This is a genomic window from Marinactinospora rubrisoli (assembly GCF_042664915.1).
GTDB classification, from domain to species: domain Bacteria; phylum Actinomycetota; class Actinomycetes; order Streptosporangiales; family Streptosporangiaceae; genus Marinitenerispora; species Marinitenerispora rubrisoli.
The window spans coordinates 284,797-342,467 of record NZ_JBHTBH010000002.1; the positions used below are offsets into that span (position 1 = coordinate 284,797).

Consider the following 57,671-nt stretch of genomic DNA (forward strand, 5'->3'; position numbering starts at 1 on the left):
CCTGTCCGAACGCGGAGTCCCCGCCGCGCCATTCCCGTGGGGGAACGGCGCGGCGGGGACTCCGGCGACCGCGCGCCGCACCGCGGCGGCCCGGCTCAGCCGTGCAGCGACGGGAAGAACCGCATCGGTTCGGCACCGGTGTGCACCCACACCGCCTTGGGCTGGGTGTACTCGGCGAGCACCTCCGGCCCGGAGGAGCGGCCGTAGCCGGAGTCGCCGAACCCGCCGAACGGCGCGGCGACGTGGATGGCCTTGTAGGCGTTGACCCAGAAGGTCCCGGCCCGCACCGCGGCGGCCATGCGGTGCGCCCGCGCCACGTCGCGGGTCCACACGGCACCGGCGAGACCGAAGGGGGTGCCGTTGGCGCGCGCCACCGCCTCGGCCTCGTCGCGGAACCGGGACACGGCGAGCACCGGGCCGAACACCTCGGTGTTCTCCAGGGTGTGGCCGGGCCGGACGTCGGCGACGACGGTCGGCGAGACCCAGTAGCCGCCGGGATCGGCGCCTTCGGGCACCGCGTCGGCGGGGGTGACGAGCCGGGCGCCCTCGTCCCGGGCGCCGGCGACCAGGCCGCGCACCTTGTCGTACTGCGCGCGGTTGTTGACCGGGCCGATCTCGGTGTCCTCGGCCAGCGGCGCGCCGACGCGCAGCCGCCGGGCGCCGGCCGCGACGCGTTCCAGCACCTCGTCGTGGACCTCGTCCTGCACGAGGAGCCGGGAGCCGGCGACGCAGGACTGCCCGGCGGCGGCGAAGATCGCGGCGAGCGCGCCCTCGGCCGCGGCGGCCAGGTCCGCGTCGGCGAACACGATGTTGGCGCTCTTGCCGCCGAGCTCCAGGAGCGCGGGCGCGCCACGGCCGGCCGCCGCGGTGGCGACCGCCCGGCCGGCGGGGACCGAGCCGACGAAGGCGACCTTGCCGACGCGTTCGTCGGCGACGAGGGCCCGCCCCGTGCTGCCGCCCAGGCCGGCCGCGACGCTGAGCGTGCCGGGCGGGAGTCCGGCCTCCTCGGCGAGCCGGGCGAGCCGCAGCGTGGTGAACGGCGTGAGTTCGCTCGGTTTGACCACGACGGTGTTGCCGGCGGCCAGCGCCGGGGCGGCGTTCCATCCGGCGGTGAACAGCGGGGCGTTCCACGGGGTGATGGCGGCGACCACGCCGTAGGGCTCGCGCCGGGTGTAGGTGAGCCAGTCGCCGGGCACCGGGATGGTCTGGCCGAGCGTCTTGTCGGCCCAGCCGGCGTAGTAGGCGAACATTTCGGCGACCTTGGCCACTTCGACGCGGGTGTCGCGGATCGGCTTGCCGGCGGTGGCCGACTCCAGCCGGGCCAGGTTGTCGGCGTCGGCGGGGACGGCGGCGGACAGCGCCCGCAACGCCGCGGCGCGGCCGAACGCGCCGAGGCCCTGCCAGGCGGGCGCCGCGGCGGCGGCGGCGCCGACGGCGGCGTGCGCGCCCTCGGCGCCGGTGTCGGACCAGGTGAGCAGCGCGGCGCCGGTGGCGGGGTCGTGGGCGGTGACGGTCGTCCCGGAGCCGGTGCGCACGCCGTCGGCGGTGTGGCTGCCGATGCCGTGCGGGAGCAGGCCGGTGATGAGGTCGGTGGCGGTGGTCATGGTGGGTGCGGACTCCTCGGTGGGTTGCTTCCTCGGGCGGGCCGGGTGCCGGTGCGGCGTCAGCCCCGCTCGGCGGTGGGGGCGGACAGCCGGGCGGCGAGGCCGGCGACCTCGTTGAAGTCGGCGCCGGGGTCGAGGACGCGCCCGGCCTCGTCCCAGACCCGTCCGGCGGCGCCGAGCACGCTGGGCTCGGCGCCGGTGCGGGCCAGCACCTCCAGGCAGAGCCGCACGTCGCGGGACATCAGGCGCACGGGGAAACCGGAGTCGAAGGACTCCGGCAGGATCCAGCGCGGGTAGTTGACCTCGGTGACGGCGCTGCGTCCCGAGGCGGTGTTCAGCGCGGCGATGAGCCGGTCGGGCGCCAGGCCGCAGGAGCGGGCCGCCGCGACGGCCTCGCCGGTGAGCGCCAGGTGGGCGGCGCACATGGCGTTGTTCAGCAGTTTGGCGACGTTGCCGGCGCCGGAGTCGCCGACGTGCACGGCGCGCCCGCCGGTCAGTGCGTCCAGGACCGGCCCGGCGGCGGCGACGGTCTCGGGGGTGCCGCCGACGAACGCGCCGAGGGTCCCGGTCTCGGCTCCGGCCCGGCCGCCCGAGACGGGAGCGTCCAGGTAGCCGACGCCGCGGCGGGCGGCGTCGGCGGCCATGGCCCGCGTGGTGTCGGGGTCGGAGGTGGTGGTGTCGACGATGAGGCGGGGCGGCACCGCGGCGGCGAGCAGGGCCGGCACGGTGTCGCGGACCTGGGCGGCGCCGGGCAGCGACAGCACCACGACCTCGGCGCGCTCGGCGAGGCCGGTGCGGTCGTCGGCCGTGACCACGCCGGCGGCGGCCGCGGCGGCGGCCTGGGCGGGGTCGGGGTCGTAGCCGAGCACGGTCCACCCGGCGCGGACCAGCGTGCCGGCCATGGCGCCGCCCATGACGCCGAGCCCGATCACCCCCACGGTCCGGCGCTCGGGCGCGGGTCCGGTCGGTTCCGGGGTCGGGTGGTCGGTCATCGGAATGCCTCCTGGTTCGACGGGGTTGCGGGGTTGCGGGCGCGGCGGGTCAGATGAAGGTCTGCGCCACCAGGGCGGCGCAGACGAACGTCGCGCCGAAGGACACCAGCGCCACGAGGACGACCCGCCAGCTGAGCCGCTTGAGCACGGCGCTGTCCTTGCCGATGGACAGCCCGACCAGCACGAGCACGGGGGTGGCGGTGGCGAGGAACTGGATGTCGGACACCAGGGCGAGGGCCTGCTCGCGCAGCGGGTTGAGCGGGCTGGCGACGAGGATGCCGAGCACGGAGGCGAGCACCATGGCGGGCATCCGCGGGACGAACCGCTTGACGGCGAAGGCCGCGAACGTGACGCCGCACATCAGCGCGAACCCGGCGAGTTCCCCGGGGTGCAGGGCGCCGATGTTGATGGTGTTGGCGACCAGCATGATCGCGGAGATGAGCAGCAGGTAGAGGGCGACCCGGCCGAGCGCCGGTGCGCTGGGTGTGCGGGCGGGCGCGGCCTCCGGGGGTGCGGAAGCGGCGGGCGTCGCGTGTGCGGTGCCGGCGGCGGGAGCCGCGGTGGTGGGCGCGGCGGTGGTGGGCGCGGCGGTGGCCGCGGCGGTGCGCCGGAAGGTCTTCGACCAGAAGCGGTACAGGCGCTCGGTGAGCGGCAGCGCGACGAAGATCGCGAGGTAGACGCCGGCGATCTCGGACACCAGGTTGGCCGCCGCCGCGTAGGCGAGGATCTGTTCCTCCATCTCGGGGTAGCTGTGCGCGATGGCCGCCGCCGAGGCCGCCATCATCGAGCCGGACCCCACCCCGGTGCCCATGGCCAGGGCCAGCGGGCTGATCCAGCCGGTGGAGGCGAGGAATCCGGCCAGCACCGACAGGTAGAGGGCGCCGAAGACCGACCCGAAGACGTAGATGCCGAGGGCGCCGTGGTACTCCGGCGAGTCCGCGCCGAACCGCTCGGCGGCATAGGCCATGTTGGGCTCGCGGTCGATGGAGTAGGTGGCGCCCACCGCGGAGCGGCCCATGCCCAGGGCGACCGCGATCGGCAGCGCGAGGATGACCGAGCCGAACAGGTGCCCGACCTCCTGCAGCGCGAGCGCCAGGGAGACGTCGGCGAGGGTGTCGACCTTCTCTCCGACGAGGAAGGCCAGCCGCACGATGAACAGGATGATGCCGACTTCGACCAGGCCGACGGCGGTGCGCTGCGCCGTCTCGGGGAGCCGCACCACCCGCTGCAGGCTGACCAGCCCGCCGAGCAGGATCGCCCAGATGATCGGGAAGAGGATGACCTTGCCGGGGCCGACGGTGAACTCGAACGTGCCGATGAGTTCGGCAAGGGCGGCGAGGGCGACGGTCAGGACGAGGACGAGCGGCAGGTGCCGTGGCAGCGCCGTGCGGGGGCGCTGCCGGGACGTCTGAGACATGGGCGGGACTCCGGGTGGGGACGGTCCGCGATGGCGGACGGTGACAGGGCGGGGCGGGGTGGGGGAACGGGGCGGGCGCGGCAGCCCCGTGTCAGTGGGGCGCTGCGGGGGAACCGCCGGGGGCGCCGAGCGCGCCCAGCGTGTCCCACAGCTCTTCCGTGCGGCGCAGCGCCGCGTCGGCCTCGGCGCCGCGCCGGGCGCCGAGGCCGGCGAGCAGCCCGTAGACGACGGAGACCGCCGCGGTCGTGGACTGGAAGAACGACAGGCCCTCGCTGGGCACCTTGAGGACGTGCCGGGCGTGCGCGGCCACCCCGGAGTTGGTGTCGGTCACGGCGACGACGGTGGCGCCGGCCTCGGCGGCGATCCGGGCCGCCAGCAGGGTTTCGCGGGTCTGCCGCCAGAAGCTCACCGCGACCACGCAGTCGCCCGGTCCGATGCCGGACAACGCGGTGGCCAGGTGCACGCCCCCGCGGCCCTCCAGCGTGATGGGCAGGCCCATGGTGGGGCCGAGGTGCGCGAGCAGGTGGGCGGGGGCGACGTAGGAGCCGGAGGCCACCACGAGGGTGCGTTCGGCGGTGTGGATGGCCTCGATGGCGGCGTCCGCGGCCTCGGGGTCGACGGTGTCGAGCGCCGCGCGCAGGTTGGCGAGGTCGCGCCGCAGCGCGCGGTGCACGGCGCCGCTGGATTCCTCGCCGTTGTGCCGGCGCAGGGTCTCGCGGGCGTTCAGCCCGGCGAGGTAGGTCGCCCGCAGCTCCTGCTGCAGTGCCGGCCACCCGTTGTAGCCGAGCGCCTGTGCGTAGCGGACCACGGTGCTCGGGTTGACCCCGGCCGCCCGCGCCACCTCGGCGACCTGCCCGTGCGAGCCGAGTTCGGGGTTGGCGGCGAGCGTGTCGGCTACCCGGTTCAGGGCGGGCGACAGCTGGGGGTGGGGCGTCCGGTCCGGCTTCGTCACCGCAACTCCCATTGCAGAACAGTGATCAATGGAACAAATGTTGCAGTGATCCTAGGCCCGGCGTTCCCGCGGATCAACGGTCCGGTGTGACGCGGACGTAAAATCCCGCGCCGCGCCGCCGTGCCGCACCGCGCTCGCGCGCCCGGACGGCGTGTCCTTCGGCACCGCGCTGACCTGGGTCAACGACACTGTGGTGGGGCTCGCCGCGCCCCCGCGACACCGCGCCCGCGCGCGCCGTAACGAGAGGAGCCAGCCGTGATCAAACGCGGAAAGCCCGACAAGGACGGGGTCGTCAGGGTGACGTTCTCCCTGCCGCCGGACCAGCCACCCGGGCCGGTGTCGGTGGTCGGCTGCTTCAACGGCTGGGACCCGTACGCGCACCCGCTCACGCCGCGCAGCAACGGCCGCCGCAGCGTGGCGATCACCGCGCCGACCGCCTCGACACTGCACTTCCGCTACCTGGGCGACAACGGCGTGTGGTTCGACGACGAGGACGCCGATGTGGTGCATCACGACGGTGGGCGGCTGCACCTATGAATGAGGACGGCCGACTAGTGCCGCTGACGTTGATCGCCGCCGTCCTCGGTGCCCGCGCCACGCAAGCCCAAAGTCCCGTCATTTACGCCCCCAGGCCCAATGGGGCAGCATGAGACTCACAGAAATGCGTGACGAATGTCGACGCTGCCTGGACATTGATCCCATGACGCCCAGGCAGCACGGCACGACGTTTCCATACGGTTGATCACGACGGTCTCGCCCACGGCGGCAGGACACGGATTTACCGTGAATTTCTCCGGAAGCCGCACATAGAGATCCGGACGCAGCGTGATGATCCGGCATCCCTGCATCCGCTCCGCCATTCGAACGCCGTGCGCCATGGCCACATTCCAACCCTGATTTCCGGATCGAAATGCGTAAAGGAGTTCAACAGAACGCGGGCCGCCACATGCAGGAGACGTGTCGCCACAGAATTCATTCGACACGTCGCGAAGGCATGACAAGCTGCCGCCTTGGCTCATCCCCGCGGCAGCAGCTCCGCGATCCCCGACGGCGCGAAGAGGGAGTCGGCGAGCTGCTGGGCCAGCCCGATCACGCCGGAGCGTTTGCCTAGGGCGGCCGGGCGGATCACCAGGCTGCGGGTGGCCAGCGGGAGCGAGCGGCGGTAGACGACCTCGCGGATGCCGGTGAGCACGTGCTCACCGGTCAGCGCGAACTGGCCGCCGACCACCACCACGGCGGGGTTGAGCAGGCTGACCGCCCCGGCGACCGCCTCGCCGAGGATGCGCCCGGAACGGCGGGCCAGCCGGATGGCGTGGTGGTCCCCGGAGCGCAGCAGGTCCAGGGCGTCGCCGACGGCGTTCACCGCGTCCTCCTCGGCGAGCCCGGGGAACAGGTCACGGGCGAACGCCCACCCGCCCGCATACGCCTCGACGCACCCCACGTTCCCGCAGCGGCACAGCGCGGGCTCGGCGCCGGGTGACAGCGGCTCCTCCAGGCGGGCCGGGAGGTGGCCGATGTCGCCGGCCGCGCCCTGGGCGCCGCGCAGGATGCGCCCGTCGGCGATGATGCCGGAGCCGACGCCCGTACCGACCTTGAGCATGAACAGGTGCCCGACGCCCGGCCGGCCGGTCCGGTGTTCGCCGAACGCCATCACGTTGACGTCGTTGTCCACGAGCACGGCGGCCCCGTAGCGCTGCCGGAAGTGGCCGGCGATGTCGAAGCCGTCCCAGCCGAGCATGATCGGCGGGCTCACCACCCGGCCGGCCTCGAACTCGACGGGTCCGGGCACGCTCACCGCGACGCCGCGCAGCGCGGGGCGGCCGTCGCCAGGAGTGGGCACGGGGAGCCGGGCGAAGTTCTCCTCGACCGCCTTGAGCACCGGGCCCGGCCCGTGGGTGACCGGCGTCTCGTCGGTGCGCTCGGCCAGCACCCGCCCGCCGAGGTCGCACAGCGCGGTGCGCAGCCCCGAGGCGCCGATGTCGGCGACGAGCAGCCGCCCGGCGTCGGCGTCGAAGGCGAACCGCTCCGCCCGGCGGCCACCGGTGGACGCGTTCTCGCCCGCCGAGCAGAGCAGCCCGGCGCCCTGGAGGGCGTCGAGGCGCTGGTTGACGGTGGAGCGGGCCATCCCGGTGGCGGCGATCACGTCGGCGCGGGTCAGGCTGCCGCGGCTGCGGAACAGGCCGAGTACCTGGGCGAGTCCCTCCGCGCCGGTGTCCACGACATATCCTCCCTGGTCAGCGGGGCCGTCTCCCCCATTATCCCGCATGCCCGTCAAAAGCTCGCGGACTTTTGATTGTCCTTAGCCAAAAGTAGGGGTAGGGTGCGTCACATGTTGGCGAGCGGACCCCACCGTCCCGCCCGTTTCCGGAGGTGACCGATGTTTTCCGGACTGCGCCGCACCCGCGTGCGGATCGCGGTGGCCGTCGCCCTGGCGTTGACGGCGGGCTGCGGCACGACCGGCCACGACGACGAGGTCGCCGCGGTCATCAAGGGCCTGGACAACCCCTTCTTCCTGTCCATGGCCGACGGCATCCGCTCCGCCGCCGACGGCCGGGTCACCATCCAGGCCGCCCAGTCGACCAGCGACACCACCGGCCAGGCGGACAAGCTCGGCGCGGTAGCGGTCCAGGGGTACGGCTGCTACATCATCAACCCCATCAGCGGCACCAACCTGGTGCAGTCGCTGAGCACTATCGCCCGGGACGGCAGGCCGGTCATCAACATCGACAGCCCGGTCAACCCCGAGGCGGCGGAGCTGGCCGGGGCCGAGATCACCAGCTACGTGGGAACCGACAACGTGGCGGCCGGCCGCGTCGCGGGCGAGCACCTGGCCGAGCTGGCCGGAGACGGCGCCCGGGTCGCCATGGTCGGCGGCACGGCGGGCGACGTCACCAGCGCGGCACGGCTGCAGGGCTTCGAGCAGGCCACCGACGGCCGGCTCGACATCGTGCAGACCGTCGCGGTGCAGGACTGGAGCCGCTCCGACGCGCTCACCCGCGCCGAGGAGATCCTGCGCGCCAACCCCGGCCTCGCCGGATTCTTCGTGGCCAACGACGACATGGGGCTCGGCGTCGCCCGCGCCGTCGCCAACGCCGGCCGCACCGGAGAGGTCGCCGTTGTCAGCGTCGACGGCACCGAGGGCGGACTGGCCGGCGTGCGGCGCGGCGACCTGGCGGCGACCGTCGCGCAGTACCCGTACACGATCGGCGAGATGGGCATGGAGGCCTGCGCCGCGGCCATCGCCGGCCACGACCTCCCCCGGACCGTCGACGCGCCCGTCGCGCTGGTCACCGCCGGCAACGTCGACGCGGCCGAGGCGGCCGCGCCCCGGCCGTTCGAGCCCTACCACGACCCCTTCGCCGAACTGCTGGGCCGCACCGGCGGCGGCAGCTGACGGACCTCACGGAGATGACATGGCAGAAGTGACTCTCACCGAGCGGCCCGCACTGGGCGCACGGGTGCGCGACATCGGCTTCTGGGCCGACTGGGCGGCGGTCATCGGCCTGGCCGGGCTGGTCGTCGTCTTCGGGATCGCCAGCCCCAGTTTCCTCACCCTCGGCAACATCGAGGCGATGCTGGTCTCGGCGGCCATCCTCGTGGTGCTCGCGGTCGGGCAGTCGTTCGTCATCGCCACCGGCGGCATCGACCTGTCCACCTCGACCACGATGACCTTCGGCGCGGTGGTCATCGGCATGCTGTACACGCACGGCTGGCCGATCGCCGCGGCCATCGCCGCCGGGGTCGCCGCGGCCGGACTGGCCGGCGCGGTCAGCGGGGTGCTCGTGGCGCGCGGCCGCATCCCCGACTTCGTGGTCACCCTCGGCATGTTCTCGGTGACCACCGGCCTGGCCCTCATCCTCTCCGACGGCAGGCCGGCCGAGGTGGTGAGCGCCTTCCTGCTCGGCCTGGCCAGCGGGTCGGTCGGCCCCATCGGCTACTTCGTGATCGTCGCCGCGGTGGTCGCGATCGCGGCGCACGTCGTGCTGTTCCACACCCGGTTCGGGGTGCACGTGCTCGCCACCGGCGGCAACCCCGAGGGGGCGCGGGCCATGGGGATCCGCACCCAGCGGGTGAAGCTCGCGGTCTACGTCATCGCGGGCGTGCTGTCCGGCGTCGCCGCGATCCTGCTGGTCGCCCGCCTCGGCGCCGCCGAACCGGCCGCCAACACCACCTACCTGCTGAACGCCATCGCCGCGGTGGTCCTCGGCGGAGTCGCCCTGCAGGGTGGCCGCGGCAGCGTGCTGGGGCCGGTGGTGGGCGCGCTGCTGCTCACCGCGCTCACCAACGGGCTCACCCTGCTCGGCGTCTCGCAGTTCTACCAGCCCCTGGCCGTCGGCGTCGTCGTGGTGGCGGCCGCCCTGCTCATGAGGTACCAGCGATGACCGATTCCGTGTCCCCAACGTCGTCCGCCGCCGCGGCGCCCGGCACCGGCGCGCCCGCCGACGCCCTGCTGGTCGCCGACGGCGTCAGCAAGTCCTTCGGCAACGTGCACGCGCTGCGCGACGTGTCGCTCTGGCTCGGCCGCGGGCAGATCACCGCTCTCATCGGCGACAACGGCGCCGGCAAGTCCACGCTGGTGCGCACGCTGTCCGGAGTGCACCCGCCCGACCGCGGCGAGCTGCGGTTCGACGGAACCCCGGTGCGGTTCGCCAGTCCCGAGGACGCCCGGGCGGCCGGCATCGAGACCGTGCACCAGAACCTCGCGCTGGTCGACGACCTGACGGTCTGGCAGAACCTCTTCCTCGGCCGCGAGCGCGTCCGCCGCCTGGCCGGCATCCCGCTGCTGGACCGCGCCGCCATGCGCGAACAGGCCGGCGAGATGCTCTCCCGGCTTTCGGTGAACGTGCCCCCGGCCTGGGCCAAGGTGCGCCGGCTCTCCGGCGGCCAGCGCCAGGCGGTGGCGATCGCGCGGGCCGCCGGCTGGGGGTCCAAGCTGGTCATCATGGATGAGCCGACCGCCGCCCTGGGCGTTCAGGAGACCGCCCGCGTGGAGGAGCTCATCGCCCGGCTGCGCGACGAGGGTATGACCATCCTGCTGATCAGCCACAACTTCGACCAGGTGATGCGCCTGGCGGACCGGGTGTGGGTGATGCGCGCCGGCGGTCTCGCCGCCGGGCGCGCCGCCGCCGACACCGACGCCCAGGAACTGGTGGCCCTGGTCACCGGCGCCCGGGCCGACTGACCGCGCCGGCCACCGCGGCCGGACGCCCATCGCGAGAGAGAGGAACCGCCTTGAACGCGGCCATCAGCAATCCGCTCGGCGTGCACGCCCTGGTCTGGGCGGGCGACTGGAGCCCGGAGTCGGCCCGGTACGCCATCGAGCAGACCGCCGCCGCCGGATTCGACCTGATCGAGATCCCGCTCCTCGACCCCTCGACGGTCGACCCCGACCTCACCCGCAAGCTGCTGGACCGGCACGGCCTGTCCGCCGGCACCTCGCTCGGCCTGAGCGCGGACACCGATGTCTCCAGCACCGACCCCGAGGTGGTGGCGCGCGGGCGCCGGGTGCTCGCCGACGCGCTCGCGGTGACCCGGGACATCGGCTGCGGCTACTTCGGCGGGGTGATCTTCTCCGCGCTGCGCAAGTACGGTGCGCCGCCGGACGAGCGCGGCCGGGCCAACGCGGTGGAGACGATCGCCGGACTCGCCGAACAGGCCCGGGCCAGCGGCATCACCATCGGCCTGGAGATCGTCAACCGGTACGAGACGAACATCCTCAACACCACCGAGGAGGCGCTGGCCTTCCGGTCCGAGGTGGGCGCCGACAACGTCGTCCTGCACCTGGACACCTATCACATGAACATCGAGGAGCCGGGTTTCGCCGAACCGGTGCGCCAGGCCGGCGAGCACCTGGGGTACGTGCACATCGGCGAGAGCCACCGCGGGTACCTGGGGCGGGGCACCATCGACTTCCCCGAGTTCTTCGCCGCCCTGGTCGCCGCCGGGTACACCGGGCCGATCACGTTCGAGAGCTTCTCCTCGGCCGTGGTGCATCCGTCGCTGTCCAATGACCTCGCCGTGTGGCGCAACCTGTGGAGCGACGGCGCCGACCTCGCGCGGCACGCCCGGCGGTTCATCACCGACGGCCTGATCGCGGCGCGGGGCTGAGCCGTGGCGGTGCGGGCGCTCCTGGGCATCGACCTCGGGACCAGCGGGGTCAAGGCGCTGGTGACCGGGGTGGACGGCGGCCCGCTGGGCGAGGCCGACGTCGAGTACCCGGTCGTCTCGGCGCGTCCCGGATGGGCGGAGACCGACCCCGGCCTGTGGTGGTCGGCCGCCGTGCGCGCGGTGCGGGCCGCCCTCGACGGCGCCCGGGAGCGGGCCGGTGACTGCACGGTCGCCGCGATCGGGCTGGACGGCCAGATGCACGGGCTGGTGCTGGCCGACCCGGACGGACGCCCGGTGCGTCCGGCGCTGCTGTGGGCGGACCAGCGCGCGGCGTCCGTGCTCGGCCGGTGGACCGGCCTGCCCGCCGGTCCGCGATCCCGGCTCGCCAACCCGCTGGTGCCGGGGATGACCGGCCCGTTGCTGCGCTGGGTCGCCGAACACGAGCCGGAGTCGGCCTCGGCCGCGCGGTGGGCGCTGCTGCCCAAGGACTGGCTGCGGATGCGGCTCACCGGCGTGGCCGGCACCGAGCCGTCCGACGCCTCGGCCACCCTGCTGTGGGACGTGCCCGGTGACCGCTGGTCGCCGGAGGTCGCCGCCGCGGTGGACGTCCCGGAGCGGCTGCTGCCGCCGGTGCTGCCGTCGGGCGCGGCGGCCGGTTCGCTGACCGCCGCGGCGGCGCGGGAGCTGGGGGTCCCGGTGGGGATCCCGGTCGCGGGCGGCGCCGGTGACACGCCGGCCGCGCTGCTCGCCACCGGCCTGCGGCCCGGGCAGGCGCAGATCACGGTGGGCAGTGGCGCGCAGGTCGTCATGCTGACCGACTCCGCGGAGGCGGTTGCGGGCGTGCACGTCTACCGCACGGCGGCCGCGTCCGGCTGGTACCGGATGGCGGCCGTCCAGAACGCCGGCATCGCGCTGGACTGGATCCGGGGCCTGCTCGGCGCCGGATGGCCGGAGCTGTACGAGAGCGCCGAGAACGGGACGCCGGGCGCCGAGGGCGTCACGTTCGTCCCGCACCTCACGGGCGAGCGGACGCCGGTGCTGGACCCGACCGCCACGGGGGCGCTGTCGGGACTCCGGCTGGCCAGCGACCGGACCACCGTGCTGCGGGCGGCGCTGGAGGGGGTCGCGCTGTCGGTCCGGCACGCGGCCTCGGCGCTGCCCGGCGGCCTGCCGCCCCGGGTGCGCCTGGCGGGTGGCGGCACCCGGCACCCGGCGTTCCGCAGGCTGCTCGCCGACGTCCTCGGCGTGGAGCTGCGCCCGGTGCGGCTGCGCAGCGCCTCGGCGCTGGGCGCGGTGCTGCTCGCCGCCGAGTCCGCCGGTCTGCCGGCGCCGGCCGTCGCGCTGGAGGAGACGGAGCCCGTCCTGCCGGGCCCGGCCTCGGCGGAGTACGAGGCGGTGTTCGCCCGATATCTGGAGCGCGTGGCGCGCCGGTGAGGCCCACGGGGCCGGCCTGCGCGATTGCCGGATCGATCAGGGGGTACAGGTGTCCCCTGGGTCGACTCCAAGGAGACCACCATGGCGGAGGGCTACATCAGCTGGCAGGCCGAGAACGGCGAGGCGCGCAAGGTGGAGAATCCGCAGAACGGCCGGGAGTACGTCTTCCACGGCCGGGGGCGGCTGTTCAACGGGACGGACTCGGCGATGCTGGTCCGGATTCCCGGCCCGCGGCAATCCGCGGAGCCGGGCGGCGACACGCCCGGAAACGTCCTGGGGCGCGGGCGGAACCTCCAGGTGGAGGACGGTGCGAGCGTCCTTTTCGAGGGGTAGCCGACCGGCGGGGAAGGTGGAGTGCGATTCGCAGGGTGCCGGCTCCTGGCCCGTTCCCTCGCGCGCGACCCGGCGCCGGGTTCTCCGGTGGCGAGCGCGCCGGGAAGCGCTGTCTCCGCCTGAGCACCGCAGCGCCCGCCGGCCGGGTGGCGCGCCTCCGCGATGACGGGGCGGGGATCAGAGGTGGTGAGGGTCGACGCTCGGGTACCGGCGAACGCGGGTCGCATGGAACGCGTCATCGGCATCCGCGAGCGCGATGAGTGGCCTGGGGCCCCACGATCACCGGCCGAACCCCGTCTCCCACAGAATCTCGTCCGCTCGCGCGGAGGTGTCGGAATCCCCCAGAATGGCCCGCCCCGATGAAAGCCGGCGGATCCGGGGCTGTCGTTCGCTCGGTGAACGGCCGCGGGCGCTGCGCGATGGTGTCGATGTCCGCATCTGACACACGATCGAGCAGAGCGTGCCGCTCTTCGCGCGTCGGCATGGTGTCAGGGTAGCGACGTCCGGTCTGCCGCAGCGGCGGATCAGACCTGTACTCCGCCCCGACGTCCCCTCCCCATGAACGCCGCCCGGGTGCGCCCTCCCCCTTGCGCCTCCCCGCGCCCCGGCTTATGGTTCAGGTCACAACCGTCGAAGCGCTTCGACTCGCGAGCGGACGGGAGTGCGCCGCCCATGGTGACCATCGCCGACGTCGCCCGGCACGCCGGGGTGTCGATCAGCACCGTCTCCTACGTGCTCTCGGGCAAGCGGTCGATCTCGGCCGAGACCGAGGGGCGGGTGCGGGCCGCCATCCGGCATCTGGGGTACCGGCCCAACGCCGGGGCGCGTGCCCTCGCGAGCAGCCGGAGCAACGTGATCGCGCTCGCCGTGCCGTTGCGATCCGACATGTACCTGCCGGTGCTCATGGAGTTCGTGACCGGGGTGGTCACCGCCGCGCGCGCCCACGAACACGACGTGCTCCTGCTCACCCAGGACGAGGGGGCCGACGGGCTGCGCCGGGTGGCCGGGTCCGCGCTGGCGGACGCGGTCATCGTCATGGACGTGCAGCAGCACGACCCGCGCCTGGAGGTGCTGCGCGGGCTGCGCCGGCCGAGCGCGCTGATCGGCGTCCCCGCCGATCCGGCCGGGCTGACCTGCGTCGACCTGGACTTCGCGGCGAGCGCCGCGGTCTGCGCCGGGCATCTGGCGGACCTCGGGCACCGGCGGCTGGGGTTCGTCGGTCCGCCGGAGCCGGTCTACGCGCGCGGCACCAGCTTCGCCCGGCGGGCGCTCGCGGGGTTCACCGACGAGGTGCGCCGCCGGTCACTGACGGGCGCCGGAACCGCGTGCACACCGAACTACCCGGGGGTGCGCCGCGCCCTGGACGACCTGCGCGCGCGGGTGCCCGGGCTCACCGGGCTCGTGGTGCACAACGAGGAGGCGCTGCCGGTCCTGCTCGACGTCCTGCACGCCGACGGCCTGGCGGTGCCGGGCGATCTGTCGCTGACCGCCATCTGCCCGGACCAGCAGGCCGCCTCCCTCGCGGTTCCGGTGACGGCGGTCGCGATCCCGGCCGCGCGGCTGGCCGCCGACGCCGTGGACGCGGTGATGCGGGAACTGGACGGCGTCCCTGACCGCTCGGTGCGGCTGCGCGCGCCGGAGCTGCGGGTCCGCGCGAGTTCGGGCCCCGTGACGTGAGGCCGCCCGGCCGGCGGCCCGCGTTCCGCCGGCCGGGCGGCGCGGCAAGCCGGAGAGGCTCGGCCGGAGAGGAGGTCGCAGGCCCGCGGGGCACCCCGGCGTCCCGCCGTTGTCGAAGCGCTTCGATTCCCGCGAGGAGACCCCCATGGACCACCCCATCTCCAGCGAAACCGCCGGTGGCATCCCCAGCGGCCCGGCCCGGCGCCCGCGTGGCGCGCGCCCGGCGGCCGCGCTGCTGGCCGCCGTCCTGCTCGCCGGCTGCGGCGGGCCGGGCGGCACCCCGGACGAGCCCGCGACGACCATCACCGAACTCGACTACTACACCGACGAGCAGGGCAGCGCCGCGTGGGACGAGATCCTGGCGACCTGCGAAGAGCGCACCGGCATCACCATCGAGCGGCAGAGCATCCCGCCCGACCAGATGCTGCAGCAGGTGCTCCAGCAGGTCGGCTCCCGATCGCTGCCGGACCTGCTGTTCATCGACAACCCGCAGCTCCAGCAGATCGCCGAGACGGGCGCGCTGACCCCGCTCGGCGGCTACGGCATCGACACCGACGGCTACTTCCCCAGCATCGTCGAGGCCGGCACCCACGACGGCGAACTGTACGGTCTCGCGCCCGGCGTCAACGGGCTCGCGCTGTTCTACGACCGGACGCTGTTCGACGAAGCGGGCATCGAGCCGCCCACCACGTGGGAGGAACTGCGGGCGGCGGCGATCGAACTGTCCACCGAGGACCGCTACGGGCTCGCGTTCTCGGCGATCCCGGCCGAAGAGGGCACCTGGCAGTTCCTGCCGTTCTTCTGGTCCAACGGCGCCGAACTGGCCGATCTGGACTCCCCCGAGGCCGTCGGCGCGCTGGAGTACGTGAGCGGTCTGGTGGCCGACGGCGCGGTGTCGGCCTCGGTGCTGGAGTGGAACCAGAACGACGTCGCCGACCAGTTCGTCTCGGGCAACGCCGCCATGATGGTCAACGGCTCGTGGAACCTGGCCCGGCTGCGCGAGGAGCCGGGACTCGACTACGGCGTGGTGCCGATCCCGGTGCCCGAGGAGGGCGCCGACCCGGTCGTGGCCCTCGGCGGCGAGGTGGCCGCCATCCCCGCCACGGGAGCCGGCACCCAGCAGGCGGCGGCTCGCGTGCTGGACTGCCTGCTGGCCGACGACGTGATGACGAGCTGGTCGGCCGGCCACGCCTACGTTCCGGCCCGCGAGGACGCGGCCGCCCGGCTGGCCGAGGACGACCCGGAGATGGCGCCGTTCGCCGCCCAGGTCGCCACCGCGCGTTCGCGCACCGCCGACCTGGGCGGCGGCTACCCGCCGGTGTCGGCCGCGCTGATCGACGCGGTGCAGAGCGCCCTGACCGGCGACGTCTCCCCCGCCGAGGCGCTGCGCGCGGCACAGCGCGCCGCCGAGGAGTCCTGACATGCGCCGCCGCGTGATCGCGTCCGCCGGGAGCCGGCCGTGACCGGGGCCCGCGCCGCCGCGGCCCGTACCGGCGCGCCGCCCCGGCCGCGGCGGCGTCCGGACCGGTGGGCGGGGGCGGCCTTCCTCCTCCCGCTGGCCGGGTATGTCGCGGTGTTCTTCGGCTACCCGATCTACCACAACGTCTCGATGAGCCTGCGCGACTACACGGTCCGTTCCTTCTACACCGGTGAGGCGCCGTTCGTCGGCCTGGCGAACTACGCCGCCGTGCTGACCGACCCGGTGTTCGCGTCGGCGGCACGGAGCACCGTGCTATTCACCGTCGGCTCGATCACCGTGCAGTTCCTCGCCGGGCTGGGGCTGGCACTGTTCTTCCGCCGGGCGTTCCCGCTCGGCCGGGTGCTGCGGGCGCTTCTGCTGCTGCCGTGGCTGCTGCCGCTGGTGGTCTCCGGTGCCGTGTGGCGGTGGATTCTCGCGCAGGACCACGGGGTGCTGAACCAGGTGCTGCAGCTCGCGGGGCTGCTGGACGGACCGATCCCGTGGCTGACCAGTACCCAGTGGGCCCTGCTGTCGGTCACGCTGGTCAACATCTGGGTCGGCATCCCGTTCAACATGGTGATCCTGTACGGCGGCCTGCAGGCGATACCGGAGTCGCTGTACGAGGCTGCCGCGCTGGACGGTGCCGGCGCGTGGCGGACGTTCCGCTCGGTCACGTGGCCGCTGCTGCGGCCGGTGGTGGCGGTGGTGCTGATGCTCGGGCTGGTGTACACGATCAAGGTCTTCGACGTGATCATGGTGCTGACCGGCGGCGGGCCGGCGGGGGCGAGCGAGACTTTGACCACGTGGTCGTACGCGCTGTCGTTCGAGGAGTTCGCGTTCGGCCGAGGCGCCGCGGTGGGCAACGTGCTCATCGTCGTGGCGCTGGTGTTCGCGCTGGTGTACCTGCGTTCGGTGCGCCGCGGTGTGGCGGAGGCCGCGTCATGACGGCCGGTGGTCCGCGCGGGCGGTGGTCCGGCGGGGCCGTACCGCCGGGGAGCCGGTGGCGGACGGTGGTGGCCGTCGTCATCCTGGCCGTGCTGCTCTTCCCGCTGTACTGGATGGTCAACGCTTCGCTGCTGCCCGGCGAGGCCCTGCTGCGCCGCCCGCCGGTGTGGTTCCCGGCCGGCGGCACGACGCAGGGCTACGCCGACGCGGTGCGCACCCAGGGGCCGCACCTGCTGACCAGCCTGGTGGTGGCGCTGGGGGTGGTGGCGGTGACGCTCGCGGTGGCGGCGCCGGCCGGCTACGCGCTCGCGCTGCTCCGCCCGCGCGGCGGCACCGCGCTTGTCCTGGTGCTGCTGCTGGTGCAGATGGTGCCCGGCATCGTGATGGCCAACGCGCTGTACGGGGTGTTCAACCAGGTGGGACTGGTGGACAGCCATCTCGGCCTGATCCTCGCCGACTCCACCCTTGCGGTGCCGTTCGCGGTGCTGCTGTTGCGCACGTTCATGCTCTCGGTGCCGCGCGAGCTGGCGGAGGCCGCCCGGGTGGACGGAGCCGGGCACTGGCGGACCTTCGTGTCGGTGGTGCTCCCGGTCAGCCGCAACGGCGTGGTCACCGCCGGCCTGTTCGCGTTCCTGTTCGCCTGGGCGGACTTCCTCTTCGCGGTGACCCTGACCACCGGCCGGGAGTTCCAGCCCGTGACGGTCGGCATCTACCGGTTCATCGGCAACCAGACCACCGACTGGAACGGGGTGCTGGCCACCGCCGTGCTCGCCTCCGTTCCGGCCGCGATCCTGCTCGTCCTGGCCCAGCGCCACGTTGCGGCCGGGATCACCGGGGGCGCCGTGAAACAGTGACCTGCGAGCGCCCCCGTTCCCCTGCCCCCTTTCCCCCACCGTGCGAGAAGTTCCACGCGAGAAGTAGGGAGCACCATGTCCGACATCCACGTCGACGGCGGCGCGCTGGTACGGCGCGCCGGCCACGAGGTCCTGCGGGTCGAGCCCTGGGGACCGGACTCGCTGCGGGTCCGCGCCGGCCTGCACCGGCTGCGCGACGACCTGCCCGGCGCGCTGACCGACCCGGTACCGAGTACGGCTGAGGCGAGCGCCACCGAGGGCACCGGAGTGATCGTAAACGGGGACCTGCGGGCGGTGCTCGACGAGCGGGGCCTGCTGCGGTTCGAGCGGGTCTCCGACGGCGTGGAACTGCTCGCCGAGGAGCGCGCGCACTTCTGGTGGCCGGGCCCGCGGCTGTTCCTGGCCAACGGCGACGGTTCGCACCGGCTGGAACAGCGGTTCCGCGCGCACGCCGACGAGCGGCTGTACGGCCTCGGCCAGCACACCCACGGCCGGCTCGACCAGAAAGGCCTGGTCATCGACCTGGAGCAGCGCAACGCCGAGGTCAACATCCCCTTCCTGGTGTCCAGCCGCGGCTACGGGCTGCTGTGGAACAACCCGGCCATCGGGCGCGTGGAGCTGGCCGGCAACGGCACCCGGTGGGTGGCGGACAGCGCCCGGCAGATCGACTACTGGGTGAGCGCGGGGACTCCGGCGGCGGTGCTCGGCCGCTATGCCGACGCCACCGGGCACCCGCCCGAGCTGCCGGAGTGGGCGAGCGGTTTCTGGCAGAGCAAGCTGCGGTACCGGACCCAGGAGGAACTGCTGGAGGTGGCGCGCGAGTACCGGCGCCGCGGGCTGCCACTGTCGGTGATCGTCGCGGACTTCTTCCACTGGACCGCGCTCGGCGACTGGCGGTTCGACCCGGCCGAGTGGCCGGACCCGGCGGCGATGGTGCGGGAACTGGACGAGATGGGCGTCCGGCTCATGGTGTCGGTCTGGCCGTCGGTCAGCCCGCTCAGCGAGAACTACCGCGAGATGGCGGACCGCGGCCTGCTCGTCGGCACGAAGCAGGGCCTGCCGTTCCACGCCCCGTGGGACGACAAAGGTTTTCCCACCGAGCTGCCGGTGGCCTTCTACGACCCCACCAACCCCGAGGCGCGCCGGTTCGTGTGGGAGACCGTGAAGCGGAACTACTACGACATCGGCGTGCGGGTGTGGTGGCTGGACGCCTGCGAGCCGGAGATCCGCCCCGGTCATCCGGGCAACCTCGACTACCACGCCGGTCCGGGGCTGGAGGTGGGCTGCTCCTACCCGGTGGAGCACGCCCGGGGCTTCTATGAGGGCATGCGCTCGGCGGGCGAGACGGAGATCGTGTCGCTGTGCCGGTCGGCGTGGGCCGGCAGCCAGCGGTGGGGCGCGGCGCTGTGGTCGGGCGACATCGCGGCCACGTGGGAGTCGCTGGCCACCCAGGTGCGCGCCGGGCTGAACGTGGCGATGTCCGGCATCCCGTGGTGGACCACCGACATCGGCGGTTTCCACGGCGGCGACGTGACCGACCCGGGCTACCGGGAACTGATCGTGCGCTGGTTCCAGTACGGCGCGTTCTGCCCGCTGTTCCGGCTGCACGGCGACCGCGATCCGCGCACGCCGCTCGGTGCGGAGATGACCGGCGGCCCCAACGAGGTGTGGTCGTTCGGTGAGGAGGCGTACGGGCACATCACCGAGGTGCTCCGGCTGCGCGAGCGGATCCGCCCGTACGTGATGGCGCAGATGCGCACGGCCCACGAGACCGGCGTCCCGCCGATGCGCCCGCTCTTCGTCGATTTCCCGTCCGACGGCCACGCCTGGCGGGTGGACGACCAGTTCCTGCTCGGCCGCGACGTGCTGGTCGCGCCGGTGCTCACCCCGGACACCACCGCCCGCTCGGTGTACCTGCCCGAGGGCGCCGAGTGGACGGACGCCTGGACCGGCACCCGCCACGCGGGCGGCGGAACGGTGGTCGCCGAGGCGCCGCTGTCGCGCATCCCGGTCTTCCTGCGCGCCGGCGCGGACGTCCCGATCGCGCCGCCGGAGGCCGCCGGGGCGTGACCACCGGGGGCGGTGGGGCGGGCGGTGGCCGGTTCCCCTCCGCCCCCGACGGACGAATCACCACATCCCACCCAATCGCGATGTTCTCCCAGCTCAGAATGGCCGGGACCGGCCGATCTCGGTGACAGCCCCGCGCCGGCCTGCTTATGGTCCACCTGACACGCCCCCGAACGAGGAGGTCACCATGGGCAGGCACGAGAAGCCGAGCCGGCAGCCGCAGGAGAACGCACCGGCCACCGAGGGCGACGGCGGCGGCGGCACCGCATCGCACGACCAGGAGCCCGCGGCACCGCCCGAGAACGCCGGTGGAACGCATCTGAGTACGTGACCGCCTGACAGGTGCCAGAGGCATCGGCGCACCCGTCGCCGGCACGGGAACGGCGGCGGGTGCGGCCCGAAGCGGCCGTCGTGGCCGCCCGCGCCCCCACCGCCGGACCGCCCGGCCTCAGCCGCAGGCCACCGGCCCCACGTCGGCGCTGCCGTCGTACAGCGACTCGCCGAAGCCGGCGTGGTCACCGTGCGAGGCGCGGACGTGCACGCAGGTGTCCCGGCCGTACACCTGGACCGGGCCCGCGTAGTAGGTGAAGTCGCCGGTGTCGCCGTCGTAGCCGTCGGTCCAGTTCTCGGCGCCCCACTCCTCGGTGTACAGCTGCACCGCCATCGGGGTCGCCACGCCGTACCGCTCGTGCCCCGGGCGCTTCACCAGGACCGCGCAGCTCCAGCCGGTGTCCGCGTCGTGGTAGAGGCGGATGTCGCTGCGGTAGTAGGTGTCGCCGCTGGACGGATCGGTGAGCGGTACCGGCCAGCTCCCCACCAGGGTGCCGCCGCAGCCGAACTCGCTGGCGAGCGCCGCGGGGGGCGCCGCGGCGTGCAGGCCCCCGGCCACGGCCAGTGTCGCCAGTGCCCCTGCCAGCTTCTTGAGCATCTGCTCCCTCTCCGTTCCCTCGCGCGACACCCGCGATGGTCGCAGAGCGCGCTTTCACCGCGCTTTCACGTCCACCGCCCCGGCCGCGCACGCGAGGCCCCGTGCCCGGCCAGATCAGAACCTAGCCAACGGGGGTGACATCGAGTCGTAGCCGCGCCGCGGAGTGCGACCGCCGTCGTGGCGTTCTCCGACGGTGCGCGGCCCCGGCCAGGCGGGCCGCCCGCTGTGGGCGGCCCGCCGTTCGCCTGACGTCCGCCCGTCGGCTACCGTGCCGCCGTGGGGTGGCCGCCGGGGCATCCGACACTCAACATCCGCATACCCCCCCAACACCCGGATATCATCTCATCAGAGATATGCTCAGGCCTCATGAGCAACGATTATCTCGCCCGTATCGGCAGCCTCATCCGTGACGCCCGCAAGCACCGTGGCTGGTCGCAGAGCCAGCTGGCCGAGGCGCTCGGCACCAGCCAGAGCGCCATCGCCCGCATCGAACAGGGTGGCCAGAATCTCGGAATTGAGATGGTGGCCAGGATAGGTGAGGCCCTGGACAGCGAGATCGTGTCGCTCGGGCACGCCGGTCCCATGCACCTGCGGGTCGTCGGGGGCCGTCAGCTCTCCGGCCAGATCACCGTCCGCACGTCGAAGAACGCCTGCGTGGCGCTGCTGTGCGCCTCCCTGCTCAACCGGGGCCGCACCACGCTGCGCCGGGTGGCCCGCATCGAGGAGGTGTACCGCATTCTGGAGGTGCTGGACAGCATCGGGGTGCGGGCCCGCTGGATCAACGACGGCGTCGACCTGGAGATCACGCCACCGAGCGAGCTCGACCTGGACGCCATCGACGTCGAGGCCGCGGTGCGCACCCGCAGCGTCATCATGCTGCTGGCTCCCCTCATGCACGCCCTGGACGCCTTCAAACTCCCCTACGCCGGCGGGTGCGACCTCGGGACCCGCACCGTCGAGCCGCACATGGCGGCCCTGCGTCCCTTCGGGCTGAACGTCATCGCCACCAACAACCAGTACCACGCGACCGTGGACCGCTCGGTCTCGCCGAACCGGCCCATCGTGCTGACCGAGCGCGGCGACACCGTGACCGAGAACGCGCTCATGGCGGCCGCCCGCCGGGACGGCGTCACCGTGATCCGCAACGCCTCCTCCAACTACATGGTCCAGGACCTCTGCTTCTTCCTGGAGGAGCTGGGCGTCACCGTCGAGGGCGTCGGCACCACCACGCTGACCGTGCACGGCAGACCCGAGATCGACGTGAACGTGGACTACTCCCCCTCCGAGGACCCGGTGGAGGCGATGAGCCTGCTCACCGCCGCGATCGTCACCTCCTCGGAGCTCACCATCCGCCGCGTCCCGGTGGAGTTCCTGGAGATCGAGCTGGCCGTGCTGGAGGGCATGGGCCTGGACTACGACCGCAGCCCCGAGTACGCGGCCGACAACGGGCGGACCCGGCTGGTGGACCTCACGGCACGTCCGTCCAAGCTCACCGCGCCGCTCGACAAGATCCACCCCATGCCGTTCCCCGGCCTGAACATCGACACCGCGCCGTTCTTCGCGGCCATCGCCGCCTCCGCGCACGGGTCGACGCTCATCCACGACTGGGTGTACGACAACCGCGCCATCTACCTGACCGAGCTGACCCGGCTGGGCGCCACCGTGAAGCTGCTGGACCCGCACCGGGTGCTGATCGACGGCCCGACGCGGTGGCGCGCGGCGGAGATGGTCTGCCCGCCGGCCCTGCGCCCGGCCGTGGTCGTCCTGCTCGCGATGATGGCCGCCGAGGGCACCTCCGTGCTGCGCAACATCTACGTGATCAACCGCGGCTACGAGGAGCTCGCGCAGCGCCTGAACGAGGTCGGCGCGAAGATCGAGGTGTTCCGCGACATCTGAGAAACGAGTGCCGCCACACCCTCTCTGACCTGCACTGATACGGTCCTGGAGGGGGTGCGGCGGCATCTGTGGGATTTCTCCGGGGCTTGCGGCCAGGACCGCCGCCGCCGGTCGGCCCGCGGCCACGTGAAGACGGGACGGAAAGACCCCCGCCTGGCGGGAGGAGCCGCCTGTCGCTGATTGCGGCGCGGCACGGCGTACGCCCTGGCCGTTCAGCCACCCCATTCCATCCGTACGGGTTCACGGGCGACAGCGAGGGCGCCGTCGAAGTCGGCGAGGCGTTCGGCGAGAGTGGTGGTGGCGATGCGGACGGGAAGTGCCGCAGAGAACTTCAGGCCGCGGACCGCTCGTGGGTCGACGGTGGGCAGGGTCAGGGAGTCGGGGAGTTCGGCGCGGGCGGTCTTCCAGTCGGTGGCGGAGAGGTCCTGGCGGAGCCGGACGTGGGTGTCGGTGGCGCGTTGTACGGGGTCGGCGAGGTCGCCGAGGGAGGCGGCGAGGGTGGCGTTGGCGCGATAGCCGGCCCAGGTCCACCAGCGGGTCGCGTCGGCGTCGCGGACCAGCAGGGTACCCGCGGGGTGCACTTCGCAGGGTGCCCGGTCGGTACGCAGTTCGGCGAGGGCCGCGGTCGCGCGCCGGGTGAGACGGACGTCCGGGGCGGTGCCCAGGAGCACGTCGCGCATGGCGCGAGTGAGTGCGTACGACAGGCCGCGGGCTTCGCCGCCCTGCCATTTGGCGACGCCGCCGTCCGCAACGGGTTCGACGAAGGCGCGGCGTCGGGCCCAATCGATGAAGGTGACCTGCCAGCTGCGTCCGGCCAAGAGCAGGCGGCGCGGTCCTTGGCGCTCTTCAGTGAGGACGGTGGGGTCGGTGGTGCCGATCTCGGTGCGTCCGGCGAGCACCGTGAACTCGGGGGGTGAAGTGAAGGAGGCGGTCAGTTCCATGAAGTGGCGGCGGCCGAAGTGTTTCTCGGCTTCGGGACCGATGAACAGCATGCCACCGTCACTTTCGAGGAAGCCTTCCGTGACCAGGTGGGTCAAGAGGGGGGCGGCGGAGCGATCGAAGGGGGCGAGGCCGTTCCACTGCTCGGGCCAGAGCCTGTCGCCGACGCGGTGGTCCTGCAGGGCCACGGCGAGTAGCTGCTGAGCGACGAGATGGCGGGGGGAGGGAGGCGGGGTGACGGGTTCCACCCAGCCTCGGGCCCACAGGGTGAGCAGGCCGGCGGCCTGGAGGAGGGCGTCGGGCCGGGTGGTGAGGAACAGGCAATTGCGGGAGGCGCCGGCGCGGCGCCCGGTGCGGCCGATGCGCTGCAGGAACGAGGCCACCGTGCTCGGTGAGTCGATCTGGATGACCCGGTCGAGGTCGCCGACGTCGATGCCGAGTTCCAGGGTGGAGGTGGAGACGATGACGCAGTCGCGGGCTTCGGCGAAGGCTTGCTCGGAGCGTGCGCGTTCGTCGGTGGAGAGGGAGGCGTGGGAGAGGAAGACGGTGACGTCGCGGGCTCGCAGTGCCGCACCGAGTTCTTCCACCTGCCGGCGGGAGTCGCAGAAGACGAGTCGCTTCTCTCCCTTGTGCAGGGCCGAGATCACCTTGGCGGCGTTGGCGAGCGATCCCACGTAGTCGAGCTCCACCTCTCCCGCGGGGCGCGGCGGTGCTGAGTCGCCGGTGGCGGTGGGCGGGGTGACGCTGGGGGCTACGACCTGGCCGGAGCGATGGCCGGGGTCGGCGCCTTGGAGCCAGGTGAGCAGGGCGCCGGGGTTGCCGACGGTGGCGGAGAGGCCCACGCGCTGGATGCGGTGGCCGGTCAGCTTCTCCAGACGTTCGAGTACGGCGAGCAGGTGCCAGCCGCGGTCGTCCCCGGCGAAGGCATGCACTTCGTCGACTACCACGGCGCGCACTCGGCCCAGCATGTGCGCATGGTCGGTCTTGACGCTGATGAGCATCGCTTCGAGGGATTCGGGCGTGGTGAGCAGCACGTCGGGGGTCTCGGCGCGGATGCGGCGGCGGGCGGACTCGGGGGTGTCGCCGTGCCAGAGGGCGGCTCGGCGGCCCAGCCACTGGGCGTAGCCGTCGACCCGCTGCACCAGGTTGTTCAGGAGGGCTTTGAGGGGGGCCAGGTACAGGACGGAGGTGCCGGTCCAGTGCTCGTGGCGCATCGCGGACAGGAGGGGGAAGGTGGCGGCCTCCGTCTTGCCGCCTGCCGTCGGAGCGAGCAGGATCGCGTCCTCGCCGTCCATCAGGGGGTGCACGGCGGCCTTTTGCAGGGGGCGTAGATCGGGCCAGCCGAGGGTGTTGACGATGTGGTGCAGGACCACCGGGTCGAGGCGTTCCACCGGGTCGGTGCCGTGCGGCTGGTCCTGCACGCGGGTGCCTCCTGCACTGGTCGTCAGAGCCGGAGCCGGCTCGGGCCGTGGGGACGCCCGGGGCTCAGATGGGGACTGGAAAGTGGGGCCTTCAGAGGTCGAGATCGAGGTCGTCGGCCGAGGCGGCTGGGGCGGACGCGGCGAAGTTCCGCTCGGTGGAGGTGAGTTCAGCGTTGCGCACTGTCAGTTGGTAGTGCGTGCGCGGATCGAAGTCGTCGAACTGGTCGATGCGGTCCAGGACATCGCCGACCAGCTTCTTCAGGTACAGGCGCGGCGCCACGCCGACTTTTCCGCCGAGCGCTCCGCCCACGGCCCGGGCCAGGTCGGTGAGGTAGGCATCGTCGGCGAGCCGGTTGATCCGGTCCGGAGCCTGGGAGCCTTCGGCGTACATGTCGCGGATGGTGGCGCCCAGGGCGGCCAGGGACTCCTCGCTGAACCCGGGCAGCCGGATCTGGACGGCCCTGGGATTGTCGAAGCGGGGGTCGGTGGTGAAGTCGGTGGCCAGGCGCTGGGCGAGCGGTGCGAGCCGCTGCACGCCCTGCCGCCCGTCATAGAAGGCGGGGGTGCCGGTGATGATCAGATAGAGGCCGGGGAAGCGGCCGGAGTGGACCTCGTCGATGATCTGCCGCAGCGCGTTGAGGGCCTTGTCGCGGGCGTCGGAGCGGACCCGCTGCAGGGTCTCGACCTCGTCCAGGACGAGGACGAGGCCGGCGTGTCCGGCGTCTCTGAGGACGGTGAGCAGGCCCTGCAGGAAACCGAACGCGCCGAAGTGGTCGAGGTCGCCGCGGACGCCCACGCTGCGCCGGGCGGATGCGGCGACGTGCGGTTGGCCGCCGAGCCAGGCCATCACCGCGGCGGCGGTGGCCTCGTCACCGGCTTCCAGGGACCGCTTGTAGCCGCGCAGGGCGGTGGCGAACGCGGGAGCATGCCGGGACACCTCGGCCAGGCGGGCGGTGAGCAGCCGGTCCACGGCCTGGGGCAGTTCGCTCTCGTCCGCGCCGTCGGCGAGGGCGTCCTCTTCCAGGGCGTAGAACCAGGCGTCGGCGACGGGCCGCAGCGCGCTGGGCGGGAAACTCGCGGTGGTCAGGCGTTCGGTGAGCCGCCGGTAGACGGCCTCCAGCTTGTGCAGCGGGGTCTCGGTCTCCGACACCTGCACCTCGGCCACAGCGAAGGTACGGCGTTTGGCACGCTCACTGAGCCAGCGGGTGAAGAAGGTCTTGCCGGAGCCGTACTCGCCGCGCACCGCCTTGAACACCGAGCCGCCGGCGGCAACGGTGTCCAGTTCCTCGTCGATGGCCCGCTCGAAGCGGCCGAGCCCGGTGGCGAGCAGGTCCAGGCCGCTTTCCGGGACGGCGCCGCGCCGCAGCGCGTCCACCACGGCTCGCCGCCGCACGGCGCCGACCGGGGAGCCGGTACCAGGTGCTGAAGGTCCGAACGCGTTCACCCGGACAGTCTCCCATCCGGCCGTCCGCCCGGCCGCCGGTACTCGGGCCGGGCGGCCGGGGCGGCGACTCGCCTCACAGCCCGAACTGGTCGATCAGCCGGGCCCGGTGCAGGCGCAGCGTGCGGTTGTCGGGAAGGATCTCCAGGATCTGGGCGCCGTCGTAGTTGAGGAGCTGGGCCAGAGTCGTAGCGAAGCCGCGGGCTCGGGTGGCGGGTTGCCCGGCGCGTTCGGCCAGGGCGGTCATCGGCAGGGTGCCCGCCTCGACGAGTGCGGCCAGGGCCTTCGGGGCGTCCTTGGCCAGCGACTTGCGGGCGAGAAGCTCCAGCTGTGCCTGGTACAGCTCGGTGGCGACGAGGCGTGTGACCAGGTCAGTGGCCGGGTCGCCGGAGCCGGCCACGGAGGCCGAGTCCCGCGGCACGGACGGGGTCGCCTGTTCCTCCTCGAAGAGAGCCATGGTCGGTTCGGCCACGGCGGTGGTCTTCTTCGGCTGCTTTCGGCGCGGTCGTACGTCGGCGGCCTTGGATGTGCCATCGACTTTGGAGGGGCCCGAGCCTGGTATGTCCAGGTCTTCGGCGTCCTCGGCCCACCACGCGGGCGCGGGCTCCCCCAGCTCCCGCCAGCCCGTGGGCGGCTCGGCGCCGAACGGCAGGAGGGCGAGCAGCGGGATGGTGAACTCGGCGAGAGTGGCCCCACCGTGGTAACCGGCCTTCATTGCCGTGTAGCGGGTGTCGTGGTCGCGCAACGCGACGATCCGCGCACCGGGCTCCGGCCAGACCACCCGGGGGCCGGACAGTTCGATCTCGGCCGGGGCGAGGGGGCCGCCGGGCAGCCGGTGGCGGGCCGAGGCGACGCTGCCGGCGGGCGCGTCGGCCTTGCTGCCGCGCCGTTCGATCACATGCCCATGGTCGGAGGTGAGCAGGACGGTCATGCCGCCCGCTCGGGCTGCCCGCAGCAGCGGCTCCAGGCCGCCGATCTCCTTGATCCGCCATGCGCCATCGCCGATCTTCTGCTCCTTGCCGAGCCGGTCGTCGACGGTGTTGAGGACGACGGCGACATGAGTGCGCTCGTCGGCGAGAGCTTCGGTGAGGGCGGTGGAGAACGGCGAGCCGGTGTCGGGTCCGCGCAAGTCGTCCTTGTGGAAGATCGCCACCGGGGCTCCCTTCCAGCAGGGATGCCGGGGGAAGAGACGTTTCTCGTCACTCTGGTCGCCCTTCATCAGGGTGCCGGCGAACAGCGAGGTGCGCGAGACGGTGGTGAGGGTGGGCAGCGCCGCGGCCACCGCCCGCCGGGCCGGTGCCCCGGCAGGCTCCGGCAGGGGGTCGAACTCCGACCAGTGCGCGCGCAGCTCCTCGCCGAGCTCGGCCGCTATCGCCGCGCTCATCCCGTCCACGAGCAGCAGTAGGACTCGGTGGCCGGGCGAGGCCACCACAGGAGCGACCACGCGTTCCAGGAAACTCTCCACAGTGAGCATGGCGCCGGCCGCGGTGCCATCCGCCGTCCACACCGCGAGCCGCTCGGAAAACGCGTGGTCCAGGGCCCGGCGCACGCTGCGTACCTGATCGCCGATCCGGCTGTAGGCGTCGGCGAGCACGCTGTCCGTGTCCCCTCCGGCCTCCAGGTGTTCCAAGGCCCGGTCCACCCAGCCCAGTTCGCGGATCTGGCGGGCGATGCCCTCGGCCACGGAGGGGACCTCGGCCGGGGGGCGGGAGGTGAGCCAGCGCCGCAGCCGTGCCGCCATCCGCACCCGCTCGATGCGGGCGGGGGTGGTGTCGACGGAGGCCAGGGCGTGCCCGGCCAGCGCGGTGATGGCGTCGGCGATCCTCCGCGTGTCGCCTTCGGCGAGTGCGCGGCCTGCGGCGGTGAAGCAAGCGTCGAGGCCGGCCGTGAGGATCGGGCTGGCCGCCGCGGCACTGTGCGCACCGAACTGGCTGACGAGCTGCGCGGCCCTGTTCAGGACCGGGTCGGAGAGCCGGTGCTCGCCCCGGTCGAGCAGCCCGCGCACGTACGCCTCGCCGCTGCGCGCGAAGGAGGCCAGGAGCCGGTCGAGGTCGTCGCCCTGGGCGGGCGGCTTCTCGCCCAGCCACCGCTCGGCGCGTCCGCGCGCCCGGTACAGGTCGTGGTCGGGCTCCGCATGCCCCCACAGGGCGGCGCAGACCACCGCGTATGCGGCCGCGTCGCCCCCGTGCTCGGCGTCCACCAGGGCGGTGATGATCCGGCCGGTGGAGCCGGCCTGCTCGGGTTCGCCGAGGAAGGCGGAAAGGCCGGCCCGTTCCGGTCCGCGCAGTTCGCGCAGCAGATCGGGGCCGCCGGGGGTGAGGGTCCAGCGGAACAGCGCGACGGCGTCGATACGGTCACCGTCGTCGTGCGTGGCCGGTGCGCCCAGCGCGTCGGTGTCCTGGCGGGTCAGGCGCAGTCGGCGCCTGGCCAGCCGGGTGAGGGCCTCATCGCGGGAGAGCAGCCCCCTGCCGAGCGAGGGCCAGCCGCGGGTGGCCGCCGCGTCCATGAGCGCCTCGGCCGCCCAGCTCTCGCCGCGCAGCCGCCCGTCGATCCCGCGCGCGTCGAACGCCTCCCGCACGACCTCCCAGTTGTCGACCGACCGGATGTGGCCGCCGTAGACCCGCGCGAGCAGTCCGGGGTCGAGATCGGTGTCCTCACAGTCCGTGAGAACGACCAGGACCCCGGGGTCGGGCGGGGTGGCCGCATCCAGATGGCCCAGGATCAGCTCGTGCACGGCCAGTACGGACGGCGCGACGGCCACGCGCGCCCGCAGCCCGCCCGCCGTGCGTTGCACGGTGGGAGCGTCCCAGTCGGGTGCGGCCCGCAGCAGCAGGACGCGGACCGCGCCGTCCCCGAGCCGGCTGCGGGCGGCCAGGTACTGGCGGACGGTCCCGGCGGACAGCCGGGCTGGCCCTACGGCCTGGGGGGTGGTGGTCGCTGCTTCGGCCATCAGTCGACGACCTTCCAGACGACCTCGACGACGGCGTCCGGGTGCGCGGCCGCGAGCGCTGCGATCTCGGCCTGGAGTTCGGCGGCGGCCCGGGCGGCGGTGGTCCGCCCGCCGCCGGAGCGGGCGACGGAGCGCGATCCGGTACCCGGTCCCGGCCGCTGCGGCGGCTCTGGCAGCACTTGCGGATGGGCGGAGCCGCCGCCCAGGTCCACGCTCTCGGAGCTCGGCGCCTCCGAGCCTGAGGGCACCTCGGGCCGCCCTGCCGGGGGCTGCCGGGACCTCAGGAGCGCCACCACTTCCCTGCCGCAGGAGCTCAGCACCCCGGGCAGGTCGGGATAGGCACCGGGGTCACCGGCCGCCGCCTTCCTCATCCGTGTCAGGATCGCCTCGCCCTCCACGCCGGCGGTGGATGCCAGGCCCAGGTGGTCCCAACTGGTGTTCTGCAGCGCGGTGGACACCGTCCCGGCGCTCTTCAGCGACATCCCATACCGGTGCGCGGTGAAGTCGCCGAGGTCGAAGCGGGCGAGCCGCTGCACCACGGTCTTGGCGTCGATGCCCGCATCCGTGACCTGCCTGACCAGCTCCTGAGCCTGCCGGGCCAGGACGAGCCGGGGCGAGTCGTCCGTCAGCCGCAGGAAGTCGCGGTGCTTCTCCAACTCCGTGACCAGCCGCCCGGCGTCCTGGGCCAGCTCCCTCGCGGCCTGCCTGATCCGCCCCGCGAACTGGTTGACGATGCGCCCGCGCCGCAGCTGCGGCGCCACGTCCCCGAACACCTCCTCGAACCTCTGCCGCGCCTGATCCCAATCGCTCTCGCCGGGCAGCTGCTGCTCGCGCAGTGCGAAGTCCGGCTTCAGCTCGTGCGGCGCGGGCGCGGGCTCGACGGGCACACCGCCGCGCACCCACACCCGGTCGGTCATCTCCGCGTAGGCGGCGGCGAGCAGCCGCCGCAGCGGCCCGGGCAGTCCGCGCGGCTCGGGAAGATCGCTCCAGTCGGAGAGCCTGACCAGCGTCGGCTCGGCGACACCCTCGCGCCGTGCCTGACCGCTGAAGTGGTCGGCCCACAGGCTCGACTGCCGGTAGTACGCCTCCCGCATCACACCGAGTCCGAGACCGCCCGCGATCCGAGCCATGACCTTGCGGTCCTTGGCCTCGACCTCGACCTGCCCGTCGCGGTGTTCGGCCGCCTTGCGGACGTACTCGAAGACGGTCCTGATCTCGGCGGCCTTGACGAACTTCCCGGTGCCCTCGGGGTCCAGGTCGGGGTGGGCGGGGAACTGGTGAGCGAGGAGCTTTCCGGCCAGCTCGCGCGCCGCGGCGTCCAGCGGCGCACCGAGCGGGAGCCGCAGGTCGGCCACCTCCTGCTGGGCGACCAGATGGGTGTCGAAGCTGAGGTCGACGACCCCTTCCTGCTTCTGCGCCAGCCCGTACGCCTGCCGCAGCGCCTGGTGGACCCGCTCGGTGAGGATGGCGAGCTGCGACTTCAGCATGCCCTTGGCGCGCGCCTTGTCGTCGGCGTTGAGACTGCGCGCGAAGTCGGAGTCGAAGCGGGCCTCGTCCGCGAGCGCCTTGTCGATGACCACGAGCCGCTCGAAGTCACCACGCACCGCGTCGGTCAGATGCGTCGGCAGCCAAGCCAGGGTGCGGCACTCACCGCCCGGCTTCTCTCGCAGAGCGCGCAGCCGCTGCACGTCGTCCATCGGCCCGAACTCGCCCTCGTCGTACGGCAGGTCGACGACGAGCCGCCAGGCGTCGTCCTGGCTGGGCCGCAGCGTGGACTCGGGCAGTGAGTCGACCTCGGCGACGTTGCCGAAGACCACCTCGACCTGCCGCTCGGTGCCCTTCCACACCAGGTCGAGCACGTCGTACGGGTCGAAGCCGCCAGGCCCGTCGCCGACGCCGAGCGCCTCCTTGAGCAGGGCGCGCATCTTCGCCCGCCGACTGGCCTGATTGTTGTGCACCTGGGCGTTGGCGAGCACGGCGTCCAGGTCGACACCCGTGAGCTCCAGCCTCACTACCGCGCCCGGGCCGGTACCGACGACCTTGATCTCGGGGAACGTCGCCGCCCATTCCTTGGCCTTCTGCTCCAGCCGGCCGACCTCGGTGCCCGCGATGCGGGTGGTGATGGAGCCGTGGTTGAGGGCGTGCAACCGCGCCAGCGTGAGATCGGCGAGCGCGGGCACGCTGGGCGCGAGCGCGGACAGCAGCAGGGTCTGCAGCAGCCGGCTGTCACCGGTGAAGTCACGGCAGCGCGCGGCGAGTTGCGGATCGCCCAGGCTCGCCGGATCACGCCGGTACGCTTCGACCTGGTCCTCGGTGACCTGATTGGTCTTGAGCAGGTACGGGCGGAGCTTGTCGCGGTACAGCTTGTCGGCGGCCTCGAAGTGCACGTGGGTCTCGCCGCTGAACGCCTTGTCACCGCCCCCCGCGATCGCCGGGTACAGATCACCCAGCGGCACGAGCTGACCGAGCCGCCAGTCGTCACGGTGGTCGACGAGCAGCTGGCTCATCAGCTTCAGGCCGGTACGGGAGCGCTGCAGCGCCGAGGAGATGTGCACCAGCGTGTCCATGAACGCCGGCGGGAACGGATACGTCTTGCGGAAGGCGTCCTCGTCCGCGCCGGTGGTGGACTTGTCGTGCCCGAGCAGGGTGTCCCAGATGTCCGGCCCGAGCTTCTTGGCCTCGGCGAACGCGGCCGCCACCTTCGCCTCGGCCGCGGCGTCGACCGGCCGGAGCACACGGGCCCGGGCGATCTGCGGCAGGTTCCGGTCCTCTAGGACGATCTTGTCGAAGCGTCCGCCGCTGAGCTTCAGGCTGTCCTGCACGGCCGCCTCCGCGGCCCCCGACATCTCCTCGCCGACCAGCTCCCGCAGATCGCGCTGGCGGGCGATGAACGAGACCACCGGGATGGCACGCCGTTCGTCGCCGCCCTCCACGAAGTTCGTGATCTTGTCGGCCTCACGGGAGACGAACTTCTGGTCGTGGATGCGCGAGGCCAGCCACAGGATCAGCTCGTCCATGAACAGGACGAGCCCGTCGTAGCCGAGCGCCTTGGCGTGCGCGGCGATGATGCCGAGCCCCCTGTCCAGCGAGACGAACCCGTCGGCGTCTTCGGAGGCACCCCGCGCGAACGACGGGAACAGCGTCTGGGTCAGGTCCTGGACGAGGCGGGCCCGCAGCTCGCGCGGCGTGGAGGGGTTGTCCAGGTCGAGCCGCTTGGTGTTCTCATGCTCCTCGGGCGCGTTCACCGCCGTATCGAGCAGCTCGGTGGTCCAAGTGAAGGACTCGCCCCACTCGTCCTCCACCCCGTCCCCCGCGTCCGCGAGCTGGGCTATCACCCAGTCGTCGCCGTTGCGCCGACGCAGCTGGTCGAAGTCCTCGAAGAGCCCCTCGGTCAGATACACCTGCGGCAGCGGGCACCCCGGGTGCAGCTTGCGTACATGCTCCACGTACCGGCCGAGCACGCGCTGTTCCAGGGACTTGGCCCCCAGCATGTGGTACGGCACCAGCAGGAACCTGCGGTCGCCGGTGTCCAGCCAGGAGTGCTGGGCCCGCACCGGGTCGAGCTCGGCGCGCGCCCGGGCCGCCGGGTTGCCCGACAGCAGGGCGTACAGCACCGCCATGAAGTGCGACTTACCGGAACCGAACGAGCCGTGCAGGTAGGCCGCTTTCGAGGAGTGGCTGTCCAGCGCCGACTTGATCAGATCCAGCGCCTCGCCGAAGTTGCCGACCAGCCGGTCGGTGACCACGTACTCCTTCAGCGCCGCTTCGGCGCCCTCGGGGGTGACCGCCTCACTCAGCTTGAGCACGAAGTCGGAGGTGGAGACCGACTCCGGGATGTCGATCAGCTCGCGCAGCAGCGGGCGGTCCTCGGTGCGGGGGATGCTCCTGCTCATGAACGCCATGGTGTGTGTCTGCTCCTCGCCCTTCAGTCGGACTCGGTGGGGGTGCCGGACTCCGCCGGGACGTCGTCCGCCGGGGACTGGGCGGTGGCGGTCTTCTTCGGCGCGGCGGCCCTCTTCGCGGCGCCGCGCCCGCGCGTGGCGGCCGCGGGGCGCCAGGCGCGCAGGGCGTCGTCGGTCAGCCCGAGCTCGCCCTGCTTCTGCTGCCGGAAAGCCAGGATCTCGGCGGCCGGCGAGGCCCCGAACTCCGGGTCGTACTCGCCGTACCACTGATCCAGCCAGGGCTGCAGCTCCAGCAGACCCGCCAGATACGGCACGATCTCCTCCTCGCCGAGCCCGGCCTGCTGCACGTACGAGGCGAGTGCCAGGGCCTGCTCCAGGTGATCCCAGCCGGCCCACCCGTACAGCTCGGGCGACTGGACATTGACCGTGCCGTACGACACGAACCGCTCCTTGGGTACGTCGAGCTTGCCCCGAGCGCGCCAGTAACTCGGCTTCAGGAAGTCGGCGGACGTGTACTTCGGCGGAACCGGCGTCCGCTTACGGATCTCCTGCTTAGCGGGCTCGTCCGGCGCGGCGTCCTCCTCGCGCTGCAAGTCCCAGACGTGCTCCCAGTCCGCACGCTTCTTCAGCCCGGCGGGCTTGTAGCGCAGCGCGGACACGAACGGGACGTGCTCCTCGGCGAGCAGCTCGCGGACCGTCTTCGCCAGGTCCTGGCGGGGCGCGTACAGCTCGGCGACGGCGGTGAAGTCCTCGTCGGTGGACAGCCTCTCGGCGAGCCTGGCGAGGGTGGTGATGGTCGGGTTGTCGTGATCGTCGAACCAGTGCGAGCGGTCCTCGATCCGGTCGAGCAGCCAGGACCTCAGCGCCTTCTGCCGCATGGCATCCCAGCCCTCGGTGGCCCAGCGCCGCTTGTACTCGGGGCGCTCGACCATGCCGATGGCCCGGTTCGACTCGATCGCGTCGATCCGTTTCTGCACGAGCGCGCGGTACTCGGCGGGCCAGTGCGCGGGGATCTCGGTGATCGGCGTCGACCCGTGGCGCTTGAACCACTCGTCATTCGACTCACCAGCCTCGATCCGTCGGGCGAGCACGATCTCGAAGGCCCTCTCGCGGAAGGAGAGTTCAGGTACGGCGGAGACATCAGGCAGACGCAGGTCCTCAGAGTGGAGCTTGTAGAGGAAATAGACCTGCCAATCCAGCTCCTCCTGGAGCGCGATCATGCGGGAGCGGAGAGAGGCGTAGCGGGCCTCGCCCTCACGGAGCGCGGCGGCGGTGGGGACGGCCTCGGCCGCGAGGGCGGCAGGGGTTGTGGCGGAGAGTTGCTGAGCGAGAGAGTCAAGCTCGGTCGCGAGGGCAGTGGGGTACTCGGCGGGGATAGGGAACTCTTGGAGCTTGGTGCCGGTGAACTCGTAGAATTCTTCCCACGCATCGCCGCGGAGTCCTTCGTTGACTCCACCATTTCCCTTTCCGTGACTCACCATCTTGAGCCAGAACCCGGCCGTGGAGCTATTGAGCAACCCAAGCAGCCGCACATGCTCCTCTTCGGTTGCCCCATCACGCAGCTTGATCACCGGGGCGTGACGGTTGAAGAAATTTCCGCCCCTGTCGAGGACGAAATGGTTATGAGTGGCCACGCAAGCAAAGGCAATAGAGAGAGAACTGAGAAGCTTACTTTTCGTTAGACGTCCAAATTCGTACCATTGAAGGCCGGCCTCCACCTTACTCTTGCCACCAAAAAGGATTCCACTGCTGGCATCCTGTCGACATGGCCACATGTATCGGAATAGCTCTGGCTCGACATCCAATTCGACCGGAATGAGGTCGGCGAGATAGGGGAAAACGGTTACCGCGTCGTAGTTTTCTGACCAGTCGCGAAGTGTATCTCCTGTAATAAGCCCACGCGTGAAACGGACGGGGATCCGGTGGCGATCTGCGCTGGCCTGCGGCAGGAAAAATAGATCGTCGCTAAGTGTGAACCCCGCGATTCCGACAGAGTTGGACGATGCGTCAAGGGTGGACGCGCTACTGGCCTTCATGAATTCGACCAGTTCGAGTCCGCCATCGGTGAGGATCCATGGCTGCTTGCCGAAGTAGCGCTCTCGCCCCAAGTCGTCCACCGAAACCCACTGGCTGACAGATCCGGGCCGGTCGATCTGTTCCACGATCGCCTGCCACACCAGCCCGTCCTTTGCCACCGCCGGGGCCGCAGGCTCTCCCTGCACGCTCCGTACAGTCCGGATCGTCGCTTGCCGCTTCGATCCTTCTCTTTGCCTGCCCACGAGAATCACTGTCGGCGTCCCGTGGCCAGGGATGTACGCTCCCGACGTGTCGATCACCTCCGTCAGCTCGACCTTGTGCGCGAAGAACTCCTCGATGAGCTTGGTGCCGAATTCCCGCTTCATGAAGGAGTTCGCCGTGATCTGGCCGACCATGCCGCAGCCCGCGCCATCGGCTCCGCCCCGCTTGGCGAGCTCGAAGAACCGCTGGGCGAAGGGTACGGACAGCGCGTACTTCCCCGCGCACACGTCGTCGTACAGCTCCCGGTACAGCTTGTTCAGCTTCTTGTCCTTGACCGTGATGTACGGCGGGTTGCCGACCACCACGTGGTACCGCCCCTGCTGCAGGATGCCGGGGTACTCGTGCACGTCCTCCGTCGCGTACGAGAACTCGGCCAGCGGATCACTGAGCGCCCCCTCCTCCCCAAGCCCGAGCTGCACCTCCAGCTGCCGGTGCTTGATGAGGGAGTCGCCGACCGCGAGCTGGATCGGCCACTCGTACGCCTGCGCCTCCGCGAAGGTCCGAATGCCGCTCGCGGCCATCGCGGCGACCAGGAGCCGGAAGCGGGCCACTGCGACCGCGAACGGGTTGAGGTCCACCCCGTGCACCGATTCCAGCGCCGCCCGCACCCGCTCGTACGCGCCCACCTGGGGCCGCTGTTCGGCCCACATTCGCACCAGCCGCCGGAAGGCACCGAGGACGAAGTGCCCTGACCCGCAGGTCGGATCGATCATCTTCAGCTCTTCGAAGCCGAACTCGCGGACCGCCGGCGTCATCGTCCGATCGAGGATGAACTCCTCCACGAACTCCGGCGTCTGCAGCAGCGCGTACGTCTTGCGGGCGGCCTCGCTGAGGTCCTGGTACAGGTCGCCGAGGAACCGGGTGTCCCAGCCCTCCGTGCCGTCCTCGCTGAGCGGGTCGCGGAAGTCGTGCACGAGGACCGCATCCCCGAGGGGCCCGTCATCGCCACCCGAGTCCTGGATCCGCTGTTCCCGCCAGAACGCCAGCAGCGCGCCCGCCCCGTCGTGCGAGAGCGGGATCTGGAACAGCGGGTTGTGGTCGGGGTCGAACAGCAGTCGCCCGGCTTGCCCGGCGCCCAGCTCGGCGAAGGCGGCCTCCAACCACCCTCGGTAGGTCGGGTCGGCGTCCTTCTCCAGGTACTCCTCGTACCGCGCCTGGGCGATCTCCCGCCCGGCCACGTCGGGGGCGGTGATGTACGGCTCGGGGATCAGCCGGTTGTCCTCGCTGAACCGCACAAAAACCGTGCCGAGCACCCAGGCCACGGCGACCTGAGTGATCCGCTCCCCGAGCCACGCGTTCCAGGTCGCCGCGGTACGTCCCAGCTCCCGGGCCTGGTCGTACTCGCCCCGCAGCCGCGCCCCGACCTCGGGAACGGCCTTGACCTGCTGCTCAAGGTCGGTCTCCGCGGCCTTGACCTGCTTCTGCAGATCGGTGAGGAGGCTCTTGCGGTCGATCACGGACGGCTCCTGTAAGAAGTGAGAGGAAACAACAAGGATAGGAGCGGACTCAGAGGTCCTGCGCCAGATGCCTGCGCGCCACCCACGCGTCCGGCACGACGATCCATTCGTCGAACCCCGCTTGGTACGGCACGCTCTGTCCGGCCAGCCGCGGCGCCCGTGCCGGGTCGGATTGCGCGACGAGCAGCCACAGCGCTCTGCCGCCCTGGCGGGCCTCCTCCGCGAGCCGGCCGAGCAGGTCGAACGCGTCGTAGCGAGCGAGGACCGCGGTATCGGTGAGCAGCAGCGGACCGTCTCCCCGCCGAGCCGCAAGGCGCTCCCGAAGCTTCGGCTCGATGCGCCCCCACGCCTTGTCGGTACGGATGCGCAGTTGCTGGTGGGCCCGGGTGCCGATCTCCGCGGCGTCCGCCTTCAGCACGGTCTCCCAGGTCGGACGGGCCGCCTCGCCCACCACACCTCGTAGCTCGGCGACGAACAGTCCGGTCAACGACAGCGGCCGTGCCGCGTACGGCTCGCCGGCCAGCCGCCGTACCGCCGCTTCGGCCCGGCGCTGCGGCACGGTCAGCACCCGGAAGCCGTCCTGCCGCGCCGAGTGCGTGAGTCGCTGCTCGGCCTTGACGGCGGCGGCGACCGCGGTGTCTTCGTCGTACCGGGTCGGAACGGACGGTCTTGCCGCGGAGACGCCCCAGCTCGCCGCGGTCGGACCGGCGGTCGCGTCCCCGGCAGGGCGATCCGGGACCAGCCGCAGCACCCCGTCGTAGCGGGTGGCCAGCTTCAGTTCGAAGCCGGCCTGCTTCAGGTCGCGCACCAGGGCGCTGCCGGTGGGCAGCTCACGCGGGGCCAGCGGGTCGGTGCCCAGCTCGGGGAAGCGGGTCATGACCCGCTTGTGCAGGGCGTCCACCGTCAGGCCCGGCTGCCGGTCCTCCTCGACACCCGGCTGCTCCGCAACGACACCGGCCTGCGTGATGCGCAGCGCGCGCACCAGACTCAGGTCACGCGGGTAGATCTCCAGACGCGGGGTGAGCGCGGCCAGAGTGGAGGCGGCGACCGCGATCTCGGCGGTGCGCCGCTCGTCCCAGCCCAGGCTGCCGGGCGGTCGACGCACCGCACCCAGCTCCGTGAGGACCGTGCTCGCTGTCGGCAGCGACTCCAGCGCCGCCAGCTTGTCGGCCCGGGCGCCGAGATTCAGCGCGTACGCCTGCAGGGCGGGCAGCGTCGGAGTGTCGGGACCGTCGACGCCCTCTCGGACGTCCAGCGCGAACAGCCCGAGGACCGGCTCGGCGCCCTGCGGCGTCCGGGCGTGGAAGTAGCGGAAGAGCTGCGGGGACTCGTTGTCGTAACTCTCCCGCTCCACTACAGCGCGCAGAACCGACAGAGCAAGAGCACGCCGCTCGCGCCGCCCCGCGAGCTGGGTGCCCCGCCGGACGATCAGCGCGTCGGCGAGCTCGACGGCGGGCACCACCCGGCCGCGCTCAGCGAGCAGCTCCACCACCTGCTCGCGCAGCAGCCCCAGGGCCGCGTCTTTGAACCAGCGCTCGCGGGCCCTCTTCACGATCTGCGGGATACGTGCCGTGGTCAACCCCAGCGCCTCGGCCACGTCCCGCTGCCGGACCCAAGGCAGACCGTCTGGCAGCACGCCCGCCTCGTCCGGCAGACGCAGCAGCAAACGCACCGCCTCCCGCTCCGTGGCATTGGACCGGGCACTGCCACCGGACGGTTGGGGAACCAGGCGGGAGGCGAGCGCGTCCAGGCTCAGTCGGCCGAGCACCAGCGGGTCGCGCACGTCCCCGCTGACGGAAGCGATCATCTCAGCGGCTGCCTGCTCCAGCTCTGAGCGCTCCTGGCCGGCCGCCTTACGTGCTTCCGGGCTCAGCGGCGCGGGGGCCGCCTTGCCCAGGCGGGCGTTCCACTCCTTCTGCCGGCGCTGGATCTCCTCCCGGGTGCGCGACCCCATGCCCGGCGCGGTCAGGAACTTCCGAGCCGAGTACTCCAGGACGTCCCCGACGGTGTTCAGCCCCATCGCGAACAGCTGCGACTGCGCCGAGAGGGTTAGACCGGCGACCGACAGCGGCGTGTTCCGGTCGGCGCGCTCGGCCTGCTCGTCGCGGATCTGCTCGGCCTGGGCGTCGTCGTCCTCCCGTCCGATCCGGGGCCCCGCTGCCGCGACCCCGGCCGAGCCGGCCGCCACGCCGGACGAGTCCGCGGCGTGGTCCGCACCGCGCCCGGACTGCTCAGCGTGGCCGCCGCTCGGTGCCGTCGTGCGCTGCGCGTCCAGGAAGATCCGCTGCCAGGCTCGCTCCATCGGTCTCAGGTCCGGGAAGCGGTCCTTCACATCCCGTGCCAGCGCCTTACGGAAGAAGGCCACCAGGCCGTCCCGGATCGCCGGCTCGAAGGCGTCGGCCGCGAGCTGCGGGTACGGCCACTTCTCAGGGTCCGTCTGCCGGGCGGTGACCGAGCCGTCGCCCCAGCGGGGCAGCTCGTTCGACGCCATCTCGTGCAGCGTCACCGCCAGCGCGTACCGCTCGGCGTGTCCGTCGTACGAGCCCCGCGTGACGATCCCCATGAAGGGGTCGAGATACCCCTCGGTGCCCGCCTCGATCTCCTTGGCCGGATACCCGGCGAGCGAGAAGTCGATCAGCACCAGCTGCCGGGTGCCATTGGGGCGGATTCGGATCGCGATGTTGTCCGGCTTGAGGTCCCGGTGCCAGATCCCCTCGGCTTCCAGGTGCTCCACCGCACCGAACAGGTACTTCCCGTACGCCTCCAGCTGGTCCATACCGAGGCGACCGTTGTCCCGCAGCTGGCGCGCGACGGTGTCCTCGCGGCGGCGCGGCCCCTTGCCGGCGCCCCTGGCGCCTGCCTCCTGGTCCTTCGGTTCCCGGGTGTCGCCCACGTACTCCAGGACCAGGACCCGGCGGCCGGCCATCGTGAGCGGCTCCGGCTCGTACAGCGAGATGATGCTGGAATCCCGGTGGATACGGCGCAGGACCGCCGCCTCGCGCTCCAGGATCGCGTGCTTGGCCTCGCTCAGCGCGACCTTCAGCACCGCCACCGGCAGGGCCCCGCTCCGCCGTGGCTCGCCCTCCAGGTCCCGCACCAGGAACGCGCGCGACGTCGAGCCCGTACCGAGCCGGCGTACGACCTCCCAGCGGCCGGCCAGCAAATCCCCGGCTACCGCCTCCAGCGGATCCTTCTCCGGCTCCTGCCGGTCGCCGCCGGCAGCCGGACCACTGCCGCCCACCCCGCTTCCGTTCCCGCCCGCGCTCTTCTCCTCATCGGCTGTGGGCTCGTCGGCGAACACCTCTTCGACGTACTCCAGCATCTCGAGGAAGTCGTCGACCGTGGACAGCCGTCGGCTCGGCTCGTATGCCGTGGACGCCTCCACCAGATCGTCGATGTCCGGGTGGAGCCCGTCGACCAGTGCGCTGGGGCGCAGACTCCCGCCCGCCTCGAAGTGCGCCAGCACCTCGTTCTGGCTCGCGCCCGGGGCCTGCCCGGTGACCAGCAGATACGTGAGCACGCCCAGCCCATAGACGTCCAGACGCACCGGATCGGCCTTCGGGAGGTGCAGCTCAGGAGCCAGATAGGGATCGGCCTGCTCAGAGACGTGGGAACGGGACAGATGGCTGGGCGCGAAGGTCAGCGGCCGGCCGTTGCTGCCGCTGTGGCCGCTGGCGATCTGCCAGTCCGCGATCTGCAGCCACGGCCGCAGCCAGCGCTGCTCCTCGCCGAGCTCCCGCCCGCGCGGGCCGCGGTCGCGCGGCACGACGTGCACCACGTGCGCGGACAGCGTGCGGTGGTGAACTCGCCGGGAGTGCGCGGAGCGCACCGTCTCGGCGAGCTGGCGCACCAGGGCGAGGCGGGCCCCCAGGTCCAGCCGCTGCCCGTGCTCGACCAGGTAGTCGTCCAGGCGCAGCGTCTCGGGATGGTAGTCAAAGAGGATCGCCGGACCGGCAGGATGCCCCGACGGCAGATACGTCTTCAACTGCACCGCGCCCGGGTGCCGGAACCGGCTGAGCACCGTGGCTTCACGGGCGGCCGCCCGCTCGACCGAGCGGCGCTCGTCATCGGACGCACCCTGCTCGCTGAGGAAGACCCGCACCCGCGCCAAATCGTGCAGCTGGGAGTGGCGGCCCTGGTAGTCGGCCCAGGTGGGCCCCGAGTCGAAGGCTTTGGCGTCGAGGAGGTAGCCGCCGACCTCGTGCTGCCGGCGGATGGGTGCGATGCGCAGTCTCTTCAGGGCGGCGCCGACCTGGCGGGAGGTCTCGGCCGTGATCCGGTGCCGGGCGTCGGACGGCGGCTCGGCCAGCATCTCGACCAGCTGCTTGACCGTGAACACGCCGTTCATATCGGCGGCCGGAAGATTCACCTGCAGCTTGTCGTCGGTGAAGCAGACCGCCTCACCGACCCAGATCCTCGTGCGGGCCCCGGGACCACGGGAACCGCCATTGATCAGCCCCGACAGCTCCTTGGCCTTGCGGTTGGCCAGATGCAGCGGATTCCCGTGCCGACGCATGGTCCCGCCAGGCGTGGTCTGCACCCAGTCATTGCCGCCGCCGTGCACCGAGCCGTGCCAGTCCTTCAGCTCGATCAGGAACACCCCGGCCGGTGCCGTCACCAGGAGATCGATCTCGCGTACGTGACCGCTGGCCGCCGTGAACGTGAAGTTCGACCAGGCGCGCCATGGCTCCTCGTCGGGCAGACGCCGACGGATCGCTTCGAGACCGCGGCGCTCGTGCTCGTACTCGGACTCGGTGACCGTCGTCCACCGGCCTCCTCGCATGCCGCCCCCGTCTGTCTACTTGTTCACGTACAGCAAGGAATCCTAAAGGGCGGCCCTGACAGTAAACGGAGGGTCGGTCACTACGGCAGAGGGCACGCGGGACCGGACGGGAGCGGCGGGACCGCGCGCCCCCGTGCCGGATGTGGCGCTGGCGCGGTTGATCCGGCACCGGTTGCGGTGCGACGCCGGCTACGTGGCGGCGGCGCGCGCACGTGGACAGGGGCTGGATCCGGCCGATGTGGAGTACGGCGAACAGCGGTGGGAGCCGTTCCGGAGGCTCCGTCGCTGACCGCGGCGACCCGGCGCCGCAGTGCCCCCGAGCGGGAGGGCTGGGGGTACTGCGGCGAAGTCGTCGTCGCCCACACGTCCGCCGGGCCGGGGAGGGACAGCCCCTGCCCCGACCTCGACGGAGCGTGCGGCGTGGTTTCCCGCGCCCGGGTCTGGTGGCCTACCCGTCGAGGTACGCCGACAGCCGGGCCACCAGCTGGGCGGCGCCGCGCAGGTCGCGCGCGGCGGCCAGCAGGTCGCCGGCCAGCACCCGCTCGGCAGCGTCCTCCTCCTCGCGGACGATGGTTCCCCGGCAGGCCACGGGGGCGGCGCCGGCCGTGCGAAGGTGGCCGACCGCGTCGGGCTGGTACGCCCCCTTCTCAGGCGCCCGGGCCTCGAAGAACCGCACCGCGCTGAGCTGGGTCTCGCCGCCGCCCGCGTTGCGAGTGATGACCAGGCGGTACCGGGAGAAGGGGGTAGGGCTCGCGCAGGCGAAGTCGCGCCGCTGGAACCGGCGGTCGAACCACTCGTTCTCGCGCCGGTCCAGTACCGTCCAGCCGGTGCCGTCCTCGGAGCCGAGCAGCGTCCAGTCGCGTGGGTCGCGGTCGGGGAAGTCGTTTGCGGTGACGAGGGCGTAGCCCCCGAGGGTGACCGGCGTGCGGAACACGAAGTCCAGCTCGGCCTCGCAGTCGAACGCGAGCCACTTCGAGCGGTCGTCCCGGACGAGGTTGGCCACGATCTCCCCGGCGGCCTCGTGCTCCTCGCTGGCGTCCACGGACGCCACTTTGGCGGTGATCTCGTCGGCGTCGTCCTGGGCACCGGGGGCCGTGGCGGCCACCGCGCGCAGCGCCAGGGAGCCAACGTTGTCCGCGCGGTCCCGCCAGGTCACCCGTTCCGGGGCGGCCCCACCATCCTGGAGCAGGAAGAACAGTTCGCCCGCGGCCCACCACGTGCTTCCGTCCTCGGTCTCCATCGTCCAGCGCGACGGGCGGGTCCCGTCCGCGCGGCCGGCGCGGTCGCCGCGCTCGGAGAGCGCGCCCCGGATCTGGGTGACCGAGCCGTCTGCGGCCCGGTGGTGGCCGACGAAGCCCGACATGTCGGCGGTGAGGGCGATGCTGGTCTCGGCCCCGTCAGCGGCCCGCCATGACAGCTCGGCGGGTACGGCCCCGGTGCCGGCGTCGATGTGGACGAGGAGCGGCGGCGCGGACCGCCACCGCCCGTCGCCGCCCCGGTGCTCGGTGGTGTAGCCGAAGACCGACCGGGCGGCGTCGGCCGACGTGGCGCGGGCGCGCTCGGCGCGGTCCGGGTCGCCGGCCGGGTCGATGGTGACGGAGGTCAGCCGCAGCAGCCGGTCCGCGTCCTCGGGCCGGCGGATCTCCAGGACGTTGGCCCCCGGCCGGAGCAGGTCGGCGGGGACGGTCAGGTGGGCGGCCACGTCCGCGCCGTCGGCTGCCGCCTCGGGTCCGGCGATGGTCAGGCCGCCGGCCACCTCCGCGTCGTTGACGAGGACGTCCACGGGCCCCGCGGGGCCGAGCACGGAGATCCGCACCAGCAGGTCGCCCGGGTCGGCCGCGTCCTCCTTCTCGTCGCGGCGGAACTCGACCCTGACGTACCCGCCGGGTGCCACGGCGACGTGCGAGGGGGTGACGCCGCACCGGTGGTGGCGGACGACGCAGTTCGAAAGCCGGGCCGGCCGGGTGGTGAGGTCGGCGAACGTGGGATCCATGCCTGGTCCTGTCGTTGATCGGGGGTGGGGGTACCGCGTACCGGCGCCGCGCGGCCGGCGACCGCGCCGGGCCGGTGTCGGGCACCAGTGTGGGGGTGCCCGGGGACATTCGGCGCCGGGGCCGGGTCGCCGCTCCCGGGCCCGGTCCGCGCGGTGACCAGCGTGTGCCCGGCCGAAGCGCCGCGACGGGCGCGTCCACACCCGGGTGAGCGTGATCAGCGCCATACCAACCACCGGGCCGCTCCGCCCGGACGCGTGCTCCCCGCACCGCTCCCCGCCGCGTTCGACGGGCACGCCCGGAGCAGCGGATACGTGGCCGTGTCCCTAACCGGCCGGGCTCGGCACCGCCGCAGACAGCTGCGCACGGAAGGCGCGGGCCAGGTCCATCAGTTCGTCGAGTTCATCACGGGCGCGCCTGAGTTCGGCGATCTGCGCGGAGAGCCGGTCGCGTTCCGCCGCCATCCGCGCCAGCGCGGCGTCGGAGTGCGCCTCGCTCGGGGCGTCGGCGCACGGCAGAAGTTCGGCGATGGCGCGGCTGGAGAGACCCGCGGCGTAGAGCCGCTGCAGGAACCTGACCCGATCGACGTCGCTCTCCAGGTAGTGACGCTGCCCGCTCCGGCTGCGGGTGCTGCGCAGCAGGCCCTGCTCCTCGTAGTAACGCAGCGACCGGACACTGACTCCGGTCCGCGACGCGAGCTCTCCGATCCGCACGCCGTCTCTCCCAGGGTGATCCGCGGCATAGAACTTGCCTCTGACGTCAATGTCAGGTTCTAGCGTAACGGCGTGCTCGGGATTCCGAGTACGCGATTCAGTGAGGACTTTCGACATGACGCATTTGCTCACCGGCTACCGGCTCGGCGATCTGGCGCTCCCCAACCGGGTGGTGATGGCTCCGATGACGCGGGTCCGGGCCACCTCGGACGGCCGGGCGACGCCCTCGATGGCCGCCTACTACGCCCAGCGTGCCACGGCCGGGCTGATCGTTTCCGAGGGGGTGCAGCCGAGCCTGGCCGGGCAGTCCAATCCGGGGACGCCGGGGCTGTACACCGACGAGCATGTCGCCTCGTGGCGGCCGGTGACCGAGGCCGTGCACATCAACGGTGGACGGATCTTCGCCCAGCTCATGCACGGTGGCCGGGTGTCGCACCCCGACACGACCGGTATGCGGCCGGTCGGCCCGTCGGCGGTCCCCGCGGTCGGCGACGTGTTCACCCCGACGGGCCGGCGGCCCGCGCCGCGGCCGCGTGCCCTGGAGACGGAGGAGGTTCCCGAGCACGCCCGGCAGTACGCCGACGCCGCGCGCCGTGCGGTCGACGCCGGGTTCGACGGCGTCGAACTGCACGGCGCCAACGGCTATCTGATCGCACAGTTCCTGTCGTCGAACGCCAATCTGCGCACGGACCGCTACGGCGACTCGGTGACCAACCGGATCCGGTTCGCCGTCGAGGCGACCGCCGCGACCGTCGACGCCGTGGGTGCCGCCCGGACCGGCATCCGGCTGTCCCCCGGCGCGAACTTCTGGGGCGTCGAGGAGCGCGATGTCGCCGAACTCTACGGCGCGTTGCTGCCGGAGCTGGCCCGTCTCGGCCTGGCCTACGTCCACCTGGAAGCCACCACCGACGAAGAGGTCCTGCTCGGCCTGCGCCGCGCGTGGCCCGGCGCCCTCATCATGAACCCGACGGTTCCGATGGGCGCGAAGTCGACCGACCGCGACGCCGCCGACCACTGGCTCGGCCTGGGCGCCGACCTCATCGGTTTCGGCCGGGCCTTCATCTCCAACCCCGACCTGGTCGAGCGGCTGCGCACCGGCGCGCCCATCGCACCGTACGACGAGGCGACCTACTACCAGGGCGGAGACGCCGGTTACCTGACCTACCCGACCTACCAGTACACCGCGTGACGGTGGTCCACGGCGTTCGGCCCGGGTCCCGCCGTTGCGGGTCCGGGCCGAACGCGGCCGTAACCCGCGATGGCCCCGGCCGTCATCTCCGCTCGCCGGTGAGGATGGCGACGAGGTCGGCCGCCGTGGGCGAGCGGTCGAGCAGCGCCCCGACGTGCTCCTTGGTGCCGCGCAGCGGCTCCAGGGTGGGCACCCGCTGCAGGGAGTCGCGGTTGGGCAGGTCGAAGATCACCGAATCCCACGACGCGGCGGCGACCGAGTCGGCGTACTTGGCCAGGCAGCGCCCCCGGAAGTAGGCGCGCGTGTCGTGCGGCGGCTCGGTGATGGCGCGGCGCACCTCGGCGTCCTCCAGCAGCCGGCGCATCCGGCCGCGCGCCACGAGGCGGTTGTACAGGCCCTTCTCGGGGCGGACATCGGAGTACTGGAGGTCGACCAGCTCCAGCCGGTGGTGGCCCCAGTCGATGCCGTCGCGGGCGCGGTAGCCCTCCAGGAGCTTGAGCTTGGCCACCCAGTCCAGCTCGTCGGCCAGTTGCATGGGGTCGTCGGCCAGCCGGTTCAGGGTCGACTCCCAGCGGTCCAGCACGTCGGCGGTGTCGGGGTCGACGTCGGCCCCGTACCGGTCCTCGACGTACTTGCGCGCCTGGTCCAGGTACTCCCGCTGGATCTCCAGGGCGGTCATGCGGCGGCCGTCGCGCAGCCGTGCCGTGTGCGTCAGGGTGGGGTCGTGCGAGATCGCCCGCAGATCGGCGACCGGCGTCTCCAGCGACAGGTCGACGCTGATGAACCCGTCCTCGATCATGGCCAGCACGATGGCGGTGCTGCCCAGCTTGAGGTAGGTGGAGATCTCGCTCATGTTGGCGTCGCCGATGATGACGTGCAGGCGCCGGTACTTGTCGGGATCGGCGTGCGGCTCGTCCCGGGTGTTGATGATCGGGCGCTTCAGCGTGGTCTCCAGCCCGACCTCGACCTCGAAGAAGTCGGCGCGCTGGCTGATCTGGAACCCGTTGTCGCGCCCGTCCGAGCCGATGCCCACCCGGCCGGCGCCGCAGACCACCTGGCGGGAGACGAAGAACGGGATGAGGTGCCGGACGATGTCGGCGAACGGCGTCGAGCGGCGCATGAGGTAGTTCTCGTGGCAGCCGTAGGACGCGCCCTTGTTGTCGGTGTTGTTCTTGTACAGCTGGATCGGGTCCACGCCGGGGATCATCGCCGCGCGTCGCGCGGCGTCGGCCATGACGAGTTCGCCGGCCTTGTCCCAGATCACGGCGTCGCGGGGGTTGGTGACCTCGGGGGCGGAGTACTCGGGGTGCGCGTGGTCGACGTACAGGCGGGCCCCGTTGGTGAGGATGACGTTGGCGAGTCCCAGGTCCTCGTCGGTGAGCTGGGAGGGGTCGGCGACCTCGCGCGCGAGGTCGAACCCGCGCGCGTCACGCAGCGGGTTCTCCTCCTCGAAGTCCCACCGCGCCTTGCGGGCCCGGGCCGCCGAGGCCGCAAGATAGGCGTTGACCACCTGTGTGGAGGTCACCATCGCGTTGGCACCGGGGTTACCGGGCACGGAGATGCCGTACTCGGTCTCGATGCCCATAATCCGCCGCACACTCATGCCTTGAGGTTATCCACCGGCGGCGTCCCTTGAACGCAGCTCGGCGAATTGTGGCCCAAGAGCCGTCGTTTCCGGGCGTTTCGATGACCTGCCGCCGATGATCCGGCGGACTGGCGGCACACCCGGCCGAGCACGCGAACGGGCCACGCCGGAACTCCGGCGTGGCCCGTTCGGCCGTGCCGCCACCCGCCGGCCGGTGCCAGCCACCGCGTCGGCGGACCCAGCGCCCCGCCCGCTCCCGCCCGGGGCCGGGACGCGGACGCCGGGGGCCGGCACCTACCGGCCGGCCAGTGCCAGGGACTCGTCGACGGCGTGCGGCAGCTTCTCCTGGAGGAACCGGGCCATGTCCTCCTCCTGCCGCAGGATCGCGGTGAGCCGACGGGCGATGTCGGTCTCCCCGACCTGCTCGGCCGCCTCGATGAGGGCCCGGTAGGAGGCGATCTCGAAATGCTCGGCAGCGTAGTCGGCGATGGCGTTCTTGACCATCGTGTCCCGCGCCGGCCGGTTGATCATGCCCTGCATGGCGCCGAACATGTTCGCGAACACGGACTTGGTGCCGGAGACGCTTCCACCGAGCGACTCGATACACCCGCGCACGGTCTCGGCCTGCTGACGGGTCTCGTCGATGTGCCGCCGGATGCGCGCGTGGACGTCGGGCTCCCCCTCGGCGTCCTTGGCATGTCGTTCCAGCGTCTCCTCCAGTGCCTGCTCCATGGCGTAGGCGTCGTTGAGCCAGGTGATGAGTCGGTCACGGCTGCTCATGGGGCACCTCTCCCCTGTTGTCGGTCCGGTGCGCCGGGCGCCCGTCCACGCCCGATGCGGGCCCGCTACCCCCGCCGCGGCGGGCAAACACGCGAAGGCCGCCGCTGCCGGGCGGAGCGGCGGCCTCGCCTGGGCACTGCCACGCATATCGCGCACCGTCACCGGTCGATTCGGCGGCCGACTCGGCGAGCACTGCGGCGAGGTGGGACAGGCGCCCGCTGGCGGGTACGCCGTGATCATGGACGATGACGAGTTCGTCAGCGACGCCCAGGCCGCCGATGACGAGGCGTGGTGGCGGAACTTCTGGGCGGCGATCCCGCCGGAGAAGCGGGCCGAGATCGTCGCGGAGGAGCTGAGCTCGGACCTCGTGTGGCCGCGTTACGCCCGCATGCTGATGGAGGAGTAGCCGGACCGCGCCGGCCCGGTGACCGCCGGTGGTGTGCCGGCACCACGGCCAGACCGGCCGCTGCCCGGCCACGCTCGCCGGGCCGCCCCCGTGCGGCCATCTTGCACACGGCGCGGCCGGGGGCGGTCCGGCGCCGTCCGGCTATGAGGCGAGGTAGTCCAGGGCGAACCCCACGAAGAAGAGCGGCACGGCGATGGCCCGCCACCACCGCTCGAAGCGGGGCCGGGCGAGGAGCCGCCCGAAATGGACGACGGCCCGCGGTCCGTACCGCTCCGCCAGCACGCCCGCGCAGATGACAGCCGCGGTCATGGCGATACCCAGCCCATAGAACACGACCACCATCCACTGGCCCATCCAGGCGAATCGCTCGAAGAACGCCTCGCCGATGGGAACGGCGGCCGTGTTCGCGACCACGCCGAGAATGAGCGCGCCGCCGCCGCACACCCACGTGAACCACATGGACGTGCTGGAACGCGCACGTGCCTGGACGGCCTCCCCCCACTCGACGAGCCGCTGCGGCCCGATCAGATCGAGCACGATCGTGGTCCCGGCGAGGAAGGCTGCGAGCTTTCCCGCTCGCCCCAGCCACAGCACCGGTACCCCGTGCAGGCTGTGGCCGGAGATCTGCTGCCCGGACCACCACAGGATCAGGGCTTCGGAAATGGTGAGGTCCACGTCCCGAACGTAGACGTCGGCCCACACGCGTGCGTGGCCGCTCCCGGCCAGCCCGTCGCGCGGCACGCCACGACCGGTGCCGGCTCGGCCGTGTCGGCGCCGGCGGTCGGCGGGCGGCCACGCGGATCCGGGACCGGCTCGTCGTTCAGGGGCCGTTCGCGCTGGTCTCACGGCCATTTGCGGCGCGGACCGTTTTGCCGGCCGGACGGCGGGCTAGCAGAAGGGCGCCCCTCTCCTGAGCACGGAACGCGCCAACGGTAAGCGAAAGGAGGTCGACCATGCGCGCATCCGTGAAGTGCGCCGCGATCACCATCGTGGCCTTCGCGCTGTTCGGATTCGGCGCGGGGCAAGCACCGTCGGACCTGCGCATGTGCCTGCACCAGAACGCGTGCCTCCTCCTCTGTCTGGGGCAACAGCGGATACCGCCGACCGGGCCGGGGCGATCTCCGCTTCCCGGGCGACGGACCCGGCGAGCATCGCCCGGATAAGACGCGTTCCGCCCCATGGCGGCCTGGCGGAGGGACGCGGGCGGTTCCGTCGATGTTCACCTGTCGAGAGCCCGCTGGGCATGCTCGTCACCGTTCTCCGCCTCCGTGGTCGAGCACGTCCATGGGGAAGTCCGAGGACCGCCCGGTAGGTTCTGCCGAGGCCACCGGAGGTTCGTCGGAATCGGCGCGGGTTCGCGCGGCGATCACCACCAGGCCGATGGTCAGGAGCGCCGCGATGCCGATGCTCGTGGCGAACGCATGTCCCGGTTGCTGGGTGTGCGCCTGCGCGATCGCGTAGCTTCCAATGCCGACGGTGGCGCCGAGACCATAGCCGATCTCCAGCGCGGTGGTGATGAGTCCGGAGGCGGAGGCGGTCGATGTCGCGGGCACGCGGCTGGTGGCGAGGGTGTTGAGCGACGGGGCGGTACATCCCATGGCCGCCCCGATGAGGACGAGGAGAGGCAGGAGCACCACCGTGGGTACGTGCGGCGCCAGAAGTAGGACGGCCGCCAGCGCCGTATACGAGGTCAGCAATGCGGTTGCACCGATGATCAGCAGCGGCCGGGGTTGCAGCGGCGCGAAGCGCGGCAGGGCGGTGGAAACCAGCGCGAAGGTACCGGCGAGCGCGACGAAGTACAGCCCGGCCGTGGCCGCGGTGTGGCCCTTGGCGCCAATGAGGTGGATGGGCAACAGACTGAAGAGGATGGCGTTGCCCGCGTAGTACGCCACGGATGCCACGAGCAGTCCTCGGAAGCCCGCCCGGTAGAGCAATGCGGTATCGACGAGAGGCTCGCGCCCTTGCCTCCGAGCGCGCCGGAGCGCCGCGCGGCCGAGCGCGAAGCCCAGCGCGGCGAGTGCTGTGGCGACCAGGGCGAGACCGGGAGCGTGTTGCGCGAACGATATGGCCGAAGTGAGGGCGAGCAGGCAGAACGTGACCGCTGCCAGCCCCGCCCAATCGATTCCCATGCCGCGTTGACCGCTGGAACGGGGAAGTGTCGCGGCGGCGAGCGCCACGATGATCGCCATCACCGGGATGTTGATCCAGAAGATCGACCGCCAGCCGAGACCGAGCAGGTTCATATCGATCAGCGCACCACCGAGGACCTGTGATCCCGCGGCCGCGATGCCGCTGACCGCTGAGAAAGCCGCGAATGCGCGGAGGCGGCCGCGCCCGGTGAAGTGGTTTTGGATGAAGGTGAACACCTGAGGCATCAGCAGCGCCGGGCCGATTCCCTGGAGCAGCCGGCCGATGACGAGAATCTCGGCGCTGGGGGCGATCGCGCACACGATCGAGGCCAGGCAGAAGAGCAGGCAACCGACGAGGAACACCTGCGTGTGCCCGAATCGGTCACCGAGACGCGCGCCGCCCAGGAGGAGCGCCCCATAGCTGACGTTGTAGAGCGCAAGCGCGAGTTGAATATGGACCGTGTCGGCAGCGAGGTCGGCTCGTATCGCCGGAGTCGCGATCGTCGCCATGAACACATCGGCCAGCACCATGAAGACGGCACCGAGCATCACTGACAGGGCGAATCCGGGAGTCCTCGCCTGCGCGCGCGCTCTGGTCGCGTCCGAGCTTTGTTCCATGACACTCAACTCTCGACCCGCCGATACCCTCGATAAAGAGCCATCTTCTACACGACTCACGAGGATGACTGCATAATGAGAGTCGACGCAGCGGAGATCGAGTGCTTCCTGGCCGTGGCCCGGGAACTGCACTTCGCTCGTGCAGCCGAACGTCTGGGCCTTTCTCCCTCGCGCGCGAGCCAACTCGTCGCCGCACTCGAACGCCGACTGGGAGTTCGGCTCTTCGAGCGCACCACGAGGCTGGTGCGGCTGACCGCCGAGGGCCGGTTGCTGGCGGACTCCGTCGGGCCGGCGTTCGACACGATCCTGGCCGCGCTGGAACGCACCAGACGCCGCGGCGCCCTGCGCCCAGGCACACTCGTGGTCGGTCAGCAGGGCCTCGCCGCAGGCGACCTGACGACCGCGATACTCACCGAGTTCACCTCGATGATGCCCGACTGGCGGGTGCGCGTGGTCGAACTGAACTTCGCCAACCAGTTCGATGTGCTCCGCGATGGCGATGTCGACGTCGCACTCGCGCGATTGCCCGTGCACGAGGACGACATCGTGGTCGGCCCCATCGTCCTCCGGGAACCACGCGCGCTGGCGGTGCCCGTCGATCACCGCCTCGCCGGCCGTACGGAGGTCAGCATCGAGGAGATCGCGGACGACTTCGTCTTCGATCTCCCCCGCAACGCACCCGAGTACTGGCGCGACTTCCACGTCCCCCGTGTCACTCCCGCCGGCAGCCCCCTACAGCGCCGGGAAGCGGTCTCGAACCCGCTGGAACTGCTCACACTTATCGGTGCCGGCCGTGGCGTCAGCCCCGTGGTCGCCAGCATGAGCGACTACTACCCACGCCCCGACGTCCGCTACATCCCGATCACCGACATGGCGCCATCGGAAGTAGCGGTGACCTGGCTCCGGGACCGCGCCACCCCACAAGCGCTGGCCTTCGCCAGCGCGGCAGCGGTCATCGCGGGTTGATCCCTGCGTCCACGGTCGGGGGCCCTGCTCCGGCGCTTCCTCCGCGGCTGACCGGCGGCCGAGTGGACGCATCGACAAATGATCGTGCACGCACGGCCAACGACTTTCGGTGCCGCGTCTGGCATGTTCGTCACCGGCCCACATTCGGTGTCGGCGCCGGTGGCGCCCTGCCCGAAGTAGACGCGGGAACGAAGGATCAGGAAGGTTGCCTCTGTCCGCGCATAAGAAAAGACGCGCGGAGTCAAGGACGCGGCCCGTCTGGCCGGGTCTGGTCAAGAAGACGGTGCTCGGGAGTTGACGGGGTTTCGCCGCTGGGGGCGCCGGTAGTGGGCGTCGCGGCAAGCAATCCGCGATCCCGGAAGGGAGCACAGCCATGAAACGCGTTCTCACTGCTCTGGCGGCCGGTGCCGCGCTCGCCCTGTCGCTGGCCGGTCCAGCGGCGGCGGTCGACTTCGAAGAGGAGGTCGAAGAGGAGCAGGAGGAGTCGGCGGAGCAGCAGGCCCAAGAAGAGATGCAGCCGTTCTCCGTGTACTAGCGCCGACGGTTTCACCGCTGTGGCCCTGTCCTCCGCGGCGGGGCCACAGTGTGCACGATGGGTCGCCGTGCCCGCGTTGAACAGCAGACCCGCCACGGGCGCGTTCCGCCGTCCCGGCAGGGTGACCGTCACATCCCGTACCTCAGTCGTCGGCCGGGCTGCCGGCTCGTCCACGCATGCGGCGAGGCCGGCGACGGCCTGCTCAGTGCGCTGGACCGCGCCCTTGAGGCTGGAGCGGTGCCGCGCCCCCTGGTAGGTGGATACGACGAAGGAGCCCCGCTCCGGGCAGGCGAATCCGGGGCGGGGCGTTCTCGTGTCCTTCCCGGCACCTGATCGGGTCGCGGCCTATTTGCCGTCACCCTGCCATCACACCGACCAGAAGCAACACGAACGAACGGGGCCCCACCGGAACTCCGGTGGGGCCCCGCTGGCGCTGTCGCTACAGGTACTGCCCGGTGTTGGCCACCGTGTCGATGGACCGGCCGGAGTCGGCGCCCTTCTTGCCGGACACCAGGGTGCGGATGTAGACGATCCGCTCGCCCTTCTTGCCGGAGATCCGGGCCCAGTCGTCGGGGTTGGTGGTGTTGGGCAGGTCCTCGTTCTCGCTGAACTCGTCGACGCAGGCCTGGAGCAGGTGGGAGACGCGGATGCCCTTGGTGTTGGTGTCGATGAAGTCCTTGATCGCCATCTTCTTGGCGCGGTCGACGATGTTCTGGATCATGGCGCCGGAGTTGAAGTCCTTGAAGTACAGGACTTCCTTGTCACCGTTGGCGTAGGTGACCTCAAGGAACCGGTTCTCCTCGGTCTCGCTGTACATCCGCTCGACGACCCGCTGGATCATGCCCTCGACCGTGGCGGACGGCGAGTCGCCGTGTTCGGCCAGGTCGTCGGAGTGCAGCGGCAGGTCGTCGGTGATGTACTTCGAGAAGATGTCGCGCGCCGCCTCGGCGTCGGGGCGCTCGATCTTGATCTTGACGTCGAGGCGGCCGGGGCGCAGGATCGCGGGGTCGATCATGTCCTCGCGGTTGGAGGCGCCGATGACGATGACGTTCTCCAGGCCCTCGACGCCGTCGATCTCGCTGAGGAGCTGCGGCACGATGGTGTTCTCGACGTCGCTGGAGACGCCGGAGCCGCGGGTGCGGAAGATGGAGTCCATCTCGTCGAAGAAGACGATGACCGGGGTACCCTCGCTCGCCTTCTCGCGGGCGCGCTGGAAGACCAGCCGGATGTGCCGCTCGGTCTCGCCGACGTACTTGTTGAGCAGCTCCGGACCCTTGATGTTCAGGAAGAAGCTCTTGCCGACGTCGCGGCCGGTCTTCTGCGCGACCTGCTTGGCCAGCGAGTTGGCGACCGCCTTGGCGATCAGCGTCTTGCCGCAGCCGGGCGGGCCGTACAGCAGGACGCCCTTGGGCGGGCGGAGCCGGTGCTCGTAGAAGAGTTCCTTGTGCAGGTAGGGCAGTTCCACGGCGTCGCGGATCATCTCGATCTGACCACTGAGCCCGCCGATGTCGGTGTAGGAGATGTCGGGCACCTCCTCAAGGATGAGCTCCTCGACCTCCGACTTGGGGATGCGCTCGTAGACGTAGCCGGAACGCGCCTCCAGCAGCAGGGAGTCGCCGGGGCGGACGGGCTGGTCGCGCAGCGGCTCGGCGAGCCGGACGATCTTCTCCTCGTCGTGGTTGGAGATGACCAGCGCGCGGTCGCCGCCGTCAAGGATCTCCTTGAGCATGACGACCTCGCCGACCGTCTCGAAGGCCAGCGCCTCGACGACGTTGAACGCCTCGTTGAGCATGACCTCCTGGCCGGGGCGCAGCTCGTCGATGTCGACCGACGGGCTGACGTTCACCCGCATCTTGCGGCCGTTGGTGAAGATCTCGATGGTGTCATCCTCGCGGGCGCCGAGGAACACGCCGAAGCCGGACGGCGGCTGGGCCAGCCGGTCGACCTCCTCCTTGAGCGCCACGATCTGGTCGCGCGCCTCCTTCAGCGTCGCGACCAGACGCTCGTTCTGTCCGTTGACGGCGGCCAGGTTGGCCTGGGCTTCGCGGAGACGGTCTTCGAGCAGCCGCACGTGGCGGGGGGAATCGGCGAGCTTGCGCCGGACTACGCTGAGTTCCTTTTCCAAATAGGAGACCTGAGCCGTGAGGTCTGCGACTTCACGGTCGCGCTCCGCCTGACGCTCGTCGTCGCGATCGGCCACGTCCGCCACCTCCCTAGAAGAGGACGACTACTCGAAACCCTACCTACCCATGGACTATTCCTAACCTGTCCCCGCCGCTCAGTGTCGAACCACTCACTTTTCGATCTTGTGGACGCCTAGCTCAGCCTGATAGTGGGCTACGTCACGCAAGCAGAACGTAACCCCGGCGCCTAGGGACGGTCATCCGGTTCGACCCGAACACCCGGTTCCGGGCCGTCCGTAGTGGCTGGACGGTCCGCGCCGCGCTCCGCCCGCGACTTCTCCCATTCCTCACCATATGCACCCTTTGCGGGCCGACGGCGCCGCTCGGGGGCGACCGTCCCCTCGGCGAGCCGGCGCGCCGTCACCAGGAACCCGGTGTGCCCGATCATGCGGTGGTCCGGGCGCACCGCGAGCCCTTCGACGTGCCAGGTGCGCACCAGCGTCTCCCAGGTGGCGGGCTCGTAGAAGCCGCCGTGCTCCCGCAGCGCCTCCACGACGCGGGAGACCTGCGTGGTCGTCGCGACGTAGGCGCAGATGAGACCGCCGGGGATGAGCGCGCCCGCCACGGCGTCCAGGCACTCCCACGGCGCGAGCATGTCGAGGATGACGCGGTCGACGTCGGTGTCGTCGATGCTCTCCGCGAGGTCCCCGACGGTCAGCCGCCAGGCCGGATGCGGCCGGCCGAAGTACCGCTCCACGTTGGCCCGGGCGATGTCGGCGAAGTCCGCGCGGCGCTCGTAGGAGGAGACCAGCCCCTGCTCGCCGACCGCGCGCAGCAGCCAGCAGGACAGCGACCCCGAGCCGGCGCCCGCCTCGATCACCCGCGCGCCGGGGAAGATGTCCGCCTGCGCGACGATCTGCGCCGCGTCCTTGGGGTAGACGATGGTGGCGCCGCGCTTCATCGACAGCGTGAAGTCCGAGAGCAGCGGACGCAGCGCCACGTAGGCGGTGCCCGAGGTGGCGCGCACCACGCTCCCCTCGGGGGTGCCGATCAGGTCGTCGTGGTCCAGGCGCCCCCGGTGGGTGTGGAACGCCGTGCCGGCGCGCAGGGTGATGGTGTGCATGCGTCCCTTGGGGTCGGTCAGCTGCACGATGTCGCCGTCCTGGAAGGGTCCGCGGCGGCCGTGGATGCCGGTCACTGGTTCTCGTCTCTCCCGCACTGGTGTCCGTCCGAAGCAGTCGCCCAGCGTATCGGCCGTGATCAGCACCGGCGTAATCGAGGCGATCTCGGGCGGGCGGCGGTCAGGGGGTGGCCTGGCTAACACCGTCGGGCGGAATGCGGGTTGAATAGGGGGAACGAGGTTGCGGGGGGACAGAGTCACGGCACCGCGGCGGGGAGCCCCCGCCCGGGTCCGCGGTGGGCCGGACCGCCTCCCTAGTGCAGAAAGGCAAGCACTCGATGGTGAACAACGCGCCGAAGGTCGGACTCGGCATCGACATCGGCGGCAGCGGTATCAAGGGCGCACCCGTGAACCTGGAGACGGGTGAGTTCGTGGTGGATCGTGTAAAGATCGCCACCCCCCAGCCGTCGACGCCGCAGGCCGTGGCCAAGGTCGTCGCGGAGATCGCCGGAGCCTTCCCCGAACACGTCGATCCGGGCTGCCCGCTGGGCGTGACCTTCCCCGCGGTCATCCAGCACGGTGTCGCGCGCAGCGCCGCCAACGTCGACAAGTCGTGGATCGGCACCGACGTCGAGCGCCTGCTGTCCCACGAGACCGGCCGGCGGGTGAACGTGGTGAACGACGCCGACGCCGCCGCGATCGGCGAACACCGCTACGGCGCAGCCGCCAACACCCCGGGCGTCGTGCTGATGACGACGCTGGGAACCGGCATCGGCACCGCGCTGCTGCTGGACGGCAGGCTGGTGCCCAACACCGAGCTGGGCCACCTGGAGATCGACGGGCACGACGCGGAGACCCGCGCCGCCTCCAGCGTCAAGGACCGCGAGGACCTGTCCTACCAGGAGTGGGCGGAGGACCGGCTGCAGCGCTACTACTCGGTGATCGAGGAACTGCTGTGGCCGGACCTGATCGTGGTCGGCGGCGGGGTGAGCCGCAAGGCCGACAAGTTCCTGCCCTACCTGCACCTGCACGCGCCGATCGTGCCGGCCAAGCTGCGCAACACGGCGGGCATCGTGGGAGCGGCCGTGCTCGCCGTGGAGCGCTTCGGCGCGGAAACGGCGAGCGCTGGGTGAGCCTCGGCCGAGGCCACGGCGGGCCGGGACGCCCCCTCCGCGTCCCGGCCCGCCGGCCGTGCGGCCGCGCCGTCCTCGCCGGCCGCACGTGACAGTGGGCGGCCGCCGCGGGGTTCGCGGCACCGCCGTCGGTGCCCCGTCCCCGCGGCTCAGCGCCGCCCCGCGGGCGCCCTTCCCCGTTCCCGGTGCCCGGCCCCTGCCGCAGCCGCCGGGGTCACCGGAGCGCCCGGCGGTGCGCGGTGCCCGCGCGCACGGCGCCGGCTCCATGGCCACGTCCGGCCACGGCGGCGCTGCTCGCTCCGGGTATTTCTCCAGTCATCAGACCTCCCTCTCGGTCAGGTTTTTCCGAGAATGGGGGACTTTGGTCCCTTGACAGCCCTTGAACTCTGCCCGATTCGCGCACGTTTCAGAGACCGTTATGCGCACGCCGCATAGCGCCACTTCTGTCGGTCATAGCCGAGAATGCCAGGTAGCGCCCCTAATCTAGGCTCATGCCCCAACGCGACGGCGCACTTTCACCGGAGTT

General features: G+C 71.9%; 41 protein-coding genes (1 of these 41 running past the window's edge). 20 read left to right on the forward strand and 21 right to left on the reverse strand.

All coding sequences use genetic code 11. The features are described from left to right. Positions 1-95: 95 nt before the first annotated feature. The 4 genes from ACFQRF_RS05440 to ACFQRF_RS05455 form a co-directional block, all read right to left on the reverse strand. Positions 96-1,604 carry an aldehyde dehydrogenase family protein gene (locus ACFQRF_RS05440; RefSeq protein ID WP_379869364.1) on the reverse strand — a complete coding sequence of 503 codons (1,509 nt, stop codon included), beginning with the start codon at positions 1,602-1,604 and terminating at the stop codon, positions 96-98. 59 nt (positions 1,605-1,663) lie between these two features. Continuing rightward, positions 1,664-2,596, reverse strand: coding sequence for an NAD(P)-dependent oxidoreductase (locus ACFQRF_RS05445; RefSeq protein WP_379869365.1), 933 nt, complete (start codon positions 2,594-2,596; stop codon positions 1,664-1,666). Between the two features lie 49 nt (positions 2,597-2,645). Beyond that, positions 2,646-4,013, reverse strand: coding sequence for a DUF3100 domain-containing protein (locus tag ACFQRF_RS05450; protein WP_379869366.1), 1,368 nt, complete (start codon positions 4,011-4,013; stop codon positions 2,646-2,648). Positions 4,014-4,104: 91 nt separating this feature from the next. Then, complete coding sequence (locus tag ACFQRF_RS05455) at positions 4,105-4,965, reverse strand: MurR/RpiR family transcriptional regulator (RefSeq protein WP_379869367.1); 861 nt, start codon at positions 4,963-4,965, stop codon at positions 4,105-4,107. A gap of 255 nt (positions 4,966-5,220) precedes the next feature. Here ACFQRF_RS05455 and ACFQRF_RS05460 point away from each other — a divergent pair, with 255 nt between their 5' ends. After that, a complete protein-coding gene (locus tag ACFQRF_RS05460) occupies positions 5,221-5,502 on the forward strand; it encodes an isoamylase early set domain-containing protein (protein WP_379869369.1) in 282 nt (93 codons plus the stop codon). A 116-nt stretch (positions 5,503-5,618) separates the two neighbouring features. On the opposite strand, the gene ACFQRF_RS05465 is transcribed toward ACFQRF_RS05460, so the two are convergent. Then, positions 5,619-5,948 (reverse strand): hypothetical protein, encoded by a 330-nt coding sequence (locus ACFQRF_RS05465; RefSeq protein ID WP_379869370.1) that lies wholly within the window; start codon positions 5,946-5,948, stop codon positions 5,619-5,621. Between the two features lie 32 nt (positions 5,949-5,980). Continuing rightward, a complete protein-coding gene (locus ACFQRF_RS05470; protein ID WP_379869371.1) occupies positions 5,981-7,183 on the reverse strand; it encodes an ROK family transcriptional regulator in 1,203 nt (400 codons plus the stop codon). 159 nt (positions 7,184-7,342) lie between these two features. Between ACFQRF_RS05470 and ACFQRF_RS05475 the strand changes: the two genes are divergently transcribed. From ACFQRF_RS05475 to ACFQRF_RS05530, 12 genes are all read left to right on the forward strand, one after another. Further along, positions 7,343-8,359 (forward strand): substrate-binding domain-containing protein, encoded by a 1,017-nt coding sequence (locus tag ACFQRF_RS05475; protein ID WP_379869372.1) that lies wholly within the window; start codon positions 7,343-7,345, stop codon positions 8,357-8,359. Between the two features lie 19 nt (positions 8,360-8,378). Continuing rightward, on the forward strand, positions 8,379-9,347 hold the full coding sequence (locus ACFQRF_RS05480) for an ABC transporter permease (RefSeq protein ID WP_379869374.1): 969 nt from the start codon (positions 8,379-8,381) through the stop codon (positions 9,345-9,347). Beyond that, on the forward strand, positions 9,344-10,147 hold the full coding sequence (locus ACFQRF_RS05485; RefSeq protein ID WP_379869375.1) for an ATP-binding cassette domain-containing protein: 804 nt from the start codon (positions 9,344-9,346) through the stop codon (positions 10,145-10,147). The genes ACFQRF_RS05480 and ACFQRF_RS05485 overlap by 4 nt, the downstream gene beginning before the upstream one ends. 50 nt (positions 10,148-10,197) lie before the next feature. Beyond that, positions 10,198-11,073, forward strand: coding sequence for a sugar phosphate isomerase/epimerase family protein (locus ACFQRF_RS05490; RefSeq protein WP_379869377.1), 876 nt, complete (start codon positions 10,198-10,200; stop codon positions 11,071-11,073). Positions 11,074-11,076: 3 nt separating this feature from the next. Next, the gene (locus ACFQRF_RS05495) at positions 11,077-12,507 is read left to right on the forward strand and encodes a xylulokinase (protein WP_379869378.1); all 1,431 of its coding nucleotides are present in this window, start codon (positions 11,077-11,079) and stop codon (positions 12,505-12,507) included. An 81-nt stretch (positions 12,508-12,588) separates the two neighbouring features. After that, complete coding sequence (locus tag ACFQRF_RS05500) at positions 12,589-12,840, forward strand: hypothetical protein (protein ID WP_379869379.1); 252 nt, start codon at positions 12,589-12,591, stop codon at positions 12,838-12,840. A gap of 672 nt (positions 12,841-13,512) precedes the next feature. After that, positions 13,513-14,517, forward strand: a complete 1,005-nt coding sequence (locus ACFQRF_RS05505; RefSeq protein ID WP_379869380.1) for a LacI family DNA-binding transcriptional regulator — start codon at positions 13,513-13,515, stop codon at positions 14,515-14,517. 145 nt (positions 14,518-14,662) lie between these two features. Continuing rightward, entirely contained in the window at positions 14,663-15,937 is a 1,275-nt protein-coding gene (locus tag ACFQRF_RS05510) for a sugar ABC transporter substrate-binding protein (protein ID WP_379869381.1), read from the forward strand. Between the two features lie 39 nt (positions 15,938-15,976). Then, complete coding sequence (locus tag ACFQRF_RS05515) at positions 15,977-16,921, forward strand: carbohydrate ABC transporter permease (protein WP_379869382.1); 945 nt, start codon at positions 15,977-15,979, stop codon at positions 16,919-16,921. Further along, positions 16,918-17,775, forward strand: coding sequence for a carbohydrate ABC transporter permease (locus tag ACFQRF_RS05520; protein WP_379869384.1), 858 nt, complete (start codon positions 16,918-16,920; stop codon positions 17,773-17,775). Before ACFQRF_RS05515 ends, ACFQRF_RS05520 begins: the two co-directional genes overlap by 4 nt. Before the next feature lie 75 nt (positions 17,776-17,850). After that, on the forward strand, positions 17,851-19,845 hold the full coding sequence (locus tag ACFQRF_RS05525; RefSeq protein ID WP_379869385.1) for a glycoside hydrolase family 31 protein: 1,995 nt from the start codon (positions 17,851-17,853) through the stop codon (positions 19,843-19,845). A 184-nt stretch (positions 19,846-20,029) separates the two neighbouring features. Further along, the gene (locus ACFQRF_RS05530; RefSeq protein ID WP_379869387.1) at positions 20,030-20,173 is read left to right on the forward strand and encodes a hypothetical protein; all 144 of its coding nucleotides are present in this window, start codon (positions 20,030-20,032) and stop codon (positions 20,171-20,173) included. Between the two features lie 117 nt (positions 20,174-20,290). Here ACFQRF_RS05530 and ACFQRF_RS05535 read toward each other — a convergent pair whose 3' ends face one another. Next, complete coding sequence (locus ACFQRF_RS05535; RefSeq protein ID WP_379869388.1) at positions 20,291-20,770, reverse strand: hypothetical protein; 480 nt, start codon at positions 20,768-20,770, stop codon at positions 20,291-20,293. Between the two features lie 366 nt (positions 20,771-21,136). Between ACFQRF_RS05535 and ACFQRF_RS05540 the strand changes: the two genes are divergently transcribed. Beyond that, positions 21,137-22,666: a helix-turn-helix domain-containing protein gene (locus tag ACFQRF_RS05540; RefSeq protein ID WP_379869390.1), complete on the forward strand. Its 1,530-nt coding sequence runs from the start codon at positions 21,137-21,139 to the stop codon at positions 22,664-22,666. Positions 22,667-22,878: 212 nt separating this feature from the next. Here the strand turns inward: ACFQRF_RS05540 and ACFQRF_RS05545 are convergent, their stop codons facing one another. The 8 genes from ACFQRF_RS05545 to ACFQRF_RS05580 all read right to left on the reverse strand — a co-directional run bounded on the left by ACFQRF_RS05545 (position 22,879) and on the right by ACFQRF_RS05580 (position 44,561). After that, positions 22,879-25,026: a DEAD/DEAH box helicase gene (locus ACFQRF_RS05545; protein WP_379869391.1), complete on the reverse strand. Its 2,148-nt coding sequence runs from the start codon at positions 25,024-25,026 to the stop codon at positions 22,879-22,881. A gap of 91 nt (positions 25,027-25,117) precedes the next feature. Further along, complete coding sequence (gene brxD / locus ACFQRF_RS05550; RefSeq protein ID WP_379869393.1) at positions 25,118-26,470, reverse strand: BREX system ATP-binding protein BrxD; 1,353 nt, start codon at positions 26,468-26,470, stop codon at positions 25,118-25,120. Positions 26,471-26,543: 73 nt separating this feature from the next. Further along, complete coding sequence (gene pglZ, locus ACFQRF_RS05555; RefSeq protein ID WP_379869394.1) at positions 26,544-29,417, reverse strand: BREX-2 system phosphatase PglZ; 2,874 nt, start codon at positions 29,415-29,417, stop codon at positions 26,544-26,546. Further along, on the reverse strand, positions 29,417-33,310 hold the full coding sequence (gene pglY / locus ACFQRF_RS05560) for a BREX-2 system ATPase PglY (protein WP_379869396.1): 3,894 nt from the start codon (positions 33,308-33,310) through the stop codon (positions 29,417-29,419). The genes pglZ and pglY overlap by 1 nt, the downstream gene beginning before the upstream one ends. A gap of 32 nt (positions 33,311-33,342) precedes the next feature. Then, a complete protein-coding gene (gene pglX, locus ACFQRF_RS05565) occupies positions 33,343-37,074 on the reverse strand; it encodes a BREX-2 system adenine-specific DNA-methyltransferase PglX (protein WP_379869397.1) in 3,732 nt (1,243 codons plus the stop codon). Positions 37,075-37,123: 49 nt separating this feature from the next. Further along, positions 37,124-41,857, reverse strand: coding sequence for a BREX system serine/threonine kinase PglW (pglW, locus tag ACFQRF_RS05570; protein ID WP_379869399.1), 4,734 nt, complete (start codon positions 41,855-41,857; stop codon positions 37,124-37,126). A gap of 448 nt (positions 41,858-42,305) precedes the next feature. Further along, positions 42,306-43,850 (reverse strand): hypothetical protein, encoded by a 1,545-nt coding sequence (locus tag ACFQRF_RS05575; RefSeq protein WP_379869400.1) that lies wholly within the window; start codon positions 43,848-43,850, stop codon positions 42,306-42,308. A gap of 324 nt (positions 43,851-44,174) precedes the next feature. Continuing rightward, a complete protein-coding gene (locus ACFQRF_RS05580; RefSeq protein WP_379869402.1) occupies positions 44,175-44,561 on the reverse strand; it encodes a MerR family transcriptional regulator in 387 nt (128 codons plus the stop codon). A 115-nt stretch (positions 44,562-44,676) separates the two neighbouring features. Here ACFQRF_RS05580 and ACFQRF_RS05585 point away from each other — a divergent pair, with 115 nt between their 5' ends. Beyond that, on the forward strand, positions 44,677-45,750 hold the full coding sequence (locus ACFQRF_RS05585; RefSeq protein ID WP_379869403.1) for an alkene reductase: 1,074 nt from the start codon (positions 44,677-44,679) through the stop codon (positions 45,748-45,750). A gap of 82 nt (positions 45,751-45,832) precedes the next feature. Here the strand turns inward: ACFQRF_RS05585 and dop are convergent, their stop codons facing one another. Together dop and ACFQRF_RS05595 are read right to left on the reverse strand one after the other, a co-directional pair. Then, the gene (gene dop, locus ACFQRF_RS05590) at positions 45,833-47,353 is read right to left on the reverse strand and encodes a depupylase/deamidase Dop (protein WP_379869404.1); all 1,521 of its coding nucleotides are present in this window, start codon (positions 47,351-47,353) and stop codon (positions 45,833-45,835) included. Positions 47,354-47,629: 276 nt separating this feature from the next. Beyond that, positions 47,630-48,115, reverse strand: coding sequence for a ferritin-like domain-containing protein (locus ACFQRF_RS05595; RefSeq protein WP_379869406.1), 486 nt, complete (start codon positions 48,113-48,115; stop codon positions 47,630-47,632). A 238-nt stretch (positions 48,116-48,353) separates the two neighbouring features. Between ACFQRF_RS05595 and ACFQRF_RS05600 the strand changes: the two genes are divergently transcribed. Then, positions 48,354-48,521, forward strand: coding sequence for a hypothetical protein (locus ACFQRF_RS05600; protein ID WP_379869407.1), 168 nt, complete (start codon positions 48,354-48,356; stop codon positions 48,519-48,521). 141 nt (positions 48,522-48,662) lie between these two features. Here ACFQRF_RS05600 and ACFQRF_RS05605 read toward each other — a convergent pair whose 3' ends face one another. Further along, positions 48,663-49,196 (reverse strand): hypothetical protein, encoded by a 534-nt coding sequence (locus ACFQRF_RS05605; protein WP_379869409.1) that lies wholly within the window; start codon positions 49,194-49,196, stop codon positions 48,663-48,665. Between the two features lie 575 nt (positions 49,197-49,771). Continuing rightward, on the reverse strand, positions 49,772-51,268 hold the full coding sequence (locus ACFQRF_RS05610) for an MFS transporter (protein ID WP_379869410.1): 1,497 nt from the start codon (positions 51,266-51,268) through the stop codon (positions 49,772-49,774). Between the two features lie 75 nt (positions 51,269-51,343). Here ACFQRF_RS05610 and ACFQRF_RS05615 point away from each other — a divergent pair, with 75 nt between their 5' ends. After that, on the forward strand, positions 51,344-52,234 hold the full coding sequence (locus ACFQRF_RS05615) for a LysR family transcriptional regulator (RefSeq protein WP_379869412.1): 891 nt from the start codon (positions 51,344-51,346) through the stop codon (positions 52,232-52,234). 373 nt (positions 52,235-52,607) lie between these two features. Next, the gene (locus ACFQRF_RS05620) at positions 52,608-52,769 is read left to right on the forward strand and encodes a hypothetical protein (RefSeq protein ID WP_379869413.1); all 162 of its coding nucleotides are present in this window, start codon (positions 52,608-52,610) and stop codon (positions 52,767-52,769) included. Positions 52,770-53,208: 439 nt separating this feature from the next. On the opposite strand, the gene arc is transcribed toward ACFQRF_RS05620, so the two are convergent. Together arc and ACFQRF_RS05630 are read right to left on the reverse strand one after the other, a co-directional pair. Beyond that, positions 53,209-54,978 (reverse strand): proteasome ATPase, encoded by a 1,770-nt coding sequence (gene arc / locus ACFQRF_RS05625; RefSeq protein ID WP_379869415.1) that lies wholly within the window; start codon positions 54,976-54,978, stop codon positions 53,209-53,211. A gap of 161 nt (positions 54,979-55,139) precedes the next feature. Further along, positions 55,140-56,090 carry a tRNA (adenine-N1)-methyltransferase gene (locus ACFQRF_RS05630; RefSeq protein WP_379869416.1) on the reverse strand — a complete coding sequence of 317 codons (951 nt, stop codon included), beginning with the start codon at positions 56,088-56,090 and terminating at the stop codon, positions 55,140-55,142. A gap of 260 nt (positions 56,091-56,350) precedes the next feature. Here ACFQRF_RS05630 and ppgK point away from each other — a divergent pair, with 260 nt between their 5' ends. After that, a complete protein-coding gene (gene ppgK, locus ACFQRF_RS05635) occupies positions 56,351-57,145 on the forward strand; it encodes a polyphosphate--glucose phosphotransferase (RefSeq protein ID WP_379869417.1) in 795 nt (264 codons plus the stop codon). Positions 57,146-57,636: 491 nt separating this feature from the next. Beyond that, positions 57,637-57,671, forward strand: the beginning of a protein-coding gene (locus tag ACFQRF_RS05640; RefSeq protein WP_379869419.1) for a helix-turn-helix domain-containing protein. 1,288 nt of this gene lie beyond the right edge of the window; 35 of the gene's 1,323 nt are visible here — the first part of the coding sequence; it begins with the start codon at positions 57,637-57,639; its stop codon lies off the right edge, out of view.

Bases quoted from the DNA above. Each gene is read 5' to 3' on its own strand.
- ACFQRF_RS05440 (WP_379869364.1), bottom strand. From the start codon at position 1,604: ATGACCACCGCCACCGACCTCATCACCGGCCTGCTCCCGCACGGCATC.
- ACFQRF_RS05445 (WP_379869365.1), bottom strand. From the start codon at position 2,596: ATGACCGACCACCCGACCCCGGAACCGACCGGACCCGCGCCCGAGCGC.
- ACFQRF_RS05450 (WP_379869366.1), bottom strand. From the start codon at position 4,013: ATGTCTCAGACGTCCCGGCAGCGCCCCCGCACGGCGCTGCCACGGCAC.
- ACFQRF_RS05475 (WP_379869372.1), top strand. From the start codon at position 7,343: ATGTTTTCCGGACTGCGCCGCACCCGCGTGCGGATCGCGGTGGCCGTC.
- ACFQRF_RS05480 (WP_379869374.1), top strand. From the start codon at position 8,379: ATGGCAGAAGTGACTCTCACCGAGCGGCCCGCACTGGGCGCACGGGTG.
- ACFQRF_RS05485 (WP_379869375.1), top strand. From the start codon at position 9,344: ATGACCGATTCCGTGTCCCCAACGTCGTCCGCCGCCGCGGCGCCCGGC.
- ACFQRF_RS05500 (WP_379869379.1), top strand. From the start codon at position 12,589: ATGGCGGAGGGCTACATCAGCTGGCAGGCCGAGAACGGCGAGGCGCGC.
- ACFQRF_RS05505 (WP_379869380.1), top strand. From the start codon at position 13,513: ATGGTGACCATCGCCGACGTCGCCCGGCACGCCGGGGTGTCGATCAGC.
- ACFQRF_RS05510 (WP_379869381.1), top strand. From the start codon at position 14,663: ATGGACCACCCCATCTCCAGCGAAACCGCCGGTGGCATCCCCAGCGGC.
- ACFQRF_RS05520 (WP_379869384.1), top strand. From the start codon at position 16,918: ATGACGGCCGGTGGTCCGCGCGGGCGGTGGTCCGGCGGGGCCGTACCG.
- ACFQRF_RS05525 (WP_379869385.1), top strand. From the start codon at position 17,851: ATGTCCGACATCCACGTCGACGGCGGCGCGCTGGTACGGCGCGCCGGC.
- ACFQRF_RS05530 (WP_379869387.1), top strand. From the start codon at position 20,030: ATGGGCAGGCACGAGAAGCCGAGCCGGCAGCCGCAGGAGAACGCACCG.
- ACFQRF_RS05535 (WP_379869388.1), bottom strand. From the start codon at position 20,770: ATGCTCAAGAAGCTGGCAGGGGCACTGGCGACACTGGCCGTGGCCGGG.
- ACFQRF_RS05540 (WP_379869390.1), top strand. From the start codon at position 21,137: ATGAGCAACGATTATCTCGCCCGTATCGGCAGCCTCATCCGTGACGCC.
- pglZ (WP_379869394.1), bottom strand. From the start codon at position 29,417: ATGGCCGAAGCAGCGACCACCACCCCCCAGGCCGTAGGGCCAGCCCGG.
- pglY (WP_379869396.1), bottom strand. From the start codon at position 33,310: ATGAGCAGGAGCATCCCCCGCACCGAGGACCGCCCGCTGCTGCGCGAG.
- pglW (WP_379869399.1), bottom strand. From the start codon at position 41,857: ATGCGAGGAGGCCGGTGGACGACGGTCACCGAGTCCGAGTACGAGCAC.
- ACFQRF_RS05575 (WP_379869400.1), bottom strand. From the start codon at position 43,850: ATGGATCCCACGTTCGCCGACCTCACCACCCGGCCGGCCCGGCTTTCG.
- ACFQRF_RS05585 (WP_379869403.1), top strand. From the start codon at position 44,677: ATGACGCATTTGCTCACCGGCTACCGGCTCGGCGATCTGGCGCTCCCC.
- dop (WP_379869404.1), bottom strand. From the start codon at position 47,353: ATGAGTGTGCGGCGGATTATGGGCATCGAGACCGAGTACGGCATCTCC.
- ACFQRF_RS05595 (WP_379869406.1), bottom strand. From the start codon at position 48,115: ATGAGCAGCCGTGACCGACTCATCACCTGGCTCAACGACGCCTACGCC.
- ACFQRF_RS05600 (WP_379869407.1), top strand. From the start codon at position 48,354: ATGGACGATGACGAGTTCGTCAGCGACGCCCAGGCCGCCGATGACGAG.
- ACFQRF_RS05610 (WP_379869410.1), bottom strand. From the start codon at position 51,268: ATGGAACAAAGCTCGGACGCGACCAGAGCGCGCGCGCAGGCGAGGACT.
- ACFQRF_RS05615 (WP_379869412.1), top strand. From the start codon at position 51,344: ATGAGAGTCGACGCAGCGGAGATCGAGTGCTTCCTGGCCGTGGCCCGG.
- ACFQRF_RS05620 (WP_379869413.1), top strand. From the start codon at position 52,608: ATGAAACGCGTTCTCACTGCTCTGGCGGCCGGTGCCGCGCTCGCCCTG.
- ppgK (WP_379869417.1), top strand. From the start codon at position 56,351: ATGGTGAACAACGCGCCGAAGGTCGGACTCGGCATCGACATCGGCGGC.